This window comes from Vibrio sp. 2092, from assembly GCF_033339635.1.
Taxonomy (GTDB): Bacteria; Pseudomonadota; Gammaproteobacteria; order Enterobacterales; family Vibrionaceae; genus Vibrio; species Vibrio alginolyticus.
On sequence record NZ_JAWOUY010000022.1, the window covers coordinates 1 to 56,921 of the forward strand.

59 protein-coding genes, 2 tRNA genes and 1 other RNA gene (1 of these 62 running past the window's edge) are annotated in these 56,921 nt (G+C 45.3%); 29 read left to right on the top strand and 33 right to left on the bottom strand.

Annotated elements, in window-relative coordinates; translation table 11 throughout:
• From R7P80_RS25245 to mutY, 5 genes are all read right to left on the bottom strand, one after another.
• A tRNA-Thr gene (locus R7P80_RS25245) sits at positions 1–76 on the bottom strand.
• A gap of 66 nt (positions 77–142) precedes the next feature.
• Positions 143–218: transfer RNA gene (locus tag R7P80_RS25250), tRNA-Phe, on the bottom strand.
• A 100-nt stretch (positions 219–318) separates the two neighbouring features.
• A complete protein-coding gene (gene mltC / locus R7P80_RS25255) occupies positions 319–1,458 on the bottom strand; it encodes a membrane-bound lytic murein transglycosylase MltC (protein WP_005381001.1) in 1,140 nt (379 codons plus the stop codon).
• A 77-nt stretch (positions 1,459–1,535) separates the two neighbouring features.
• Positions 1,536–1,808: an oxidative damage protection protein gene (locus R7P80_RS25260; RefSeq protein ID WP_005381002.1), complete on the bottom strand. Its 273-nt coding sequence runs from the start codon at positions 1,806–1,808 to the stop codon at positions 1,536–1,538.
• Between the two features lie 19 nt (positions 1,809–1,827).
• The gene (mutY, locus tag R7P80_RS25265) at positions 1,828–2,904 is read right to left on the bottom strand and encodes an A/G-specific adenine glycosylase (RefSeq protein ID WP_225492045.1); all 1,077 of its coding nucleotides are present in this window, start codon (positions 2,902–2,904) and stop codon (positions 1,828–1,830) included.
• A 203-nt stretch (positions 2,905–3,107) separates the two neighbouring features.
• Here mutY and trmB point away from each other — a divergent pair, with 203 nt between their 5' ends.
• From trmB to glsB, 3 genes are all read left to right on the top strand, one after another.
• The gene (trmB, locus tag R7P80_RS25270) at positions 3,108–3,827 is read left to right on the top strand and encodes a tRNA (guanosine(46)-N7)-methyltransferase TrmB (protein WP_005384506.1); all 720 of its coding nucleotides are present in this window, start codon (positions 3,108–3,110) and stop codon (positions 3,825–3,827) included.
• Between the two features lie 17 nt (positions 3,828–3,844).
• A complete protein-coding gene (locus tag R7P80_RS25275) occupies positions 3,845–4,873 on the top strand; it encodes a TRM11 family SAM-dependent methyltransferase (protein ID WP_225492046.1) in 1,029 nt (342 codons plus the stop codon).
• Between the two features lie 98 nt (positions 4,874–4,971).
• A complete protein-coding gene (glsB, locus tag R7P80_RS25280) occupies positions 4,972–5,892 on the top strand; it encodes a glutaminase B (protein ID WP_005381007.1) in 921 nt (306 codons plus the stop codon).
• 91 nt (positions 5,893–5,983) lie between these two features.
• Here the strand turns inward: glsB and hemW are convergent, their stop codons facing one another.
• The 7 genes from hemW to R7P80_RS25315 form a co-directional block, all read right to left on the bottom strand.
• Positions 5,984–7,162, bottom strand: a complete 1,179-nt coding sequence (gene hemW / locus R7P80_RS25285; RefSeq protein WP_138940385.1) for a radical SAM family heme chaperone HemW — start codon at positions 7,160–7,162, stop codon at positions 5,984–5,986.
• Positions 7,163–7,180: 18 nt separating this feature from the next.
• Entirely contained in the window at positions 7,181–7,783 is a 603-nt protein-coding gene (locus tag R7P80_RS25290) for an XTP/dITP diphosphatase (RefSeq protein ID WP_005381009.1), read from the bottom strand.
• A 118-nt stretch (positions 7,784–7,901) separates the two neighbouring features.
• The gene (locus R7P80_RS25295; RefSeq protein ID WP_005381010.1) at positions 7,902–8,333 is read right to left on the bottom strand and encodes a DUF4426 domain-containing protein; all 432 of its coding nucleotides are present in this window, start codon (positions 8,331–8,333) and stop codon (positions 7,902–7,904) included.
• Between the two features lie 128 nt (positions 8,334–8,461).
• Positions 8,462–8,752, bottom strand: coding sequence for a DUF167 family protein YggU (yggU, locus tag R7P80_RS25300; RefSeq protein WP_054577162.1), 291 nt, complete (start codon positions 8,750–8,752; stop codon positions 8,462–8,464).
• Positions 8,752–9,309 carry a YggT family protein gene (locus tag R7P80_RS25305; RefSeq protein ID WP_005381012.1) on the bottom strand — a complete coding sequence of 186 codons (558 nt, stop codon included), beginning with the start codon at positions 9,307–9,309 and terminating at the stop codon, positions 8,752–8,754. The genes yggU and R7P80_RS25305 overlap by 1 nt, the downstream gene beginning before the upstream one ends.
• Positions 9,310–9,361: 52 nt before the next feature.
• Complete coding sequence (proC, locus tag R7P80_RS25310) at positions 9,362–10,180, bottom strand: pyrroline-5-carboxylate reductase (protein ID WP_225492047.1); 819 nt, start codon at positions 10,178–10,180, stop codon at positions 9,362–9,364.
• A 159-nt stretch (positions 10,181–10,339) separates the two neighbouring features.
• Positions 10,340–11,041: a YggS family pyridoxal phosphate-dependent enzyme gene (locus tag R7P80_RS25315; protein WP_005384521.1), complete on the bottom strand. Its 702-nt coding sequence runs from the start codon at positions 11,039–11,041 to the stop codon at positions 10,340–10,342.
• Positions 11,042–11,069: 28 nt separating this feature from the next.
• On the opposite strand from R7P80_RS25315, the gene R7P80_RS25320 reads away from it, so the two are divergent.
• Together R7P80_RS25320 and R7P80_RS25325 are read left to right on the top strand one after the other, a co-directional pair.
• On the top strand, positions 11,070–12,110 hold the full coding sequence (locus R7P80_RS25320; protein ID WP_005381015.1) for a type IV pilus twitching motility protein PilT: 1,041 nt from the start codon (positions 11,070–11,072) through the stop codon (positions 12,108–12,110).
• Between the two features lie 30 nt (positions 12,111–12,140).
• Entirely contained in the window at positions 12,141–13,247 is a 1,107-nt protein-coding gene (locus R7P80_RS25325; protein ID WP_005384523.1) for a PilT/PilU family type 4a pilus ATPase, read from the top strand.
• Between the two features lie 62 nt (positions 13,248–13,309).
• On the opposite strand, the gene ruvX is transcribed toward R7P80_RS25325, so the two are convergent.
• The 8 genes from ruvX to metK form a co-directional block, all read right to left on the bottom strand.
• Positions 13,310–13,735, bottom strand: coding sequence for a Holliday junction resolvase RuvX (gene ruvX, locus R7P80_RS25330; RefSeq protein ID WP_053304143.1), 426 nt, complete (start codon positions 13,733–13,735; stop codon positions 13,310–13,312).
• Between the two features lie 35 nt (positions 13,736–13,770).
• Positions 13,771–14,334 carry a YqgE/AlgH family protein gene (locus tag R7P80_RS25335; RefSeq protein WP_005381020.1) on the bottom strand — a complete coding sequence of 188 codons (564 nt, stop codon included), beginning with the start codon at positions 14,332–14,334 and terminating at the stop codon, positions 13,771–13,773.
• Positions 14,335–14,462: 128 nt separating this feature from the next.
• The gene (gene gshB / locus R7P80_RS25340) at positions 14,463–15,413 is read right to left on the bottom strand and encodes a glutathione synthase (RefSeq protein WP_005381021.1); all 951 of its coding nucleotides are present in this window, start codon (positions 15,411–15,413) and stop codon (positions 14,463–14,465) included.
• Positions 15,414–15,426: 13 nt separating this feature from the next.
• Positions 15,427–16,158, bottom strand: a complete 732-nt coding sequence (rsmE, locus tag R7P80_RS25345; protein ID WP_017821890.1) for a 16S rRNA (uracil(1498)-N(3))-methyltransferase — start codon at positions 16,156–16,158, stop codon at positions 15,427–15,429.
• Positions 16,159–16,271: 113 nt separating this feature from the next.
• Complete coding sequence (gene endA, locus R7P80_RS25350; protein WP_025768831.1) at positions 16,272–16,967, bottom strand: deoxyribonuclease I; 696 nt, start codon at positions 16,965–16,967, stop codon at positions 16,272–16,274.
• Between the two features lie 150 nt (positions 16,968–17,117).
• Positions 17,118–17,615, bottom strand: a complete 498-nt coding sequence (locus tag R7P80_RS25355) for a SprT family zinc-dependent metalloprotease (RefSeq protein WP_054866486.1) — start codon at positions 17,613–17,615, stop codon at positions 17,118–17,120.
• A gap of 68 nt (positions 17,616–17,683) precedes the next feature.
• Positions 17,684–18,481: a DUF2189 domain-containing protein gene (locus tag R7P80_RS25360; protein WP_005381026.1), complete on the bottom strand. Its 798-nt coding sequence runs from the start codon at positions 18,479–18,481 to the stop codon at positions 17,684–17,686.
• 402 nt (positions 18,482–18,883) lie between these two features.
• On the bottom strand, positions 18,884–20,038 hold the full coding sequence (gene metK, locus R7P80_RS25365; protein WP_005384541.1) for a methionine adenosyltransferase: 1,155 nt from the start codon (positions 20,036–20,038) through the stop codon (positions 18,884–18,886).
• A gap of 315 nt (positions 20,039–20,353) precedes the next feature.
• On the opposite strand from metK, the gene tkt reads away from it, so the two are divergent.
• Entirely contained in the window at positions 20,354–22,348 is a 1,995-nt protein-coding gene (gene tkt / locus R7P80_RS25370; protein ID WP_225492048.1) for a transketolase, read from the top strand.
• A gap of 91 nt (positions 22,349–22,439) precedes the next feature.
• On the opposite strand, the gene R7P80_RS25375 is transcribed toward tkt, so the two are convergent.
• The gene (locus R7P80_RS25375) at positions 22,440–23,333 is read right to left on the bottom strand and encodes a LysR family transcriptional regulator (RefSeq protein ID WP_225492049.1); all 894 of its coding nucleotides are present in this window, start codon (positions 23,331–23,333) and stop codon (positions 22,440–22,442) included.
• A 140-nt stretch (positions 23,334–23,473) separates the two neighbouring features.
• Between R7P80_RS25375 and R7P80_RS25380 the strand changes: the two genes are divergently transcribed.
• From R7P80_RS25380 to mscS, 5 genes are all read left to right on the top strand, one after another.
• Positions 23,474–25,432, top strand: coding sequence for a ligand-gated channel protein (locus R7P80_RS25380; protein ID WP_225492050.1), 1,959 nt, complete (start codon positions 23,474–23,476; stop codon positions 25,430–25,432).
• Between the two features lie 135 nt (positions 25,433–25,567).
• Positions 25,568–26,605 carry an erythrose-4-phosphate dehydrogenase gene (epd, locus tag R7P80_RS25385; RefSeq protein WP_005384545.1) on the top strand — a complete coding sequence of 346 codons (1,038 nt, stop codon included), beginning with the start codon at positions 25,568–25,570 and terminating at the stop codon, positions 26,603–26,605.
• A gap of 151 nt (positions 26,606–26,756) precedes the next feature.
• Positions 26,757–27,917, top strand: a complete 1,161-nt coding sequence (locus tag R7P80_RS25390) for a phosphoglycerate kinase (RefSeq protein WP_005384547.1) — start codon at positions 26,757–26,759, stop codon at positions 27,915–27,917.
• Between the two features lie 154 nt (positions 27,918–28,071).
• A complete protein-coding gene (gene fbaA / locus R7P80_RS25395) occupies positions 28,072–29,148 on the top strand; it encodes a class II fructose-bisphosphate aldolase (RefSeq protein WP_005380996.1) in 1,077 nt (358 codons plus the stop codon).
• Between the two features lie 424 nt (positions 29,149–29,572).
• The gene (gene mscS, locus R7P80_RS25400; RefSeq protein WP_005380995.1) at positions 29,573–30,439 is read left to right on the top strand and encodes a small-conductance mechanosensitive channel MscS; all 867 of its coding nucleotides are present in this window, start codon (positions 29,573–29,575) and stop codon (positions 30,437–30,439) included.
• Between the two features lie 47 nt (positions 30,440–30,486).
• Here the strand turns inward: mscS and R7P80_RS25405 are convergent, their stop codons facing one another.
• On the bottom strand, positions 30,487–30,969 hold the full coding sequence (locus tag R7P80_RS25405) for a YbaK/EbsC family protein (protein ID WP_017633558.1): 483 nt from the start codon (positions 30,967–30,969) through the stop codon (positions 30,487–30,489).
• Positions 30,970–30,995: 26 nt separating this feature from the next.
• A complete protein-coding gene (locus R7P80_RS25410; protein ID WP_005380992.1) occupies positions 30,996–31,625 on the bottom strand; it encodes a LysE/ArgO family amino acid transporter in 630 nt (209 codons plus the stop codon).
• A gap of 147 nt (positions 31,626–31,772) precedes the next feature.
• Here R7P80_RS25410 and R7P80_RS25415 point away from each other — a divergent pair, with 147 nt between their 5' ends.
• Both R7P80_RS25415 and R7P80_RS25420 read left to right on the top strand, forming a co-directional pair.
• Positions 31,773–32,669: a LysR family transcriptional regulator ArgP gene (locus tag R7P80_RS25415; RefSeq protein WP_005380990.1), complete on the top strand. Its 897-nt coding sequence runs from the start codon at positions 31,773–31,775 to the stop codon at positions 32,667–32,669.
• Between the two features lie 208 nt (positions 32,670–32,877).
• A complete protein-coding gene (locus R7P80_RS25420) occupies positions 32,878–33,570 on the top strand; it encodes an oxidative stress defense protein (protein WP_005384550.1) in 693 nt (230 codons plus the stop codon).
• A 71-nt stretch (positions 33,571–33,641) separates the two neighbouring features.
• Here R7P80_RS25420 and serA read toward each other — a convergent pair whose 3' ends face one another.
• The 5 genes from serA to R7P80_RS25445 form a co-directional block, all read right to left on the bottom strand.
• Positions 33,642–34,874 carry a phosphoglycerate dehydrogenase gene (gene serA / locus R7P80_RS25425; protein WP_017821632.1) on the bottom strand — a complete coding sequence of 411 codons (1,233 nt, stop codon included), beginning with the start codon at positions 34,872–34,874 and terminating at the stop codon, positions 33,642–33,644.
• A gap of 274 nt (positions 34,875–35,148) precedes the next feature.
• Positions 35,149–35,805: a ribose-5-phosphate isomerase RpiA gene (gene rpiA / locus R7P80_RS25430; RefSeq protein ID WP_005380982.1), complete on the bottom strand. Its 657-nt coding sequence runs from the start codon at positions 35,803–35,805 to the stop codon at positions 35,149–35,151.
• A gap of 53 nt (positions 35,806–35,858) precedes the next feature.
• Positions 35,859–36,458 carry a 5-formyltetrahydrofolate cyclo-ligase gene (locus tag R7P80_RS25435; protein ID WP_225474079.1) on the bottom strand — a complete coding sequence of 200 codons (600 nt, stop codon included), beginning with the start codon at positions 36,456–36,458 and terminating at the stop codon, positions 35,859–35,861.
• Between the two features lie 5 nt (positions 36,459–36,463).
• Positions 36,464–36,648: non-coding RNA, 6S RNA (gene ssrS, locus R7P80_RS25440), on the bottom strand.
• Between the two features lie 8 nt (positions 36,649–36,656).
• The gene (locus tag R7P80_RS25445; protein WP_005384553.1) at positions 36,657–36,965 is read right to left on the bottom strand and encodes a cell division protein ZapA; all 309 of its coding nucleotides are present in this window, start codon (positions 36,963–36,965) and stop codon (positions 36,657–36,659) included.
• A gap of 249 nt (positions 36,966–37,214) precedes the next feature.
• Between R7P80_RS25445 and R7P80_RS25450 the strand changes: the two genes are divergently transcribed.
• From R7P80_RS25450 to R7P80_RS25460, 3 genes are read left to right on the top strand one after another with little or no spacing between them, the layout of a single operon-like run.
• Positions 37,215–37,793, top strand: coding sequence for a YecA family protein (locus R7P80_RS25450; RefSeq protein WP_005380976.1), 579 nt, complete (start codon positions 37,215–37,217; stop codon positions 37,791–37,793).
• Between the two features lie 23 nt (positions 37,794–37,816).
• Entirely contained in the window at positions 37,817–38,995 is a 1,179-nt protein-coding gene (gene ubiH / locus R7P80_RS25455; RefSeq protein ID WP_017633555.1) for a 2-octaprenyl-6-methoxyphenyl hydroxylase, read from the top strand.
• A 31-nt stretch (positions 38,996–39,026) separates the two neighbouring features.
• Entirely contained in the window at positions 39,027–40,235 is a 1,209-nt protein-coding gene (locus R7P80_RS25460; protein ID WP_017633554.1) for an FAD-dependent 2-octaprenylphenol hydroxylase, read from the top strand.
• A 65-nt stretch (positions 40,236–40,300) separates the two neighbouring features.
• Here the strand turns inward: R7P80_RS25460 and R7P80_RS25465 are convergent, their stop codons facing one another.
• The 3 genes from R7P80_RS25465 to ygfZ all read right to left on the bottom strand — a co-directional run bounded on the left by R7P80_RS25465 (position 40,301) and on the right by ygfZ (position 42,580).
• Entirely contained in the window at positions 40,301–40,507 is a 207-nt protein-coding gene (locus R7P80_RS25465) for a DUF1107 domain-containing protein (RefSeq protein ID WP_005380970.1), read from the bottom strand.
• Positions 40,508–41,145: 638 nt separating this feature from the next.
• Positions 41,146–41,619: an aminoacyl-tRNA deacylase gene (locus tag R7P80_RS25470; protein ID WP_213874890.1), complete on the bottom strand. Its 474-nt coding sequence runs from the start codon at positions 41,617–41,619 to the stop codon at positions 41,146–41,148.
• Entirely contained in the window at positions 41,612–42,580 is a 969-nt protein-coding gene (gene ygfZ, locus R7P80_RS25475) for a tRNA-modifying protein YgfZ (RefSeq protein ID WP_213891983.1), read from the bottom strand. The genes R7P80_RS25470 and ygfZ overlap by 8 nt, the downstream gene beginning before the upstream one ends.
• Before the next feature lie 189 nt (positions 42,581–42,769).
• On the opposite strand from ygfZ, the gene R7P80_RS25480 reads away from it, so the two are divergent.
• Both R7P80_RS25480 and R7P80_RS25485 read left to right on the top strand, forming a co-directional pair.
• Entirely contained in the window at positions 42,770–43,030 is a 261-nt protein-coding gene (locus R7P80_RS25480) for a succinate dehydrogenase assembly factor 2 (RefSeq protein WP_005380951.1), read from the top strand.
• Positions 42,999–43,460, top strand: coding sequence for a protein YgfX (locus R7P80_RS25485; RefSeq protein ID WP_230856650.1), 462 nt, complete (start codon positions 42,999–43,001; stop codon positions 43,458–43,460). Before R7P80_RS25480 ends, R7P80_RS25485 begins: the two co-directional genes overlap by 32 nt.
• Before the next feature lie 22 nt (positions 43,461–43,482).
• Here R7P80_RS25485 and nadB read toward each other — a convergent pair whose 3' ends face one another.
• Positions 43,483–45,096: an L-aspartate oxidase gene (gene nadB / locus R7P80_RS25490; RefSeq protein WP_005380947.1), complete on the bottom strand. Its 1,614-nt coding sequence runs from the start codon at positions 45,094–45,096 to the stop codon at positions 43,483–43,485.
• A 553-nt stretch (positions 45,097–45,649) separates the two neighbouring features.
• On the opposite strand from nadB, the gene rpoE reads away from it, so the two are divergent.
• From rpoE to acpS, 11 genes are all read left to right on the top strand, one after another.
• Positions 45,650–46,228: an RNA polymerase sigma factor RpoE gene (rpoE, locus tag R7P80_RS25495; RefSeq protein ID WP_005380946.1), complete on the top strand. Its 579-nt coding sequence runs from the start codon at positions 45,650–45,652 to the stop codon at positions 46,226–46,228.
• Positions 46,229–46,254: 26 nt separating this feature from the next.
• Positions 46,255–46,881, top strand: coding sequence for a sigma-E factor negative regulatory protein (locus tag R7P80_RS25500; RefSeq protein ID WP_005380944.1), 627 nt, complete (start codon positions 46,255–46,257; stop codon positions 46,879–46,881).
• Positions 46,878–47,837 (top strand): sigma-E factor regulatory protein RseB, encoded by a 960-nt coding sequence (gene rseB / locus R7P80_RS25505; RefSeq protein WP_005380941.1) that lies wholly within the window; start codon positions 46,878–46,880, stop codon positions 47,835–47,837. Before R7P80_RS25500 ends, rseB begins: the two co-directional genes overlap by 4 nt.
• Before the next feature lie 2 nt (positions 47,838–47,839).
• Positions 47,840–48,310, top strand: coding sequence for a SoxR reducing system RseC family protein (locus R7P80_RS25510; protein ID WP_005384575.1), 471 nt, complete (start codon positions 47,840–47,842; stop codon positions 48,308–48,310).
• 158 nt (positions 48,311–48,468) lie between these two features.
• Positions 48,469–50,262, top strand: a complete 1,794-nt coding sequence (gene lepA, locus R7P80_RS25515; RefSeq protein ID WP_005380934.1) for a translation elongation factor 4 — start codon at positions 48,469–48,471, stop codon at positions 50,260–50,262.
• A gap of 104 nt (positions 50,263–50,366) precedes the next feature.
• Positions 50,367–51,266 carry a signal peptidase I gene (gene lepB, locus R7P80_RS25520; protein WP_138939848.1) on the top strand — a complete coding sequence of 300 codons (900 nt, stop codon included), beginning with the start codon at positions 50,367–50,369 and terminating at the stop codon, positions 51,264–51,266.
• Positions 51,267–51,286: 20 nt separating this feature from the next.
• Positions 51,287–51,964: a ribonuclease III gene (gene rnc / locus R7P80_RS25525; RefSeq protein ID WP_005393907.1), complete on the top strand. Its 678-nt coding sequence runs from the start codon at positions 51,287–51,289 to the stop codon at positions 51,962–51,964.
• Positions 51,957–52,919: a GTPase Era gene (gene era, locus R7P80_RS25530; protein ID WP_005380931.1), complete on the top strand. Its 963-nt coding sequence runs from the start codon at positions 51,957–51,959 to the stop codon at positions 52,917–52,919. The genes rnc and era overlap by 8 nt, the downstream gene beginning before the upstream one ends.
• Before the next feature lie 115 nt (positions 52,920–53,034).
• Complete coding sequence (gene recO, locus R7P80_RS25535) at positions 53,035–53,766, top strand: DNA repair protein RecO (protein ID WP_005384578.1); 732 nt, start codon at positions 53,035–53,037, stop codon at positions 53,764–53,766.
• Positions 53,763–54,497, top strand: a complete 735-nt coding sequence (gene pdxJ, locus R7P80_RS25540; RefSeq protein ID WP_005384579.1) for a pyridoxine 5'-phosphate synthase — start codon at positions 53,763–53,765, stop codon at positions 54,495–54,497. Before recO ends, pdxJ begins: the two co-directional genes overlap by 4 nt.
• A 10-nt stretch (positions 54,498–54,507) precedes the next feature.
• The gene (gene acpS / locus R7P80_RS25545; RefSeq protein WP_012841407.1) at positions 54,508–54,888 is read left to right on the top strand and encodes a holo-ACP synthase; all 381 of its coding nucleotides are present in this window, start codon (positions 54,508–54,510) and stop codon (positions 54,886–54,888) included.
• Positions 54,889–54,957: 69 nt separating this feature from the next.
• Here the strand turns inward: acpS and barA are convergent, their stop codons facing one another.
• A protein-coding gene (barA, locus tag R7P80_RS25550) for a two-component sensor histidine kinase BarA (RefSeq protein WP_213961250.1) crosses the window boundary here: on the bottom strand, positions 54,958–56,921 show its 3' portion. 835 nt of this gene lie beyond the right edge of the window; only the last 1,964 of its 2,799 coding nucleotides appear in the window; its start codon lies off the right edge, out of view; it ends in the stop codon at positions 54,958–54,960.

Here is a 56,921-nt window from a genome sequence, read left to right on the forward strand (position 1 = left end):
TGGTGCCGACTACCGGAATCGAACTGGTGACCTACTGATTACAAGTCAGTTGCTCTACCTACTGAGCTAAGTCGGCACACTTTATTCTTTGTGCTTTTGTCCGTGTTATAACATTTCGTTAAGACACCAACAAATCAAATTGTGGTGCCCGGAGGCGGAATCGAACCACCGACACGAGGATTTTCAATCCTCTGCTCTACCGACTGAGCTATCCGGGCAACGGAGCGCTATTAAACGGATTTTCCCGCGTTGCGTCAACCACTTTTTTTAAATAATTTCAAAAAAGTGGTTGTTCGAACGCTTTTTATTCAACTATCACTACAAAGTTTGCTTCGAGTTAAATTCCTTTTTGAAATTTGTAACTTTTTCTAGGTAGCGACGCGCTTCTGCGTTCGGGTGTTTCTTGGTTAACGCCCAATAAACTTGGTTGGGTTGCAATGAATTAAGATCTTGCATTGCGCGTTTGCGATCACTGCGATGAAATGTGTTTAAAACTCCTCCAGTACCGCCATTGTAAGCTGAAATCATGCTGTACTCGAGAGAGGTAGGGTGGCGGACTTCTCTTAAATAACGATTTTTTAAGATATAGAAATACGCAGTACCAGTATCTATGTTGTTTTCTGGATTAAACAAATATTCAGGGCTTGGTTGGCCTGAGCGCTTTTTCACAAGTTTGAACACATCTCGTCCCGCGGTTTTAGGTACAACTTGCATTAGGCCATATGCATTTGCCCAACTTACCGCGTATGGGTTGAAACTGCTCTCGGTTTTAATAATGGCGTATATCAAGTCTTCTGGAATGTCGTATTTCTTGGAAGCTCGACGCACGATATCGGCGTATTGGTAGCTGCGTGTTGAAAAGTGGTCTTCAACCATGGGAATTTCGACATAATACGCTTTCTTGAAATCTACATTTTTGGTTTTTATTTTATTTGCGATGAGGTATTCCGCAAATCGGTTTGCCCGCCAAGACCATTGAATTGGCTTATTGTCTTGGTCGACAACTTGTTTATACAGGAATGGTTGCCCCTCTAACGTGATACCTTTAGAGGAGAATAAGTCGACGTGCGCGGGATCGTCTGGTGTTAATAAGGTGGTGACAATCGCGTCTTTTAGGTGTTTTTGGGGCTCGGTCGGTGATACGGTCTCTATCGTGATCACGCCTTTGCGAAAGTCGACCTCGGCGCGGCTAAGGTAGTTATCGATGTACTTGACGTAATTACTTTTGCCAGCGTACTTGATTTCTTTTTTACCCCAGCGCTTTTGAATATTGCCTGAAAAGCTATTGATTAAGGCATCTAGCGCCGCAGTATCTTTTTCAAATTGTCCTGGTAGCTCAGCTAAGTTATTGGCAAAACGGTTTGTTGGCTCGTAGTTGACGTCATAAATCTTTTCGACGAATTCACGGCTACAGCCTGCCATTAAAAGTGCGGCAGCAATAAAGACAATTTTTTTCATAAGTATCAGAGTTATTGAAGGTAATAGAAAAATGACACCACAAATGGTTGTGATGTCATTGTTTAACTCAAGCGACTTTATTCGCTCGGCGGTGTGTAACCTTCGATATGAACGTCTTTTCCTTCAAAGAGGAAATTTACCATTTCTGTTTCGATCAGTTTGCGGTGTTCTGGATCCATCATGTTGAGTTTCTTCTCGTTGATCAACATGGTTTGTTTGTGTTGCCACTGAGCCCACGCTTCTTTCGAGATGTTGTCGAAAATGCGTTTACCTAGTTCACCAGGGTAAAGTTGAAAGTCTAGACCTTCGCCTTCTTTCTTTAGTCGAGCACAAAATACAGTGCGGCTCATAATGACTCCTTGTATTCAATTAACGAAGTTCGTGGGGTAGCGTTTCCAGCAATAGTTTTACTGGCGCGGCTAAACCGACTTCTTCAGGTTTAGATAAGTTATACCAAAGACCTTTGTTGCCTTCCATTATCACGTCCGGTTGCTTTGATAAATCAATCAAAATTGGCGTGATATCTAGGTGGTAATGGCTGAATGTATGACGAAAGGTAATCAGTGTTTGCTTCTGTTTGATATTGCTGGCTTGAATGCCACGTTGATCCAGTAGCAATTCAATGTCGCTTTCTGCATCCACATGTTCGGTTTGTGGGAAGCAGAATAAGCCACCCCAAATGCCTGTTTGTGGTCTTTGCTCCAACCACACCTCATGACCATTTTCGGTGTTGTGGTGAAGCATCACGAAACGAGTTTGCTTGATTGGTTTATCTTTCTTCGGTTTTTTGCCCGGGTAGTCGAGCACATTACCTTGTTGTTTTGCCACACACAGGTCAGCAACAGGGCAGAGGCTACATTTGGGTTTGCTGCGAGTGCAGACCATTGCGCCCATGTCCATCATTGCCTGGTTATACTTATCTACATCCGTTTGTGGGGTATGCGTTTCGGCAATTTCCCACAGCTGGTTTTCAACCTTTTTTTGTCCTGGCCATCCTGAAACTGCGAAACAGCGGGATAGAGTGCGCTTCACGTTACCATCAAGAATCGCGTGTGGTTGTTTATACACAGACGATAAAATGGCGGCAGCAGTAGAGCGACCAATCCCCGGTAGGGCGTTCATTTTCTCTATATCAAGAGGAAACTCACCATTGTATGTAGAGGCGACCTCTTGTGCTGCTTTGTGAAGGTTACGGGCTCGGGCGTAATACCCTAAACCAGTCCAAAGGTGTAGGACTTCATCTTGCTCAGCATTGGCAAGATCGATCACGGTTGGAAAGCGCTCCAAGAAACGTTGGTAATACGGAATAACCGTAGTGACCTGAGTTTGCTGAAGCATAATTTCAGACAACCAGACACTGTATGCGGTCTTATTTTGTTGCCACGGAAGATCTTTTCTTCCATATGCGTCATACCATTCTAGGATGGCACTGGCGAAAGGTGTCACGACTTGCTCTGTATTCTATTATTGGTTAGGTGCAAAATTGCACCACATAATGGGCAAGAAGTACAACGGATAAACAGTAGGGATATAAAGAGGTGTGTCGTTGCTTTTGGGTTGCCATAGACCAAGAGCTCAACAAATACTTGCACCTAAGTAAATTCTTTGGATAATCCCCGCTTTGATTAATCAATGTGCAGGCAAAATCAATGAGTGAAGTAACCACTAACGAATACAACGAAGACGGAAAGCTGATCCGCAAAATCCGCAGCTTTGTACGCCGTGAAGGGCGTTTGACTAAAGGTCAAGAGAGCGCGATGAATGAATGCTGGCCTACGATGGGTATTGACTTCAAAGCTGAACTTCTCGATTGGAAAGAAGTGTTTGGCAACGATAACCCAGTAGTGCTTGAGATCGGTTTTGGTATGGGTGCTTCATTGGTTGAAATGGCAAAGAACGCGCCAGAGAAAAACTTCATCGGTATCGAAGTTCATAGCCCAGGCGTTGGTGCTTGTCTTGCCGATGCTCGCGAAGCGGGAATTACTAACCTGCGTGTAATGTGTCACGATGCGGTAGAAGTATTCGAACACATGATCCCAAATGGCAGCTTATCGACACTGCAATTGTTCTTCCCAGACCCTTGGCATAAGAAGCGTCACCACAAGCGTCGTATTGTTCAATTAGGTTTTGCGGAAATGGTGCGTGAGAAGCTTATCCCTAATGAAGGTATTTTCCACATGGCGACCGACTGGGAAAACTACGCAGAGCACATGATTGAAGTGATGAACCAAGCGCCAGGTTTCGAAAACATTGCTAAAGATGGTGATTTCGTTCCTCGTCCAGACGATCGCCCGCTAACGAAGTTTGAAGCTCGTGGTCACCGTCTTGGTCACGGTGTTTGGGATATCAAATATAAGCGTATTGCGTAACCAGAGGAGTTCATGGGATGTACCATTACGCGATATTAGCGAATCCGGGTCATAACCGAATTTACTTTGATAGCGCAATGACCATTGCCTTTTCTGAGCTAAAAGCAATTTTAGCTTCACAAGGCGTGGATGTGACAGAAATTGGTAGTAAAGACGTTGGCTTACCTGCTGCGTTGGTGTTTTCTTGTCAGGAAGCGCTAACCGATGAGCAGGCGCGAAGAATCGCAGCCTCTTCGATTTACTATGCGCTATTTGAAGTGCGCGAAGATGGTTTACTTCGACCAGTTCAAGCGCCCGTATTTAACACTTTCCCGGAAAGTATGAGCCAGATTTTGCGCTACACCGGGAAAACAAACGAGCAGTTTACCCGTTTGATGGTGAATATCGGCATTAGTGCGTCCAATACGGGAAGTGAACAACTGACCTTAATGGATCCAATGTGTGGTAAAGGTACAACCTTATTTGAAGGCTTGATCCACGGTTTGAACGTGGTAGGGGTTGAGATCAACGCCAAGTGGGTGCAAGAGATCCAGACCTTTATTGTTAAGTTCATGAAGAATGGCCGCTTTAAGCACAAAGTGAGCAAAGAAAAGCGCACTGCGGGTGGCAAGAAAGTGGCGGATGGTTTCGTGGTTGAAGCTGCAGCAAATAAAGAAGATTACAACCAAGGCCATCTTCAGTTTATGAAGCTGTATTCGGCTGATACTCGTATCGCTGATCAAGTCGTGAAAAAGAACTCAGTTGATGTGATGGTGTCTGACTTGCCTTATGGCGTGCAGCACGGCAGCAAAAATGCCAAGGACAGCAAACTGAACCGCAGTCCACTAGAGCTTTTAAAAGAGGCTCTGCCTGCATGGAAAGTGGTATTGAAAAAACAAGGTTCAGTGGTGTTGTCTTTCAATGAATTTACATTGAAATGGAAAGATGTCGCGGCATTATTTGAAGAGCAAGGTTGGAAGGTACTTTCAGAAGAGCCTTACATCGGTTATCTTCACCGTGTTGATCAATCTATCAACCGCAATATTATTGTGGCAGTAAAACCATAATCGACTTGAGTCGAACGAACCCTATGGAAAAGCCAACGACACGTTGGCTTTTTTTACCTCTGAGCTCAACGAGTTCTCTTGTAAATAGAAGGTAGAGAATGAAACCGACAGTGGAAATTTTGACAGATATTTTGGCGGAAGTACGCCCTTTAATCGGCCAAGGTAAAGTGGCTGATTACATTCCTGCTCTGGCAAAAGTACCCAGCAACAAGTTAGGTATTGCGGTATACACCAACGAAGGTGAGGTTATTAAGGCGGGTGATGCCGATGAACCTTTCTCTATCCAATCTATTTCAAAAGCATTGAGCTTGACGTTAGCGATGTGCTTGTACAAGCAAGAAGAAATTTGGTCTCGAGTGGGAAAAGAGCCTTCGGGGCAGGCATTTAATTCGCTAATCCAGCTAGAAATGGAGCAAGGTATTCCTCGTAATCCATTTATAAATGCTGGAGCGATAGTAGTGGCAGATTTGTTACAAACTCGCTTATCTGCACCTCGTCAGCGCCTGTTGGAATTTGTGCGTCAGCTTTCTGGTGATACCCATATTGTGTATGACAAAGTCGTTGCGGCATCCGAAATGATGCATGGTGATCGTAATGCGGCGATTGCATATCTCATGCGTTCGTTTGGCAACTTCGAAAATGAAGTGATTCCAGTACTACAAAACTACTTCCACGCTTGTGCGCTGAAGATGAGTTGCGTCGATTTGGCTAAAACGTTTAGCTATTTAGCAAACAAGGGCACATCGGTACAAACGGGTAAGCCTGTAGTTTCTCCTGTGCAAACCAAACAACTTAATGCACTGTTAGCAACGTGTGGCTTGTATGATGGCGCGGGCGAGTTTGCTTATCGCGTTGGTATGCCTGGTAAGTCTGGTGTTGGTGGTGGCATTATCGCGGTAGTACCTGGTGAAATGACCATTTCAGTATGGTCTCCAGAGCTTGATCCTTCAGGTAACTCGCTTGCGGGTACTAAGGCGCTTGAGCTGCTCTCCGAGCGAATTGGCCGTTCAATTTTCTAATGTTGGAAATGTGTCAACCTTATTTAGGACGGCACAGTTTCTAAATAAAAAGCCTCTCAATTGAGAGGCTTTTTTTTGTTTTGGGGTTGCGTTACTCTTCGCTTTCTTCGGCCATAAAGGCTTCGAGCAAATCATTAAGGAAGAGCTTCCCTTTTTCAGTAATTTGCCAGTGGGTAGGCGTTTCACTCAGGTAGCCCATTTCTATCGCCCAGCTGATGGTTTCTTGAATCGTACTAAGCGGTAAGCCCGTGGTGTCCACGTAATCTTGCTTCGGACAGGCTTCGATTAAGCGGAATCGGTTCATAAAGAACTCGAATGGACGATCTTCATCCGCGACGACATGTTCCGTATGCAGATAAGGTTTGACCATATTTTGATAAGCCGCTAAATAGCCTCGCGGGTGTTTTACCTTTGTCGTTCGAATAATACGTCCGTCGGTAAAACTGAGTTTGCCATGAGAGCCACAACCGATACCAAGGTAATCACCAAAGCGCCAGTAGTTGAGGTTGTGCTGACACTGATAGCCCGGCTTGCTGTAACCGGAGATTTCATATTGCACATAACCCGCGGCTGCAAGTTTTTGGTGTCCGAGCTCGAAAATATCCCACAAGTCATCATCGTCAGGTAGCGTTGGTGGCTTGTAGTAAAACATGGTGTTTGGTTCGATGGTCAGCTGATACCAAGACAAGTGCGGCGGCGCCAACTCAATCGCTTTGTCCAAATCTGCCAAGGCTTGTTCGATGCTTTGATCAGGTAAGCCGTGCATGAGATCGAGGTTAAAGCTGTTCAAACCGATTTGGTGCGCCAGCTGAGCAGCGTTGACGGCTTCGTCTTGGCCGTGAATACGCCCCAAACGCTCAAGCTTTTGTTGCTCAAAGCTTTGCACGCCGATAGAGATACGCGTTACACCAGCTTTGCGGTAGCCAACAAAACGCTCTGCTTCGATGGTGCCTGGATTCGCTTCCATGGTGATTTCGATTTCAGGCTTGAACGGAATACGCGCTTCAATGCCCTTAAGTAGACGCTCGATGCCTTCTGCCGAAATCAAACTCGGCGTACCACCACCAATGAAGATTGAATGCAGTGGACGTGGCGCTTCGTTAAGTCGGTATTTCTCAATGTCGGTATCCAAATCTTCTAAAAGGGCACTGATGTACTCTTCTTCTGGAATCTCGGTTTTGAGCGCGTGAGAGTTAAAGTCGCAATACGGGCACTTTTGCACACACCACGGGATGTGTACATACAAGCTGAGTGCTGGGGGCGTTAACATGGTCTAATTCGCTCGTGATTACTGAGACACTTGCTCAGACAGTTGAGCAAACAACGACTTGAGCGCTTTACCGCGGTGAGACAGTTGTTTCTTACGTGCAGGTTCAAGTTCGGCTGACGCACAGTTGTCTTCAGGAACAAAGAAGATTGGGTCGTAGCCAAAGCCATTTTCACCGTGTGCTTCAGTTAGAATTCGGCCTTCCCATTTACCGTGACAGACGATAGGCGTTGGGTCGTTCTCGTGACGCATGAGGACTAATACGCAGTGGAAACGTGCTGTACGCTCTGCTTCTGGTACGCCTTCCATTGCCGCTAGCAATTTTTCTAGATTCTCTTGATCAGATGCGCTCTCGCCTGCGTAACGTGCAGAGTAAATGCCCGGAGCGCCTTTTAAGAAATCGACTTCTAATCCAGAGTCGTCTGCAATGGCAGGAAGCCCTGTTTCTTGTGCGGCATGGCGAGCTTTAATGATTGCGTTTTCAATGAAAGTTGTACCCGTTTCAGCTACTTCCGATACATTGAATTCACTTTGCGCTAATACTTCAAAGCCGAAGTCAGACAATAAATCTGCCATTTCACGAACTTTGCCTTGGTTACCAGTTGCTAGCACAATTTTTTTCATGGGAATCTCTTTTAATAGTGATAGAGGAGAACAAATCGTTCTCCTCTAGATATTCTTTAATTAATAAGTGGTTTTTAGCCTGCTTAGATCCAAAAGCTTTTGGAACATCACAACCCAATTACTCTTCAACATAAAACTTCTGGGTGAATTTAAGCTTACCTGAGCCTTTGTTTCCAGCTTTTACGTCAATATCGAAAGTAAAAGTTTCTTCGTGGGTAATTGGTAGTTCGGCTAAATAGTATATCGCATTGCCTTCTTTGACTTCACGAAAGGTCAAGGTCTGAGTTTGGCCGATAAGGTTCTTCGCGCGTCCAGCAATTTTTGCTTCTAATGCTGGCTTACCCAATGAAGCTCTATCTAACACGCTAATATTAACCACTGCGAGGTATCCATTACGTTTGATATCGTAGCTACGTGCGACTTTGGGTGTTAGGAATGTTGAGTTAAACGCTACATAGTGTACTTCGATATCTTTCATATTTTTAAACTGATCGGCGAAGCTTGGTAACGACAACAGGCTAATCAGTAATGCGGTAATCCATTTGCTCATTGTTACTTCCTCAAAGCACTTGTTATAAAACAACCATAGCTGCAATTTTACCTTGGTCAGGGGGTAAAAAATGCGTACTCAGTCGTTGGTATTAGTAAGTGTGGTACAAAATCGTAAATAAAAAGCCATCATATGATGGCTTTAATTTCTATCGGTATCTGGGTAGGCGATTCTATCCGAATTTGTTTGTGCCGTCCTAATTCACCTTTTTCTATGTGAACCAAGCCCTTAGCGATTTTAAACTGCTTGGCTAAGAACTTAGTTAGGTGTGCATTAGCTTTGCCATCGACAGGTGGAGCAGTAATGGCGATTTTTAGCTCTTCACCATGCAAGCCAACGATTTTATCGCGGCTAGCTTTAGGTTGAATATAGAGCTTCAGGATGATGTCCTCACCATCTTGCCAAACTGCAGCTGACATTATAGCTGGAACCAAATTGGACCAATGATATCGCCCATTAAGAAGTTCGCGAACTGCAAGCCGATAAATAACACCAGTACGCTTAAATCAAGACCACCAATAGCCGGAAGAATACGACGGATTGGAGCGCACATTGGCTCGGTCAGTTGATGGAATACGTACTCGATAGGGCTGCGGCCTTGGCTTACCCAGCTCAAAATTGCACGGATCAATAGTACCCAGAACAATAGGCCACCTGCGGCTTTGATTAATGATAGTAAGCCCAAGAATAAGAAGTCAGCGCTGAAAGAGACGGAACCGTTCGAAGCTATTAGGATAAGCACGACAAATTTAAGCACACACAACACGTAGGCAAACAACACGGTTGCTAGGTCAATATTCCCCACGGAAGGGATAACGCGGCGCAATGGACCAATGACCGGCTGAGTCGCTTTTACTATGAATTGCGAGAATGGGTTGTAGAAGTCTGCGCGCGCAGCTTGCAACCAAATTCGCAAAATTACGACCATGATGTACAGGTCAAATAGGGTTGAGATGAGAAAACTCATTGAATTCATAAGGTACCCTTAACAAGTGATGGATGATACTAAACGGAGTTCATCCAAATAATTAAAACAGTTTTTCCATTTCTTCCGCGCGAGCCACAGCCGCTTGCATGGCTTTAGCGACAATATCTGAAAGTTGATGTTCGTTGAATGTACGCAGTGCTTCTGCCGTTGTCCCACCTTTCGATGTTACGTTCTCACGCAGGGTCGATAGCTCAGTTTCTGGGTTGCTAACCACCATACTAGCCGCGCCCAGTGCAGCTTGCTGAACCAATAGTCGAGCGGTCTCTTTATCAAAGCCTTGCGCAATCGCTTCTGCTTGCATCGCTTCCATAAACAGGAAGAAGTATGCTGGAGCACTGCCCGCTGCGGCAATCACATTATTGATACCTGACTCTTGCTCAACCCAACATACTTTACCGACCGCTTCCATTAACTCTGCGGCAAAAGCTTTGTCGTGCTCGGTTACATGAGTTGATGCGAATAACCCACTCATACCCAACCCAAGTTGTGATGGCGTATTTGGCATAACACGAACCAAGTTCAATTTGGTGGCTAGCATATCATCCAATCGAGAACAGTTGATGCCTGCGGCAATAGAAATCACCAGTTTATTAGTGAAATCGATCGATTGCAGTGGTTTACAGACATCCGCCATCATTTGCGGTTTCACAGACAATACCACCACATCCGCCTCGGTCGCAGCTTGGATGTTATCGCTGGTGGTACGGATGCCAAAATCTTGTTCTAGCAGAAGGCGGCGAGCCTCTGAAGGAGCCGTCGCGGTAATGTTTTGCGCTGGGTATCCGTTAGCAACCAAGCCTGAAACAATGGCTCTCACCATGTTGCCAGCACCAATGAAGGCGATTTTTTTATGTTCCATTTGTCTGATTTCCATCATGATATTTAGAATTTGTTGTGCGCTCAGGTGTATAATGGCGCCGCTGTTACTTACTGCTCCTATTGGCGAGTAAGATGATTGCGCATTTACGCTCTAACGATTGACGACATAACTTATGTCGCGAGTGAGCGTTTTGTTGATTTAGCTGTAGTCTCGTGCGCCGAAAATAGCGGTTCCAATACGAACCATTGTACTACCAGCTTCGATTGCAGCGGTCATATCACCACTCATTCCCATTGATAATGTATCGATTTCTGGGAACTGTGCTTCGAGTGTTTGCTTCAACGTAGCCAACTTCTGAAATTCACGGAGTTGTGATTCGTAGTCAGACACGTTGGCAGGAATCGACATCAACCCTCTTAAAGTGAGGTTAGGTAGGCGAGAAATCAACTCCGCCAGCTCGAATACTTCCGCTTCAGTGACACCAGACTTAGATGCTTCACCACTGGTGTTAACCTGAATCAGAACTTGTAGCGGTTTAAGTTCGCTTGGCCGCTGATCATTCAGGCGTTGAGCTATCTTGGTTCGATCGATGGTGTGAACCCAATCGAAATGTTCAGCAACAAGTCGCGATTTATTGGATTGAATCGGGCCAATGAAGTGCCATTCGATTCGATTATCTGGATAATGCTCGGCAAAGTGCTGAACTTTACTGACGCCCTCTTGAACGTAGTTTTCACCAAAGGCGGTTTGTCCCGCTTGGTAGGCTTCGAGAATTGCCTCGACAGGTTTAGTTTTGCTTACCGCTAGAAGTTGCACTGACTCTGGAGTTCGACCACATTTTTGCTCGTCATATCGAATTTGAGAGGTGATATGTTCAATATTTTGTTGAATACTACTCATAGCTGTACTTTAGACTTAAGGATTTTAAATGGATATCACTGAGTTACTGGATTTTAGTGTAAAACATAATGCCTCGGATCTACATCTTTCTGCAGGTGTCCCACCAATGGTTCGTATTGATGGGGATGTGAGAAAACTAGGCATTCCAGCGTTTACACACCAAGAAGTGCATCGTTTGGTTTTCGAAATCATGAACGATGCCCAACGCAGTGAGTTCGAAGAAAAACTCGAAGTCGATTTCTCTTTTGAGTTGCATAACGTTGGCCGTTTCCGTGTCAACGCTTTCAACCAATCTCGCGGTTGTGCGGCAGTATTTCGTACCATTCCAAGTAGCATTCCAACTCTGGAAGAGCTAGAAGCGCCAGAGATCTTCAAAAAAATTGCGAACGCTGAAAAAGGCTTAGTTCTGGTCACTGGCCCAACAGGTTCAGGTAAATCGACGACCTTAGCAGCCATTGTTGACTACATTAACCGTAATCACAACAAGCACGTACTCACAATTGAAGATCCGATTGAATTTGTTCACAACAACAATAAATGTTTGATCAACCAGCGTGAAGTTCACCGTGACACCCATAGTTTCCAAAATGCTTTGCGTAGTGCATTGCGCGAAGACCCAGACGTTATTCTGGTTGGTGAGATGCGTGATAAAGAAACCATCAGCCTTGCCTTAACGGCGGCAGAAACGGGTCACTTAGTTTTCGGGACGTTGCACACCAGCTCGGCGGCAAAAACCATTGACCGTATTATCGATGTGTTTCCTGGTAGTGATAAAGATATGGTCCGCTCGATGCTATCTGAGTCTCTTCGTTCGGTTATCGCGCAAAAGCTTCTGAAGCGTAATGGTGGTGGCCGTATTGCATGCCATGAAATTATGATGGCAACGCCTGCGATTCGTAACTTGATCCGCGAAGACAAAGTCGCGCAGATGTATTCGATTATTCAAACAGGTGCGGCTCACGGCATGCAAACCATGGAGCAAAATGCTCGTCAGTTAATGGCGCAAGGCATGGTTGCTCGTGAAGAGGTCGATAGTAAGATCGGATTAGAAGTGCAGCAATTCTCGTAACGTTCATACAGATAATGGTGAATACGGAAGATGGATCTAGATAAATTTCTCGAAGGCATGCTGGCGCTGAAAGCGTCGGATCTTTACATCACGGTTGGAGCGCCAATTCTATTTCGTGTGGATGGCGAATTGCGTCCGCAAGGGGAAAAACTCACCGAGGGCGATGTGGCTGCATTACTCGACAGCGCTATGGAACCAGATCGGCGTCAGGAATTTCGTAAAAGTCGCGAGTCGAATTTTGCCATTGTGAGAGACTGTGGCCGCTTCCGTGTGAGTGCCTTTTTTCAACGCGAGTTACCAGGCGCAGTGATTCGTCGTATTGAAACTAATATTCCTACTTTTGAGCAGTTAAAGTTACCGTTAGTGTTGCAAGATTTGGCAATAGCTAAGCGTGGTTTGGTGCTGGTGGTCGGTGCTACTGGTTCGGGTAAATCGACCACTATGGCGGCGATGACAGGCTATCGAAACAGCAATAAAACCGGGCACATTTTGACGGTCGAAGATCCGATCGAGTTCGTGCATGAACACAAGCGCTGTATCGTGACTCAACGTGAAGTTGGGTTAGATACGGAAAGCTATGAAGTTGCGCTTAAAAACTCGCTGCGCCAAGCACCAGATATGATTTTGATTGGTGAGATCCGTAGCCGTGAAACAATGGAATACGCGATGACCTTCGCCGAAACGGGTCACCTGTGTATGGCAACGTTGCACGCCAACAATGCAAACCAAGCTTTAGAGCGCATTCTTCACTTGGTACCGAAAGATCAAAAAGAACAATTCTTGTTCGATTTGTCGATGAACCTAAAAGGCGTGGTTGGTCAGCAGCTGATCCGAGATAAAAATGGGCAGGGACGTCATGGTGTATTTGAGATCTTGCTAAATAGTCCACGTGTGTCGGATTTGATTCGTCGCGGAGATTTACATGAGTTGAAGTCAACCATGGCTCGCTCAAATGAGTTTGGTATGCTGACGTTCGATCAATCTCTTTATAAGTTAGTGATGCAAGGTAAGATCAGCGAAGAGGATGCACTACATAGCGCCGACTCGGCGAATGATCTGCGCTTGATGTTGAAAACGCAGCGTGGTGAAGCATTCTCTACGGGCAGTTTGGCGAACGTTAAGATCGATATGGATTAATCCAATCCAGAAACAAAAAAAGGTTGGCAGGAGCCAACCTTTTTTCATTGTGCTTAAAGTGTTTACTCATCCCAAAGGGCTTCAAACCAGCTTTCTAGAATCACCACTGCTGACTGGCAGTCAACATTACCTTTCGATAGGGCTTTGTAGCCGCCCATGCTGAACAACTCCGCACGAGCTTCTGCAGTAGATAAACGCTCATCATGCAGTTCAACAGGCAATCCGTATCGGCCTTGCAGACGCTTAGCAAATTTTCGTGCACGAGGGGTTATGGTCTCAAGGTCTTTACCATGCAGATCGGTCGGTAAACCGACCACTAGCAAATCTGGTTGCCACTCTTTGATTTGCTTTTCGATATCGTCCCAGTTTGGAATACCGTCATTGGCTTTAAAGGCTTTTAATGGGGAAGCTGTACCAGTAATTTCTTGGCCAATAGCGCTACCAATGCTTTTGGTTCCAAAGTCAAAAGCCATAATTGTGCGTGACATAAGGTGTCTCTATCTAATGTAACTGTATATTTGGACTAAGCATGTCCAGAGTCTGCTGAAAGGTGACTTGGGTCGATACCCAGCTTTTCGACCGCTTTCTTCCAACGCTCGTTGATTGGTGTATTAAAGATAATTTCAGGCGTCGCTTCAATGGTGAGCCAAGAGTTTTCGACCAGCTCACTTTCTAATTGGCCTGCACTCCAACCGGAGTAGCCAAGTGCCACTAAGTAATCACTTGGTTCTGCTTCTGTTCCTAACACCGATAGAATATCACGCGAAGTGGTTACCGCGAGGTCATCGGTCATTTGGACGCTGGACTCGTAGTAATCTTTGGGTTTATGCAAAATAAAACCACGATCTTCCGAGATTGGGCCGCCATTGTAGACTGGTCTATCTAGACTGGCTTCAAACAGGCGCGGGTGTACTGGCTGAACTTCCACCTGCTTGAGCATGTTGCCGACGGTGATATCAACAGGAGCATTGATCATCAGCCCCATAGCGCCGTCTTCGTTGTGCTCACAAACGTAGATCACGCTGTTTTGAAAGTACGGATCTTTCATCCCAGGCATGGCAACCAAAAAGTGATTTGTGAGATTCATACTCATATTGACCCTTAACTCTCGTAAATGCCCTTAAGCAAACATCATACAGTTTACCATCTAGGTATGTGCATGAGTTTGCTTAAGTTAATGTACTACGCTCTCTATTAACTGTAATACAGTTTGAGTTATTCGCCTTTTACTCGACGCTCAATCGCATCCATCAGCTTGCCTGTGATTGAGATATCAAAAGCAGCTTCAATTTCGCGAATACAGGTTGGGCTGGTGACGTTGATTTCTGTTAGCTTGTCGCCAATTACGTCAAGGCCAACAAAGATAAGGCCTTTTTCTTTCAGTGTCGGAGCAACGGTTTGCGCAATTTTGAGGTCGGTTTCGCTTAGCGGACGAGCTTCACCAGTACCACCAGCGGCTAGGTTGCCGCGCGTTTCGCCTTTAGCAGGAATGCGTGCTAGACAGTAAGGCATAGGTTCGCCATCTACCACTAAGATACGTTTGTCACCGTTGCTGATGTCTGGCACGAAGGTTTGCGCCATTGCGTAGTTTTGACCGTGGTTAGTCAATGTCTCGATGATCACAGAGACGTTTGGATCGTTTTCTTTCACACGGAAGATGGACGCGCCACCCATACCATCAAGCGGTTTCAGGATGACATCACCATGTTTTTCACGAAATTCTTTAATTTTTTCTGCTTTTCGCGTCACGATCGTTGTAGGTGTCAGCTCTGGGAACCATGCTGTAAACAGCTTTTCGTTACAATCACGTAAGCTTTGAGGCTTGTTAACGATCAGTGCACCTTGTTCTTCTGCACGCTCAAGGATGTAAGTCGCGTAGATGTATTCAGTATCAAACGGAGGATCTTTACGCATTAGCACCGCGTCTAGCTCAGACAGTTCGATAGTTTGCTCTGATTTGAACTCGTACCAACCGTTTGGATCTTCTTTTAGTTCTACCACTTTAGTATCTGCAATGGCAACGCCTTGATCGAGATGCAGATCATTCATTTCCATGTAGTGGATTTCATAGCCGCGTCGTTGCGCTTCAAGCATCATGGCAAAGCTAGAGTCTTTTTTGATGTTAATGGACGAGATTGGGTCCATTACGATACCGAGTTTGATCATTATTTTTCTCCGTTTAACCAAGATCGCCGAAACGAACTTGTAAGGCTGTAATTGCTGTCAGAGCCGCTGTTTCGGTACGCAGAACGCGAGGGCCGAGTAGCGTTTCTTCAAATTGGTATTCTCGAGTCATCTCGATTTCTTCAGACGATAAACCGCCTTCAGGACCGATCAGTAGGCGCACTTTTTCAACCGGGGTTGGCAAAGTGTTGATTGAGTATTTAGCACGAGGGTGAAGGTTAAGCTTTAAACCATCGTACTCTTCTTTACACCACTCTTCCAAGCTCATAATTGGACGAATTTCGGGCACGACATTACGCCCACATTGTTCACAGGCACTGATGGCGATTTTCTGCCATTGCGCGAGTTTTTTCTCAAAACGCTTTTGGTCAAGCTTGACACCACAACGTTCAGAAATCAGAGGAGTGATGGTATTGACGCCAAGTTCAACAGACTTTTGGATGGTGAACTCCATCTTATCGCCACGTGAAATGACTTGGCCAAGGTGCAGATCTAAAGGGGATTCAATACTGCTTTCTACACGCTCGGTGATGTTAACCAAAACTGATTTCTTGCTGACTTCACTGATAACCGCTGGGAACTCTGCGCCACTGCCGTCAAAAAGGAGAACGTCTTGGCCTTCTTTCATGCGCAAAACACGACCGATATGGCCTGCTGCGTCGTCACTTAAAGCAAGTGAGCCAAGTTGATGAATGGTTTCTGGATGATAAATTCGAGGGGTACGCATGAGATTTCCAGCAAGAGAATAAACTTAAACCCTAACATGGATGCTTTGCACCGAAAAAACAAGGGGCAAGAAGCGTTTCAATATCAGTAATTGAAACGCTTCGAGGTCGGAGGTTACAGTGCGCGGCAGGCTTCTTGAACAAATGGGTTGTGATTGCCCTGTACTTTTGCAATGCGCTCGTCACGCTCACATTCCCATTTATCGACAGGATAGGTTTTGTTCCAAGCACTCATTAATTGCGTTTGCTGCTTCGACAGTTTGAAACCGTACTCTTTGCTCATGTATAGATAGGTGCGAGCAATTGAGCCACGCGCACGGTCTGGTGGCATGACTTTACGCTGCTTAAAGTTCACTTGCATCTCACAGCGACCATAACTCACGCCATCCATACCGTTCCATTGGCTGAAGTTGTAGTTCGAACGGTCACCGTTTACTTCACCAATAGCAGGAGTTAGGTTGTGTAAGTCTGCTTCCATCAAACGAAAAGTTTTGTCTTTTTTCTTACAGTTTTTACGTCCGCCATCTTGCCAGCATTGACGCTGGTGGCCAAATTGCCACGCAGGAACAACGTGCTCCCATTCGATTCGTGCAGCCCGTTTTTCTTGTTTACGGACTTGGTAACCGCAAGAGGCTAAATCGGGTAAGCCTTTCTTGCCTTGCCATTGAATGTTACAGCCACAGTAGAAGCTTGTTGGGTGGTCTTGATAAATTTTGACCGCCTCACGTTTGGCTGCAGAGAATGAGCTCGGTGGCGCGGCAATCGCAGTGCTAGAAAGCGCGATAAGCAACAGAGAGAATAAGTATTTCATGATAAAAGTCTTTATAAAGTATGACTTTATTCATGATAACACGCATAAAATAGCTTTAGTGATGAGTAAGTTAACAATAATTGGCGAAGGGAAGGTTTTGATCAACTCGATCTTTATTTTGGGAACGCAAGTAACACTATGAGGTAAGGGCTACGATAACTGAATGCCGGTGAAGTTAAGTGGTTGGCGGCATTTTTGACAAGAGTACGTCGCCTCTTTGCGCAGTACTTTATTATGGCGGCGAATCGATAGAGGGTAGGTCATACAACCACAACGATACTCAAAGGTTTTACCTTGAACGGATTTTACTTCAAAGTTGTGAGTGGTTTTGGCTGGTACGTTAAATACGGCTTCCATGACGCCTTTCCATTCTTTGCCGTGAGGCCTAACTCGCCCGTAAACCTGATAAGTAATCAGGTGTGCTACTTCATGAGGAATGACTTCATCTAAGAATGCTTGGGTGTTTTCGCGAAATAAAACAGGGTTTAGGCGTACTTGATTTAATTGAAGGTAGGCCTTTCCTGCCGCTTTCCCACGGACGTCGAAGGTGATTGTTGGAATCGGGAAAGAACGTTTGAAAGCTTGTTCTGCCATCGCGATACAGCCCGCCATCACTTGCTTGGCTTTATAGCTGAGTTCTATATCCACAATTCACCTCGATAAATCAAATAAAAAAGCCCCCGCATTTGCGAGGGCCAGATCATAGCATCAGTTAATTATGGTGTGTGTTTTTTCTTGATGGTGGCATGGTAAGCGTGCCATGTACCGTAGCCTAGAATTGGCATGGTAAACAACATTCCGATCCCGTAGGTCGCAAAGCCGATAAGAATACCGCCACAGATGATCGCTGCCCAAACAATCATTGCTGGAATGTTGGATTTCACGGCATTAAAGCTGGTAAATACAGCGGTCATCATGTCTACGCGACGCTCCATCATGAGCGGAATAGAAAAGGCTGAAATACTAAACACCACACAAGCCAAAACAAAGCCAACTAAAGAGCCGATGACAAGGAAGGGTAGAAACTCACTTAAAGGTGCCCCTTGAACAGAAGGGTAGAGCGCATGAAGTAGAGCGGCAATGCGCATCCAAAATATCATACACACTGCGAGTAACACGGCGAACGCCCATTGAGATGTTGAGTTACGACCGATCGCTTTCATTGAATGGAACAAGCTTGCTTTGTGTCCGCGCTCTCTCTCCCAACTGGCATCATACAAGCCCAGCGCGAGAAACGGACCGATTAACATGTAAACAATCAAACTGGGCATGACGACCAAGTGTGTGCCTTGCCACTGTACGAGCAAAACAATGCCTATGGCAGCTGCCATAAAACAGATGCCATAGAAAGCACTAATAAGCGGCATTCGCACGAAATCATGCAGACCTAATGCGAGCCAATGAAAAGGTGCAGAAAGATTGACCGTATTGCACGGTATAGTTCTGGCGTATTCGTTGTCTGGCACTTCCTTTCGTTTGTTGTGGAAGTCCGATGGATTAACAGTTCGAGGCATAACTCCTCCTTGATTTATTCCCACATTATCCGCTTATACCAACTGACAGCGGTTTTTGTTCAGTCAAACTTGAAGCGACTTTTTCAAGTTTACATCTGAGCATTGGCTTAGTTTGGTATCGGCCATAAAGATGCCTGACTCATGTCTTTACTTAAGTGTTGCTTCCACAGTCGCCAGCATCCGACGTCTCTATTTAAATTGGAGTTAACAATATTTTAACTATTGGCGGAGATGGGATAATTTACAAATAATTGCTTAAAATTTATTCGGTATAAAAATGAGGGAGAAACAGGACTGCTTTGTGGCGCAGGGCGGTATGAGCCGAAATGGCTGGATAAAAGTTGCTGAAAATAAAAAGCCCCCGCCATAGGCGAGGGCTTGATTGATTCTTGCTTGGCTTGATTATTTGATGCCAGCGAAATCGCGTAGAAGTGCAGCTTTGTCTGTCGCTTCCCACGGGAATTCTTCACGACCGAAGTGACCGTATGCCGCTGTCTTCTTGTAGATAGGTTGAAGAAGGTTAAGCATTTCTTGTAGACCGTATGGACGTAGGTCGAAGAATTGACGAACCGCTTCAATGATGATGTCGTGAGGTACTTTCTCAGTACCGAACGTTTCCACCATGATAGACGTTGGATCAGCAACACCTATTGCGTAAGAAAGTTGGATCTCACAACGGTCAGCCATGCCTGCCGCTACGATGTTTTTCGCTACGTAGCGTGCTGCGTATGCTGCACTACGGTCAACTTTTGATGGATCTTTACCAGAAAACGCACCGCCACCGTGACGAGCTGCGCCGCCGTAGGTATCTACGATGATCTTACGACCAGTTAGGCCACAGTCACCCATAGGACCACCGATTACGAAGCGACCGGTTGGGTTAATGAAGAAGTTTGTTTCTTTGTTGATCCACTCAGAAGGTAGCACTGGCTTAATGATCTCTTCCATTACCGCTTCACGCAGGTCTGAAGTTGAGATTGAGTCACAGTGTTGAGTTGAAAGAACAACCGCGTCGATACCAACGATGTTACCTTGATCGTATTGGAATGTTACCTGAGATTTTGCATCAGGGCGCAACCAAGGTAGTGTGCCGTTTTTACGAACTTCTGCTTGCTTTTGAACAAGACGGTGAGAGTAAGTAATTGGCGCTGGCATTAGTACTTCAGTTTCGTTACAAGCGTAACCAAACATGATGCCTTGGTCGCCTGCACCTTGTTCTTTAGGGTCAGCTTTATCAACACCTTGGTTGATATCTGGTGACTGTTTACCGATTGTGTTTAGTACCGCACAAGAATCTGCGTCAAAGCCCATATCTGAATGTACGTAGCCGATTTCACGAACGGTTTCACGAGTTAACTCTTCGATGTCTACCCATGCTGAAGTCGTGATTTCACCACCCACCATTACCATACCGGTTTTAACGTAAGTCTCACATGCAACACGAGCCTTTGGATCTTGCTCTAGAATCGCGTCAAGAACCGCATCAGAAATCTGGTCTGCAATTTTATCTGGATGACCTTCTGATACTGACTCAGAAGTAAACAGGTGCTTAGCCATGTTAGCTCCACTATATCTGGTTTAAAACTGGGGAATGATAAACTCTCCAGCGCAAATTAATACTAATTTTTGTAGGTGTATCTACATCTAGACGTCTATTCTAAATTTGATTGCTCGAATTACAAGCTCTTTTTTGGTTTTTGTTATAACCAAACGTTTGCCTGATTTATTGATAATTTTAAGAACTTCGAACGATTTGGCGCGAAAGGTGCAATATTTGTGAGGTTTTGGACTGGAAAACGTTTGCACACCCAACAGGGCTTTGAGAGAATTATGACCTACTTTTCGTTTCGCTTAATGTACTCAGGAGCAGACATGTCGTCTCGTAAACATCTTGCCAATGCAATTCGTGCTCTAAGCATGGATGGTGTTCAACAAGCTAACTCAGGCCACCCAGGCGCACCAATGGGTATGGCTGATATCGCTGAAGTTCTTTGGCGCTCTCACCTAAACCATAACCCTTCAAACCCAGAGTGGGCCGACCGCGATCGCTTTGTGCTGTCAAACGGTCATGGGTCAATGCTTATTTACTCTCTACTGCACTTAAGCGGTTACGAGCTATCTATTGACGATCTGAAAAACTTCCGTCAATTGCACTCAAAAACCCCAGGTCACCCAGAGTACGGCTACGCGCCTGGTATCGAGACAACAACGGGTCCTCTAGGTCAAGGCATCACTAACGCTGTTGGTATGGCGATCGCAGAGAAAGCACTAGCGGCACAGTTCAACAAAGAAGGTCACGATATCGTTGACCACTTTACGTATGTGTTCATGGGTGACGGCTGTCTAATGGAAGGCATCTCGCATGAAGCATGCTCTCTTGCTGGGACGTTAGGTCTAGGCAAACTGATCGCGTTCTGGGATGACAACGGCATTTCTATCGACGGTCACGTTGAAGGCTGGTTCTCTGACGATACACCTAAGCGTTTTGAAGCGTACGGCTGGCATGTAATCCCAGCAGTCGATGGTCACGACTCAGACGCGATCAACGCAGCAATTGAAGCAGCAAAAGCGGACCCACGTCCTACGCTTATCTGTACCAAAACAATTATCGGTTTCGGTTCTCCTAACAAGTCTGGTTCGCACGACTGTCACGGTGCACCACTAGGTCACGATGAAATCCAAGCGGCTCGCGAATACTTAGGTTGGGAGTACGGCCCATTTGAGATCCCGGCAGATGTTTACGCTGATTGGGATGCAAAAGAAGCGGGCGCCGCGAAAGAAGCAGCTTGGAATGAAAAATTCGAAGCATACGCTGCAGCTTACCCTGCTGAAGCGGCAGAGCTTAAACGTCGTCTAAACGGCGAACTTCCTGCACAGTGGGAAGAAAAAGCGAACCAAATCATTGCTGATCTTCAAGCAAACCCAGCGAACATTGCATCACGTAAAGCATCGCAAAATGCACTAGAAGCGTTTGGTCAAATGCTTCCTGAGTTTATGGGTGGTTCTGCTGACCTAGCGCCTTCTAACCTGACCATGTGGTCTGGTTCTAAGTCTCTAGAAACGGAGGACTTCTCTGGCAACTACATCCACTACGGTGTACGCGAATTCGGTATGACTGCTATCATCAACGGTATCGCATTGCACGGTGGTTTCGTTCCTTACGGCGCAACATTCCTAATGTTCATGGAATACGCTCGTAACGCAATGCGTATGGCTGCGCTGATGAAAATTCAGAACATCCAAGTTTACACGCATGATTCGATCGGTCTTGGCGAAGATGGCCCAACTCACCAACCTGTTGAGCAAATGGCGTCTCTACGTGTAACTCCAAACATGAGCACATGGCGCCCATGTGACCAAGTTGAGTCTGCAGTTGCATGGAAACTAGCGATTGAACGTAAAGATGCACCAACTGCACTTATCTTCTCTCGTCAAAACCTAGCGCAACAAGAGCGTACTGCTGAACAAGTCGCAGACATCGCGAAAGGTGCTTACATCCTGAAAGATAGCGAAGGTAAGCCTGAGCTAATCCTTATCGCAACAGGTTCTGAGGTTGAGCTTGCAGTGAAAGCCGCTGAGCAACTAACTTCAGAAGGCAAGAAAGTACGCGTTGTTTCAATGCCATCAACAGATGCATTCGACAAACAAGACGCCGCTTACCGTGAAGCTGTACTGCCATCAGACGTAACGGCACGTATCGCTATTGAAGCGGGCATTGCTGATTTCTGGTACAAGTACGTTGGCTTCGACGGTCGCATCATCGGTATGACAACATTCGGTGAATCTGCACCTGCTGGTCAGCTATTCGAGATGTTTGGCTTCACGACTGAAAACGTAGTGAACACAGCAAAAGAATTGCTAGCGTAATTGCAGGACCGTCTAAACAGTCGAACGTAAACGACAACTGTTAGATGCTAAAGTTAGAAAGGCCATCATTATGATGGCCTTTTTATTTTTGTCAGGTTTTCCAACCTTGTGGAATGCTTTGGCGAATGCAGTCTAAAAGTACGGATAAGCGCAGTGGTGGTCGTCCTGCTGGTGTATAGCAGTTAATGGAAATAGGCTCAGAAAGCCAACCTTCTAAGCAAGGTGCGATTCGCCCTGGGTGATGTTTCTCATAGCCGCATGCTGTCCAAGTCGGCAGCAGTCCAATACCATGACCATTCGCGATACTGTCTATTTGCATTGCTATGTTGTCGCTGTATAAGCGACTAACAAAGGGTTCTAAAAAGAACTCACCGTGTTGAGGGTGTGCTAGCATCAATCCATTTTCTTGCACTGAACCAAAATCGATCCATGGATGTGCTTCAAGTTCTTTGGGGTGCGGTATAGGCCCATGTTGTTTTAGATAATTTGGAGAGGCAAAAGGCGTATAGCGAAATACCCCCAGCACTTCTTTTCGCCAGTCTAGCTCTTTACGTTCGCCGAGCCAGATGAACAAATCTGGGTCATGATGCGCCTCAGAAAAGTCACTGGTAAGTTGAACTCTAACATCGGGATTATCAGCAAGAAAACGATTGAGTACGCCGCCGAGCCAGCTTCTAACTAAGGCAGTGTGACAAACAATATGCAGTGGCCCTGAAACTTGGTTCGTTAAACCTTGAAGTGCATCATAACTCTCTTCACTTAACTCAAGAATCTGGCGACTGTAGTGGGCAAAGATTTCTCCAGCTCTTGTCAGAACTAATCGATTACCTTGCCTAGCGGTTAGAGCCTGACCGAAGTCTTCTTCTAATTGTGCCAAGCGACGACTTAGCGTTGATTTTGGCTGATTAAGGGCTTTAGCAGCGGCTGTCAAACTTTTATGCTGATTGAGCGCATCAAAGGCTCTAATTGATGCTAAGTCGTGCATATTTCTTTTACTCCTTACTGCGTTATGTACGAGTTCCATAAATGGAAAGAACCGTTCCATAACTCTCACTATGCATCTCATTCTATTTGTGAATAATTCACTTTCGAAAATAATAATCATTATCAATTATGGAGATGTAGATGTCTACTCTTAGACTGCCAGTTATTACCGCAACTGGTATTTTAGCCTTCGTCAGTGTCCCTCATGTTTTTGCCAATGATGCAGTTTCTAAAATGGAAACAGTGGTTGTAACTGCATCAAGTTATGAGCAATCTCAAGCGGACGCGCCTGCAAGTATTAGTGTGATTTCACGTGAGGAGTTGAACTCTCGTTATTACCGCGATGTGACTGATGCACTAAAAAGTGTGCCAGGTGTCGTCGTGACAGGTGGTGGTGATACCACCGACATTAGTATCCGTGGTATGGGTTCTAAATACACTTTGATACTGGTCGACGGTAAACGTCAAAGCACGCGTGAAACTCGTCCAAATAGTGACGGTCCTGGTATCGAACAAGGTTGGTTACCTCCTCTTCAAGCGATTGAGCGAATCGAAGTTATTCGTGGCCCAATGTCGACGCTTTACGGTTCTGATGCGATTGGTGGTGTGATTAACGTCATCACACGAAAAGATGCGCTAGAGTGGACGGGTAATGTTCAACTGGGCACGGTACTACAAGAGAATAGCCGCTCAGGGGGAGAGCAGAGCGCGAACTTTTTCGTTAATGGTCCGTTGGCTGAAAATTTATCTCTCCAAGTATATGGTCAGTACACAACCAGAGAAGAAGATGACATCGAATACGGTTATGAAGATAAAGATATGCAGAGTATCTCTTCAAAACTGACTTACCAGATTAATGATCGCCACTCGGTGCAATTAGAGGGCGGCACGTCGGCACAAAGTCGTCGTGGCAATGTGGGCCTTTCAGTGCCGACTACTGGGTGTCGTGGTGGGTGTGAAGACTCACTGAATGAATATCGTCGTAATTACGTAACGGTAAGCCACAACGGTGATTGGGATTCGATTGGCATTTCAGATACTTACTTACAGCGAGAAGAGAGCGAGAACAAATCTCGTGAGATGACGATCACCAACACCACGTTCAAATCGAGCTTGGTGACTGGTATTGGAAACCATACGTTGACGACGGGTGTGGACGCTACTCATGCAGAGCTTGAGGATTTCACCTCCAACAAAGCGTCGTCGAAGACTGAAACATCGAATACGCAGTGGGCTGTTTTCATTGAAGATGAATGGAGAATCGCTGATCCGTTTAGCGTTACGCTTGGTGGTCGTCTAGATCATGACGAAAACTATGGCACGCATTTTAGTCCGCGTGTTTACGGTGTATGGCGAGTTGACCCGTCTTGGACGGTGAAAGGCGGTGTGGCAACAGGTTTCCGTTCTCCACAATTACGTGAAATTACTCCTGGCTGGGCGCAAGTCAGTGGTGGCGGTAATATCTACGGTAACCCAGATCTTGACCCTGAAACGTCGCTAAACAAAGAAATCAGCGTCTTGTATCAAGGTGATTCTGGCTTAGATGTCTCTTTGACAGCGTTCCATAACGAATTCAAAGATAAGATCACACGTGTTGTTTGTCCAGACACTATCTGTACTGATGGTCCAAACCAATGGGGCGCAGATCCAACGTACCGTATTAACGTGGATGAAGCCGTCACACAAGGTATTGAAGCGACCTTAGCATCGCCGTTAACGGAAACCATTTACCTTAGCTCGAGCTACACATTTACCGACTCAGAGCAAAAAACAGGTGAATACAAAGGCATGCCGCTGCAGCAGTTACCAAAGCATCTGTTTAATGTGGATGTGACTTGGCAAACGACAACAGATCTAGAGAGCTGGGCGAAAGTCACGTACCGAGGTAAAGAAATGGATCCGGTTACTGGCCCATCAAGAAACAGTATTGTAGAACCAGCTTATACCTTTGTGGACGCCGGTGTGACATACCAGTTAACCGACAATACTCGTATTAAAGGCGCTATCTATAACTTACTGGACGAGGAAATCAGTTACGAAGAATACGGATATATTGAAGATGGTCGTCGCTACTGGTTAGGTTTAGACGTCGCATTTTAATTATCTATCGTTGTAATAAGGTCGAGCATAGTCTCGACCTTTTTTAATCCTGCTTTACTTTGATTCAACAGGTGCGTTTGTCAGCCTGATCAGGTAGTATCTGTGACACGAAATTTTTGGTAGGGCGAAGGATAAATGCTAAAGGTTGCGATCAATGGATTTGGACGTATAGGTCGTAATGTTCTGCGAGCGGTGTATGAAAGCGGAAAACACCAGCAGATCAAGGTTGTGGCGGTAAACGAACTAGCACAGCCAGAGGCGATGGCACACCTACTGCAATATGACACCAGTCATGGTCGCTTTGGTAAAAAAATTTCCCATGACCAAGAACATTTGCATGTTCATCATGACAGCGGTGAATATGATTCCATTCGCATTCTCCATCTCTCCGAAATCGAATTACTTCCTTGGCGTGATTTAGAAGTTGATATCGTCTTGGATTGCACTGGCGTATTTGGTTCGCAAGCGGATGGGCAAGCGCATATAGAAGCTGGCGCGAAGAAAGTACTGTTTTCGCACCCGGGCGCAAACGACCTAGATAATACGATTATCTATGGCGTGAACCACGAAACTCTGAAAGACGAGCACCGTGTTGTCTCCAATGGCTCTTGCACCACCAACTGTATCGTTCCCATCATTAAAGTATTAGACGAAGCCTTCGGCATAGAGTCTGGCACCATTACCACAATTCATTCGTCCATGAACGATCAACAAGTAATTGATGCGTATCATAACGACTTACGCCGTACCCGCGCTGCAAGCCAATCTATTATTCCGGTGGACACTAAGTTGCATAAGGGGATTGAAAGAATCTTCCCGAAATTTTCCAACAAATTCGAAGCAATTTCTGTTCGTGTTCCAACGGTTAACGTCACTGCAATGGATTTAAGTGTCACAATTAGTACAAATGTGAAAGTTAATGACGTAAATCAAACCATTGTTAACGCATCTCAGTGTACATTACGTAACATTGTTGACTATACTGAATCGCCACTCGTTTCCATCGACTTTAACCACGACCCCCATAGTGCGATTGTGGATGGAAGCCAGACTAGAGTGAGTAACGGGCAACTCGTAAAAATGCTCGTTTGGTGCGACAACGAATGGGGCTTTGCTAACCGGATGCTGGATACTGCCTTAGCAATGCAAGCTTCTTCGCAAGTGGAACAGTAATAACGAAGAAGTGATGGAGAATTTTTATTTCAAGCCTTGAAATAAATCCATAATATCTCCATATCTATAACCAGTTTGAAGAATTAACAGGCTTGGCAGGGTTGCCGAGTTTTCAAAAACTTTAATTATTAAATATTTGAGAGGACACATCATGTCTGTAATCAAGATGACTGACCTGGATCTTGCAGGTAAACGTGTATTTATCCGTGCTGACCTAAACGTGCCAGTAAAAGACGGTAAAGTAACTTCGGATGCACGTATCATCGCATCTCTTCCAACTATTAAGCACTGCCTAGAAGCAGGCGCTAAAGTAATGGTTACGTCTCACCTAGGTCGCCCAACTGAAGGTGAATACGCTGAAGAGTTCTCTCTACAACCAGTGGTTAACTACCTAAACGACGCACTAGATTGCGAAGTGAAGCTAGCAAAAGACTACCTAGATGGCCTAGAGCTAAATGCGGGTGAACTTGTTGTTCTTGAAAACGTTCGCTTCAACAAAGGCGAAAAGAAAAACGACGAAGAGCTATCTAAGAAATACGCAGCACTATGTGACGTATTCGTAATGGACGCATTCGGTACGGCTCACCGTGCTCAAGCATCTACTCACGGCGTTGGTATGCACGCAGACGTAGCGTGTGCTGGTCCTCTACTAGCGAACGAACTAGAAGCGCTAGGCAAAGCAATGGACAAGCCAGCTCGTCCAATGGTTGCTATCGTAGGTGGTTCAAAAGTTTCTACTAAGCTAACGGTTCTTGAGTCTCTATCTAAAATCGCTGACCAACTCGTTGTTGGTGGTGGTATTGCTAACACATTCATCGCAGCTGCTGGCCACAACGTTGGTAAGTCTCTATACGAAGCAGACCTAGTTGAAACAGCTAAGAAGCTAATGGACGAGTGTGCAATTCCAGTAGCAACTGACGTTGCATGTGCGAAAGCATTCGACGAGAACGCAGAAGCTGAAATTAAGCACGTTTCTGAAGTACAAGACGACGACATGATCTTCGACCTTGGTCCAGATTCAACAGCTGAACTAGCTGAAATCCTTAAAAACGCTAAGACTATCCTATGGAATGGTCCAGTAGGCGTATTCGAATTCAAGAACTTCGAAGCAGGTACTAAAGGTATCTCTGAAGCTATCGCAGCTTCTGAAGGCTTCTCTGTTGCAGGCGGTGGTGACACGCTAGCAGCTATCGACAAGTTCGGTATCAAAGCGGATGTATCTTACATCTCTACTGGCGGCGGCGCTTTCCTTGAGTTCGTAGAAGGTAAAGTTCTTCCAGCAGTAGAAATGCTAGAAGCACGCGCTAAGTAATTAAAGCAAAGCGGGGGAGTGATTCTCCCGCTTTCTTGTTTGCTGCAACGTGTGAGGAACTCTGCTAGAATAGCCTCAGTTGTGAGCAAACGTTTGCAAGATTTTCAACTTAACAAGTTTTGTTTAAAAACGACAGATAAATAGGATTACATCCATGTCTAAGATCTTCGACTTCGTAAAACCAGGTGTTATCTCTGGCGATGACGTTCAGAAAGTATTTGAAGTTGCAAAAGAAAACAGCTTTGCACTTCCAGCAGTAAACTGTGTGGGTACTGACTCTGTAAACGCAGTACTTGAAGCAGCTGCAAAAGTTAAAGCTCCAGTTATCGTTCAGTTCTCTAACGGTGGCGCTGCTTTCTTTGCTGGTAAAGGTCTAAAACTTGAAGGTCAAGAAGCTCAAATCCTAGGTGCTGTTGCTGGTGCGAAATACGTTCACGCTGTAGCTGAAGCTTACGGTGTTCCAGTAATCCTACACACTGACCACGCAGCTAAGAAACTACTTCCTTGGATCGACGGTCTACTAGACGCTGGTGAAGAGTACTTCGCGCAAACTGGTAAGCCACTATTCTCTTCTCACATGATCGACCTTTCTGAAGAGTCTCTAGAAGAGAACATCGAAATTTCTGCTAAGTACCTAGAGCGCATGGCTAAAATGAACATGACTCTAGAAATCGAACTAGGTTGTACTGGTGGTGAAGAAGACGGCGTTGACAACTCTGATATGGATGCGTCTGAACTATACACTTCTCCAGAAGACGTTGCATACGCATACGAGAAACTAAGCGCAATCAGCCACCGTTTCACTATCGCAGCATCTTTCGGTAACGTACACGGCGTATACAAGCCAGGTAACGTTGTACTAACTCCAACTATCCTACGTGATTCTCAAGCGCACGTTTCTGAGAAATTCGGTCTTCCAGCGAACTCTCTAAACTTCGTATTCCACGGCGGTTCAGGTTCTTCTCTAGAAGAAATCCGTGAATCTATCGGCTACGGTGTAATCAAAATGAACATCGATACTGATACACAGTGGGCTACTTGGGATGGTATCCGTAAGTTCGAAGCTGAAAACCACGATTACCTACAAGGTCAGATCGGTAACCCAACTGGTGAAGATGCACCAAACAAGAAGTACTACGATCCACGCGTATGGCTACGTGCAGGCCAAGCTTCAATGGTTACTCGTCTAGAGCAAGCATTTGCTGACCTTAACGCAGTTGACGTACTATAATCGTTACTGATTAAGTTACTTAAAAACCCGCTCTTTGAGCGGGTTTTTTTATGTCTATCATTTTCTTCCCCTCTGCTTTCTCCCGATATTTTTATGCGTTAGGTTGTATTTGCTAGTGAGATATCTCACCTTTAACGTTTTTTTAAAGAAAACATGGGAATATCAGTCTTAAGAGTGGCGAAATCAGAGTGCATTGCGTAACCTGTAACAAGTCAGTGTCAGAAAGCTCTGATAAAGTCTTGTTTTGCATATCTTTGCGAAACTCTGACTTTGAAAAAAGTCAGAGTTGGGATATTGTGCCAAAAATCTGACACTGTTCAGTGGAGCAATAGGGATGTTGTTTTAGAAAAGAGCCTTTAAAAAACAAGGTTCATAAATTAACGGCAATTGGATTTATATCTCTTTATTTTTGAGGATAAGAATTATGGCAGGTGAATCGGTGGGTATCGATACCACTTTAACGGATGGTCTAACTCAGGCTGAAACTTGGCTGACAAACAATTCAGATCTACTGGTTCAGTACGGTGTGAACATTATCTCTGCGCTGCTTATTCTGTTTATCGGTAATCTTATCGTTAAGGCAGTCGCTGGTAGTGTTTCTAAAGTACTAGAAAAGAAAAACATGGATAAGGCCGTCGTTGAATTTATTCACGGTCTTGTTCGTTACTTGCTATTTGTAATCGTGCTGATCGCGGCTCTTGGTCGATTAGGAGTTCAAACCGCTTCTGTTGTTGCTGTGATTGGTGCGGCAGGTCTTGCTGTTGGTCTTGCACTACAAGGTTCACTATCAAACTTTGCAGCAGGCGTACTTATTGTTGCGTTCCGTCCATTCAAATCAGGCGACTACGTAGAAATCGGTGGTGTAGCGGGTAGTGTTGAAGCAATTCAAATCTTCCAAACAGTTCTAAAAACACCAGACAACAAAATGGTTGTTGTGCCTAACTCTTCAGTTATCGGCGGTGCCATTACTAACTACTCTCGCCATGCGACACGACGTGTCGACCTAGTGATTGGTGTTTCATACAAAGCAGACCTTAAACTAACGAAGAAAGTGATTCGTGAGACGCTAGAGAAAGATCCACGTATCTTGAAAGACCCAGATATCACAATTGGTGTACTTACGTTAGCAGACTCTTCAGTTAACTTTGTGGTTCGTCCATGGGTGAAAACTGCAGATTACTGGGGCGTATACTTTGATGCAATGCAAGGTATTAAAGAAGCATTGGATGAAAATGGTATCGAGATTCCATTCCCACAAATGGATGTTCACCTGAACAAAGTCGACGCTTAATCAAAAGCAGTCGATATTCAAAAGCGAGGCCAATAGGCCTCGCTTTTTTATACTTCGTAAAGGGTGTGATGACCAGCAAGTAAGAGGCGTTTTAGATGTTTACCTGCAAATCCAAATGTGAACTCAGGTAAGCCAGGCGTATAGAGCAACTCTTGATGTTGATAGAGATTGGTATCAACAATGATAGTGATGTATTCCGGTAAGCCTATTGGGCAAACCGCGCCGGGTACGCAACCCAACACTTCGACCATTTCATCGTCATTACAAATAGAGGGACGTTTACCTGTAATCGCTTTAATCTGCTTGGCATCGAGGCGCGAGTCCTTATCTGTCAGATAAACCGCGTAACCTTGTCCTTTGAGTGTTAAAAAGAGGCTTTTGGTATGCGTACCCGTCCAACCAAGCTCTCTCGCAATGCGTATATCTGTCTCAAAGTCTAAGATGGCTTCGTGCTGCCATTCCCGAAAAGGAATAGAGAGCGCGTTGAATCGCTCTCTATTGTTGTTATAAATACGTTTTAGTGACTCCATGTCTTTGCTGCCTTACTACCTGGTGATTACCAATACTTATCAATAAGCTCACTCGCTAAGATATACGCTATTGTGAACATCATCATTGCGATTGCAATGTCGATGGTTTTTTTCACTTTTGGTTTAGAGAGTGTTGGACCTAGTTTGGCTGCTCCTATCGATAAAGTGTAGAACCAAACAAAGGAAGCCAGAATCGTACCTAGTGCAAAAGCAATGCGATCATGGCCTTCAAATTGTCCACCGATCGAACCTAGAATAACGACTGTATCTAAATATAAGTGCGGATTAAGCACAGTGACAGCTAGCGCACCTAGAATAACTGTTCGACGACCTCGAGCTACAATCTCCCCTTTTGATTCCGATTCACTCTCTGGCTTAAAAGCACTTTTTAGCGAGAGCAGTCCATAGAAGCTCAAGAAAGCAATACCACCAAGTGTCACCGACGTCAGTAAGATTTCATTTTGAGACAGAATTGCACCACCACCAAAGATACCTAGAGAGATGAAAATCATATCTAGCACGCTACAAATAGTGGCGGTTGTTAGGTGGTGATTACGCTTTATGCCTTGATTCAAAACATACGCATTTTGCGCGCCGATCGGAATGATCATTGATGCTCCTAAACCAAAACCTTGCAATAGAACCCACAAGCTCACACTTCACCTCACTTCAAAATAACAAATACATTTACAGAAAAGGGAAAGATAAAGCGTTTATCTAAATAAGTATAATTAATGATTTTAATCTTACATTAGATAGACTAATTTAACGGGAGGCGTTTGATCAGGAGTGAGAGGAAAGGTATGCGAGGGTTAGATTACAAATGGATTGAGGCATTAGACGCTATAGTTTATCAGGGTAGCTTTGAGCGTGCTGCCGAGCATTTATTTGTTTCTCAATCCGCCATTTCTCAACGTATCAAGCAGTTAGAGAAGTTTCTCGCGCAGCCTGTTTTAATTCGAAGCCAGCCACCTAAGCCAACGCCAATTGGTAAAAAATTGTTGGGTCTTTATCGGCGAGTACGCTTGCTAGAGCATGAAATTCTCCCCGAACTAAAAAATGATACCAGTACGCGACCTGTGCAACTCTCTTTAGCGACTAATGCAGATAGCCTTGCAACATGGCTACTGCCAGCGCTGCAAAATGTTATGAAGCAGCGTCAAGTTGAACTAAAACTGACTATCTATGGTGAATACCGCTCTATTGAAAAACTCAAAAGTGGCGAAGTGACAGGAGCGATCAGCTTGGAGTCCCAGCCAATCCCCGGATGCAGAGCAGACTATTTAGGTCGCATCGATTATGTTTGTGTCGCGAGCCCAGAGTTCTATCAGCGTTATTTTTCTAAAGGCGTAAATAATCAGACATTGGCAAAAGCACCGGCCGTTTCATATGACCAATATGATGATCTACATAAAACATTTCTTACCGAGCACTTTAACGTCAATCCTGACAGCGTTATTCATCACAACATCAGTAGTTCTGAAGCGTTTCTAAAAGTGGCGTTAGCTGGTGTAGCTTATTGCTTGATCCCCCGCTTGCAAATTACCGACGAATTAGACAGAGGTGTGTTGGTTGATGTGACTCCAGGTTTTTTAATGTCCCATCGGATTTATTGGCACCACTGGCAGTTAGAAACTGGGGTACTACAAGAAATCTCACATGCGATAGTGGGGTATGCGCAGCAGCATCTACCTCAATAAGTTCGTCAGAGCTGCATATCGTTAACTTAAGTGTGTTTTGTTTAAAAATTACGCCAATGTTACATAGTCAAAGTTGTGTTAGAAGTCACTATGGGTGCTTGGATAATCGGCGGAAGTTTCTATTATGAAACCACACGCTTTCTCAGCCATGATAGTGATGTTGGAATCTGAGATTAAGTACTTAATTTTGTATGGATGGATTTATTGAATGAAATTGTATTCATTTTTGCTGGCTTCAGCACTCAGCCTTACCAGTGCTTCAGTTTTGGCGAATACGCCAGAGTTTGCTCATGTTACGACAACGGGGTATGGCGAAGTGACGGCCACACCTGATATGGCTACGTTTTCTGTAAAAGTAGTCGATACGACAATGACGGCCGAACAAGCGAAATTGTCCGTAGATAAAACCGTTGAAGAGTTTCTAAAAAGCTTATCGGATGCCGGCTTGTCAAAAGACAATATTACTAGCTCGAATTTATACCTTGCTCCTCAGTACCATTACCCTAAATCAGGAAAAGCAGAACTTGTTGGGTATCGAGCATCTCGCAGTATTGATGTCACGGTGACGGATCTGAAAAACCTTAACCAATACCTAGATATGGCGTTAGAAGCGGGAATTAATCAGGTTGATAATATTCAACTTAAGGTAAGCAACCAAGCCGAGTATCAGCAAAAGGCACGAATGGCTGCGATTAAGGACGCAAGAGAAAAAGCAGGGTCATTAGCGACTGGTTTTGAGAAAAAGTTGGGCGATGTATGGCAGATCAATTACAGACAGATGCACGTTCAGCCTGTGTTAATGCGTTCAATGGCGATGGATAGTAAAGAAGGAGCGAATAGCTACCAAGATTCAACCATGATCATTCGCGATCAAGTCGATGTCATTTATAAGCTAAAGTAAGGCTTAGCAAACAGTAAAAAGCAAAAGGCAGGGAGTTACAACCCCTGCCTTTGTCATTTCTATTTCACAGTTTAATGCAGGATACGAGCACGGATTGTGCCTTCAATGTTTTTGAGCTTTGTTAGAGCTTCTTCTGCTCGTTCAGTTTCAACGTCGATCACTACGTAGCCTATTTCAGCGGCTGTTTGTAGGTACTGCGCGGCAATGTTAATGCCTTCTTCAGCAAAGATGGTGTTGATCTGAGTTAGAATACCAGGACGGTTCTTATGGATATGAAGCAGACGAGAGCACTCACCACTGTGTTCTGGCAATGACACTTCAGGGAAGTTTACGCTTGAAAGTGTCGAGCCGTTATCAGAGTACTTAGCCAGTTTGCCCGCCACTTCTAAGCCGATATTCTCTTGTGCTTCTTGCGTTGAACCACCAACGTGTGGAGTGAGAATGACGTTATCGAATTTTTGTAAAGGAGACTCGAACGGGTCAGCATTTGTTTTTGGTTCAGTTGGGAATACATCAATTGCAGCGCCGGCAAGGTGACCAGCTTCTAAGCTATGGCAAAGTGCAGGAATATCCACAACGGTGCCACGTGCCGCGTTGATAAAGATGGAACCTGGTTTCATTCGAGCAAATTCAGCTTCACCCATCATGTTTTTCGTTTCCGGTGTTTCGGGAACGTGCAAAGAAATCACATCACATTTGTTCAATAGTTCACTCATGGTATGTACTTGCGTCGCATTACCAAGGGACAGTTTGTTCTCAATATCGTAGTAGTAAACGCGCATACCTAAGTTTTCGGCAATAATACCAAGCTGCGTACCAATGTGACCGTATCCGATAATGCCAAGGCACTTACCACGAGCTTCGTAAGAGTTGTCTGCACTTTTCTTCCAAATACCGCGATGTGCAAGTGCATTCTTTTCAGGAATACCACGCACTAGTAAAAGGATTTGCCCAAGTACAAGCTCTGCCACGCTTCGAGTGTTAGAGAATGGTGCATTAAAGACAGGAATACCGCGTTTTGCTGCTGCATCTAGGTTTACTTGGTTAGTACCAATACAAAAACAGCCAATTGCAACCAGCTTGTTCGCCGCATTGATTACCTCTTCGGATAGGTTCGTACGGGAGCGGATACCAATGAAGTGCACGTCTTTTACTGCTTCAATTAGTTCTTCTTCCGGAAGGGAACCTTTATGGTATTCAATGTTGGTATAACCAGCTGCTTGAAGAACTTCAACTGAAGAAGGGTGGAGTCCCTCTAACAAGAGGATCTTAATCTTTTCTTTTTCCAGTGAAACTTTGGCCATTTTTTCTCGTCCTTAAAATGGAAAGGTGGGCTAATGTGGCGCACATTGGGCAAAACTATTAAAAAGGGGATAATTAACAGTTTTGTAGGAAGACAAACGTTTCCCTGTGCGTCTTCTGTTCAATAAAGTAACAAAAAAAAATTGCTTTGGGTAAGAAAATTACGGAATAAGAGATAATTTTATTATAGAAAGGAATAAAAAACGGTGCCTTGCAGCACCGTATGTAATGAAATAACAGAAAAGTGAACCAGATAGGTTCATTTTGGGCTGTTATTTATTCTTCAATTTTTGCACCTTCTGGTGTGCCAGTGATCACTACGTCTGCACCACGATGAGCGAAAAGACCCACAGTCACGACACCAGCGATGCCGTTTATTTTGTCTTCCATTTCTTTCGGGTTGGTAATTTGCATATTGTGCACATCCAGAATCACGTTGCCGTTGTCAGTCACAACGCCTTCACGGTAAGCTGGATCACCACCTAGTTTTACCAATTCACGAGCCACGTAAGAGCGTGCCATTGGGATTACTTCAACAGGCAATGGGAACTGGCCAAGTACGTCAACTGCTTTAGTGCCGTCAACGATACATACGAACTTATCAGAGATTGCTGCGACAATTTTCTCACGAGTCAGAGCCGCGCCGCCGCCTTTGATCATTTCACGTGCTGGGTTGATCTCATCTGCGCCATCAACATACACATCCAGCTTCATTACATCGTTGCACTCGTATACTTCAATACCAAGCTCTTTAAGGCGCTCAGTTGAAGCGACAGAGCTAGACACTGCACCTTTAATATCATCTTTGATAGTGCCTAGTGCATCGATGAAGTGATTCACGGTAGAGCCAGTACCAACACCGACAATGCTGCCTTTCTCAACATATTTTAGTGCTGCCCAACCAGCCGCTTTTTTCATTTCATCTTGAGTCATGCCAATCTCCTGAATAGATGTTCGTTAACGTTTGCGGGCGTGATTATAGCGGCTTACTTGTCACTTTCCCATTGCCATATTTGGCTTGGGGTCACGATCTTAGGTAATGGAATGTCCCAGCTTTCAATTGGTAAGCGTTCTACATGTTGGCAGTCATGAGCGATACCGACAGGTTTAGCACCCTCTCCAGTTACAAACCAACGTGACAGAGTACGATCGTAGTACCCCCCGCCCATGCCTAAGCGGTGTCCGATACTGTCGAACCCAACTAAAGGTGTGCAGATTAAATCAAGCTGGCGAACGGGTTTGAGGTGTCTGATATCGAGCTTGGGCTCTAAGATGCCGTACTTGTTGTAGACGAGCTGTTCATCACTTATATACTGAAGAAACAGTAACTGACCTTTAGAAAAGGGATGGATGACGGGCAGATAAACCGATTTTCCCTGTTGCCATAACCATTTAATGAGCGGTTTAGTATCAAGCTCACCGTCTGCAGAAAGGTAGATGGCAATATGTTGCGCCTGATCGATTTCAGGAAGTTGGGAAAATTGAGTAATCAGGTCGATTCCCGCTTGGTATTGCGTATCACTGCACAGAGCGTTGCGCTTTTCACGAATCAGTTTGCGGAAGTCTTGTCGAGAGAGGTCTGACATAGAGAGAATACCCCAGGGTGCCGTTGAGGATTGTGGCCCTTGAACCAGCTGGTTCAAGGCGGATCAGCAATGACAACCGTAGGCTTCTCGGTGCATGCCGAGCTTGCTCAATAGTTACCAAATACTAACCCTTAGGTATTGCTTATCGGCTCAGGGACTTAAATCCTGCTGACGCACACCCCAGGGTAAATTTTGTATTTACTGCTGTCCTTGCGTAACTTTGCTTAGTGCGTTCTCTAAAGACGCGGTGAGCTTTTCCATTCGCTCAGTAATTTCTTGCTGTTGACCATTGGATTCGTATGACTTGGTGTGCAACTCATAGCAAATATTCAATGCAGCAAAGGTCAGCAGTTGGATTTCATTGGTTACCTTAGTACGTTCGCTCATTTCTTTCAATCGGCGATCCAGATCTTTTGCCGCTGCAACAAGAGACTCTTCTTGTCCTGTCGGACAATTCACTCGTGTAAGTTTGCCTAATATTTCAACGTCGATCGCTTGATTGCTCATGATGAATAAACTCTATATTCGCGCTATCTAAGGTGTTGCTTCATACAACTACCGAGGAGCAAACTATAGGAAAACCGCTATTAAGATTCAAGCATTTCCCATCACAGAAAGAGAAATGATGACGAGATCACACAGGAATTGGGCAAATTGAACAAATGCTGTCCAAAATTGAATTTGATAGCCGTTTCAGACCACTAACCTTGATGGTAGGATATACCAATACATTATTACGTAAGAATGAGCCAAGTTATGAGTGAAATCACCCTTCCTGAATACCAATCTATTGCTGCTGAACTGCAATCGGCAAGCCTAGCAGTGACACCGGCGGAGTTACATGGCTTATTTGTTGGCATGTTAAGTGGTGGATTGGCGATCAATGATCAAACTTGGCAGCCGATTCTTTTTGACTACACCAATGATGGGATGGGGTGGCCCTCGACAGCACTCACTTTTGCTCAGAGCATATTCAACGTTACTGTTAATGAGCTTACTGGCACGTCAATGGAGCTGTCTTTACTATTGCCAGATGAGCCGGGCGAAGAAGGCTTATTCGCATTAGCTGACAGTGTGTCCGACTTTGTAAACCACTTTATTTCTGGGTTAGGTCTAGCAGGCGTTGCGCTTAATAAAGCATCTGATGACGCTAAAGAAGCACTGGCTGACCTAGAAGAGATTGCCAAATTAGGCATCGATGAAGATGACGATCTTGGTGAACAAGCGCAATTGCTAGAGCAAGTGATTGAGCACATCAAAGCTTGCGTACTAACGATTCATGCTGAATTTGGTGTTCGTCCTGAAAGCAGCGACAAAAAACCTACTATTCACTAATCGTAGACCGTCCAGAGGTTAGTATGAAGCAATATGATGTAGTCATTGCTGGTGGTGCCATGGCTGGTGCAACGTTAGCATTGGCGATTGACCATTTGTCTCAGGGAAAGCTCCGCATTGCCGTCGTTGAGCCTTTTAAAGCACAATCAGATATGCACCCTGGTTTTGACTCTCGCTCAATCGCATTGTCTTACGGTACTGTCAATCTGTTGCGTCAACTACAGCTCTGGACGTCAGTAGAACCGTTTGTCACACCCATTGAACATATCCACGTTTCTGACCGTTCTCATGCTGGGATGACGGAGATTACCAAGCAAGAGGTTGGGGTTGAAGCTCTAGGGTATGTTGTAGAATTAGCCGATGTTGGGCGTGTATATCAAGAATTATTAGACAGCAGCGAATCAATTACGCTGTTTTGTCCTGACTCCGTTACCGATATCGAGCGCGAGCAAAACTGTACCCATGTGACGTTGAAAAGTGGTGAGCAACTTGAAGCAAAACTGCTGGTGGCTGCAGATGGTGCTGTTTCGACCTGTTGTCAGAAAATTGGTCTAGAACTTTCTGAGCAAGATTTTGAACAAGTGGCTGTCATTGCCAATATTGTGACTCAAGAACCTCATCAAGGTAGAGCCTTTGAACGTTTTACTGAAAATGGCCCTGTTGCTTTATTGCCAATGAGTGACAATCGAATGTCCTTAGTTTGGTGTTTGCACCCTGAAGAAGCCCAAGCCGTTCTTGAGTTATCTGATCAAGCATTTCTCCAGCATTTACAGAACGATTTTGGTTGGCGTTTAGGCGCGATGAAAAAAGTGGGGCGTCGTGCAAGTTACCCATTGCTTCTTCGCCATCGAAAGCAAAATATTTCACATCGCTTTGCGATTGTTGGAAATGCGGCGCAAACGCTGCACCCGATAGCTGGACAAGGCTTTAATCTCGGTATTCGCGATGTAGTCTCACTAGCAGAAGAAATTGTGCACCAAAGTGAGGATGTGGGTCTTTATCAAGGCCTGATGCGCTTTAGTCAACGTAGAGAAGCAGATCGAAGCGAAACTATTTGGCTAACCAGTGCCTTGGTGCATGTTTTTTCAAATGATTTACCCGCGATGCGAATTGGCCGAAATACTGCCTTAGCAGCGATGGATAACCTTTCTATTTTTAAGCAGCCGCTACTACGCCATACACTTGGCTTGGTAAAACGATGAACGGCCGCACTGAATTAGGTAATAAAAAGCAATGATGCAAAGTGTAGATATCGCCATCATCGGCGGAGGGATGGTTGGGTTGGCACTTGCTGCCGCGTTCAAAGACAGTGATCTGCGTGTCGCCGTTATTGAAGGTAAAGTGCCAGATGATTCGTTGAAAGAATTGCCCGATGTTCGTGTGTCTGCGCTGAGCCGCTCTAGTGAGACGATTTTGCGTAAACTTGGTGCTTGGCAGGGCATAGAACAGCGCCGAGCTTCACCTTACCATGGCATGGAAGTATGGGAACAAGATAGCTTTGCCAGTATTGAATTTAATGCACAAAGTATGGCACAACCTGATTTAGGGCACATTGTTGAGAATCGTGTGATTCAACTTGCGCTGCTTGAACAAGTCCAAAAGCTCGATAACGTCACTATGTTTATGCCTGCACGTTGCGCGACTCTCGCGGTCGGTGAGCAAGAAAGCTGGCTGACGCTCGATAATGGCCAAGCCATGACCGCTAAATTAGTGGTCGGAGCCGATGGGGCGAATTCGTGGCTTCGCCATCAAATGGATATTCCATTAACGCATTGGGACTATGGTCATCATGCTTTGGTCGCGAATGTCAAAACTGCTATGCCACACAACAGCATTGCGCGCCAGATATTTACTCCTCACGGACCGTTGGCATTTTTGCCAATGTCGCAACCAAATATGTGCTCTATTGTTTGGTCCACGGAGCCAAATCGAGCAGAGCAGTTAGTGGCGATGAGTGAACATGATTTCAATAAAGCGTTGACGAGTGAGTTTGATGCTCGACTTGGTCTATGTGAAGTAGTGGGAGAGCGTGCTGCGTTTCCTTTGAAAATGCGCTATGCGCGAGATTTTGTCGTCGAGCGAGTCGCGCTGGTTGGTGATGCGGCCCATACCATTCACCCATTAGCGGGGCAGGGTGTGAATTTGGGTTTATTAGATGCGGCCAGTCTTGCTCAAGAGGTGTTAGCACTTTGGAAGCAGGGACAAGATATCGGTAGTAAACGCAACCTAAGAAGCTACGAGCGTTGGCGAAAAGCGGAAGCGGCAAAGATGATCGCTACTATGCAAGGGTTTCGAGATTTGTTCTCTGGCGAGAACCCTGCTAAGAAGCTTGTTCGTGGCATTGGCTTGAGTTTAGCGGGGCAACTGCCGGGAGCGAAAGATGAGATCATGAAGCGCGCGCTTGGTTTAAAGGGACACTTGCCGGATCTGGCGCGTCAGTAAGTGCAAAGCGAACTTCAAATACACAAAAGGCTGGTTAATCCAGCCTTTGTTTTATCAACATTTTGCTAAGCATATGCGCATCGGAGTTTCATTATTTCTTGATTGATCTCTTTGACCGCTCGGAAATGGCGTTGCTCTGCTTTCTCCGGCAGTATTAACTTACCGTTATCAAACTCGAATCTACCGACCCCGTAAATATAAATTCTTCCTTTAAAAAGACGACTTATATGTTTAGCAATCATACTTGGTGTATAGCGCTTAAACAGTCTCATATTTACTTTCCTTTTATCTAACCTAGCCTAGGTATTCTACGTTCTGGACGCGAAAATTATTGTGACAGCAATAGTATTAAATACAGATGTAGGGTGTTGCGTCAGAGAATTGTGTTGTCTTAGACAATTTGACAGTGTCATCTCTTAAATAGCGTGAGGATTACCCCAAAAATAACCTCTCTAAAGGAACCCTTACCCAATACACTCCTTTTTACGTGACGCATTAAGCAATAGTTTTGTTACAGAATTAAGAATAGAACGAAAACGGTTGTTTGCTAGTTGTTTCTATTAAGGTCGTGCTTCGCGTAACACACTTTACGTTCTAACGATTAGAGGAAATGAAAGAGAAAAAGTTCCACGTAAAAAAAAGCCCGCTTCAGCGGGCGAATAGTCACAGATGCATTACACAAAAGTGGATAACTAACTGCATGAATGCTGTCACTCAGCTAGCTGACTCACTTTATATTGGTTAAGTGCTTGTTTGAAACTTAACCAACAAATTCAGCATATACGAGTTTTATCTTTGTGACTATTTATGTTTTATATGTGATTAAAAATTCTCATGTCTATTTTTGTAGATATGAGCGAGATCACGCAGTGATAGAAACACTACGTGTCATTACATTGTTTTTAGACGATTAACGACAGATCTCAGCTACGGTCGGCTGGCACAATTGGATAAGATCTTGAATAGAAAGCGCCAGCCCAGCCATTCGATCGCCACTGCTGATCGTGACTTCCTGTTCTTCTAGTAAGCTGGGGTCGAACACGATTGGCATATGACGTTTGAGTAACAGAGGAGTGACAGTACCAACTTTGTAACCAGTGATGGACTCAACATCGGCTTGATCAACACAAGTCATCCGGCGACATTTCAGTAACGAGCGCACTTTTTTGGGATCAACGCTACGATCACCTGGTGCACAGGCGAGTGCATATTGATTACCCATGTCTCGTAGCAAGATTGCTTTCACCATTTGAGAAGGGCGAATGCCGCGTTGGTGCGCGACATCCTCAATGGTGGTTGCTGGTCTTTGATGCGGTAACAGACGAAACGGAACGTGTTGGTCTGTGAGAAATTGCATCAAAGGAGTATTGATTGTATTACTCATCATCAAGACTGTAAGGCAGTGATTCGATTGTCCATTCACATTCTGGTTGCGCAACTAAACGAAGACGAGTGTCTTCATCGAGATTATTAGGCAGTACGATCAGGCCAATCGCGTGATTGTCACTGAACTGGTAGTGATTTAATAAAGCACCTACTGAACGCCAGTTTTCACCTACGCTGCGTTCGAGCTCAATTGGTTCGTCACTGAATGGAGCAGAAGTTGCACCTTTTACGATATACATCGCACGTTTATTGGTACCGCGATACTTCGCTCGTGCTACCGTTTCTTGTCCCGTGTAGCAGCCCTTTGTGAAGCTTATGCCTCCTAAAGCTTGCACGTTAAGTGCTTGTGGAATGTGAGCATTCTGCGCGGATGCAGAGACAAATGGTAAACCTGCCTCAATATCGAAACGATTCCAAAGCTCATTTGTCGTAAAGACAGCGTCGGTAGTTTCAACGATTTGCTGTGCTTCTGGCGCACTTAATATCAGTAACCAGCGCTCTTGTGCAACTTGCACGGCTGTGCCACCGTCAACTGGGCGAACGCTGCCAGTTGTCTTGCTCATTGTTGAAATGAATTCGTCGGCTTTGACGCCAGCAACACCTAAGATAACGTCATCAGAAGCTTCAATCGTTACTTTAGAGAAAATGGCGTATTTCTTTATTTCACTAAGTTCTACGTCAATCGCCGATTTTGGTTGGATCATGCCGTAGCCATCATGATGATGGAAAAGCCGGAACACGCTCCACACTTTGCCTTTCGCATCACAATGTGCGCCCAGTGTTGATTGGTCTTGTTCTAAAGAAACAACATCGCAGGTAACCTGACCTTGTAAGTATGATTTTTTATCATCACCGATCATGGTGATCATGCCGAAGTTATCCAGCAGTGAGATAGATAACTCTGGAAGTGCGTCTTGAGTTGAGAGAGGTAATGCTGAAAAACGAGTTTGCCATTCCATAATTACAATGCCTTTTGAAGATATTTTTCCGCTATGTTATACCCAAATAACCTTGAGATACTAGGGGAGCGATTTACGAATCAACATTTGTCTGCTTTCACTATCGTATTGTGACCCGCACACTAGTGACGTAGCACATCCCTTGTTACACTCCGCACTAACAACAAGACATCTATGAAGGAATAGTGAATGTACACTCCGGAAGAAAAAGCGCGTATTAAATGGGCTTGTCGTCGAGGCATGCTTGAGCTTGACGTAGTAATTATGCCGTTTTTTGAAGAGTGCTTTGATACTCTGAGTGAACAAGAGCAGCGTGACTTTGTTTCTTTACTTGAATGCGATGATCCTGATCTGTTTACTTGGGTAATGGGGCATGGCCGTAGCGAAAATTTAGGTCATGCAGCAATGGTTGATAAAATTGTCGCCCATAACCTCAGCAAAGTTCGTTAATTTTACTGCTTCTCCCTCTCTGACTGCCCGAGTCTTCAATGTTGTACTTTTCTTATTGATGACTTGGGCTGTTATCCTCTCTAGCATTCCGCTCGTATTATCGACTTATTTGTTATTACTGATTGTTAAGGCTCTCTCAAGCCAAGGCCTTGTTCAACCTACAAGTCATGGGCATTGGTATGTGCACTGCGATGGCTCGGTTAGGTTTGATGCCCTTGAGTGTGGCGAATGCTCGGAAGATATTGAGTCCGAAAAGGGTCATTTACAGCGAGTCGATACATCGGCATCACCATTCAAGATAACATTCCAATTGCAATCTGGCCGTGTTGTTACGATTTGGCGTGATAGCTGTGACGATGAGCAGTATCGTCAACTATCTTTGGTATTACGCCAATGGGAAATGAAACAGGGAGCTAATGCTCCCTGCTGATGTAATAGTTTACTTGGTAAAGTTAAAGCTGTTTAGCTGGAACCAAAATCGTTGGGCCGCTGTTTTCCAGTTGGTTCGGATAGTCAAGCGTGTAGTGCAAACCTCGACTCTCTTTACGCTGCATCGCACAACGAACCATCAACTCTGCTACTTGTAAAAGGTTACGCAGTTCTAATAAGTTGTTCGACACTCGGAAATTGCTGTAGTACTCGTGTGTTTCTTGTTGCAACAGTTGGATACGGCGTAAGGCGCGCTCTAAACGCTTGTCAGTTCGCACAATGCCCATGTAGTCCCACATAAACAGACGAAGCTCGTGCCAGTTGTGCTGAATGATCACTTCTTCATCACTATTGGTTACTTTGCTTTCATCCCAACATGGCACCTGTGAAGGTAGCTCAACGTTAGTGTGATGTTTTAGAATATCTTTTGCCGCAGACCAAGCATAAACCACGCATTCGAGAAGTGAGTTTGATGCCATGCGGTTAGCACCATGCAGCCCGGTGTAGCTAACTTCACCAATCGCATACAAATTTTTCAGATCGGTGCAGCCATTTCTATCCACCATGACACCGCCACAAGTGTAGTGTGCAGCAGGTACGATTGGGATTGGCTCTTTAGTCATGTCAATGCCCAAGTCCATCAAACGTGAATAAATGGTTGGGAAGTGTTTCGTAATAAAGTCAGCAGGCTTATGGCTGATGTCGAGATACATACAGTCGGCACCTAAACGCTTCATTTCGAAGTCGATAGCACGAGCCACGACGTCACGCGGAGCAAGCTCTTTACGTTCATCGAAATCCGGCATAAAGCGAGAGCCATCTGGACGACGCAGGTAAGCACCTTCGCCACGCAACGCTTCAGTCAGCAAGAAGTTACGTGCTTCTGGGTGATATAAACACGTAGGGTGGAACTGGTTAAATTCCATATTCGCCACACGACACCCTGCACGCCAAGCAATCGCAATACCATCACCAGACGACACATCTGGGTTAGAGGTGTATTGATAAACCTTTGAAGCACCACCTGTAGCGAGAACCACAAATTTGGCTCGCACGGTTTCGACATGCTCTTCGTTGCGGTTCCAAATATAAGCACCGATAACTTTGTTTTTATCACCGCCAATTTTGTCTTCGGTGATTAAGTCCAGAGCATTGTGACGTTCGAGAACATGAATGTTTGGATGGTTATGAGCGTTATCTTGCAGGGAGGTTTGCATCGCCATACCTGTCGCATCTGCCGCGTGAAGAATACGACGACGGCTATGACCACCTTCACGAGTTAAGTGGTAGCGAGGTTCATCGTCAGAGTCATCTTCTTCACGATCAAATGGGACACCACCGTCAATCAACCACTGTACACACTCTTTTGAATGCTCAGCAATGAACCTTACGGTCTCCTCATCGCAAATACCATCCCCGGCGATTTGCGTGTCTTCAACGTGTGAATCAATGGTGTCTGACTCATCAAATACGGCAGCGATACCGCCTTGAGCATAGTAGGTTGCCCCTTCGCTGCGTGGTCCTTTACTCAGCACCATCACCTTACAGTGGTTAGCAACGCGCAAAGCCAACGACAAACCTGCCGCGCCACTCCCTACCACTAATACATCACACTCATGTTCACGATTTGTGTTCATATAACTTTTATAATCCCAAGCTAAGGTAACAAAGTTACCTTGTGTATTATTTGCACACCATGTGCATTCCATTATCGCGACATCTGTCGCTAAGGGCTAAGTTGGGAGACCTATCGACGTCCGTGTTACGGCGGTGACTGAGCCACTCTTCTTTTTCATGCAGAGCATGAGCATGCTTCCTAAGTTATAATTTGTAACGCGGTGTTCAGATAGCCATTAGCCATGCAAATGAAAAGTAATAGTTTGTCAATGCCATTGCTTTTCCATGCCCGACCCAGCACAATCTGGGACAGAGATCATTCATTATACCCATTTCCCTCCAAGATGCTCGCTTGTCAAACTTAGACTAAAGTCAGGCAGCGGTGGTCATTTGGGTACAGACATCACATTGTGAAAAACAATGACAAAAAACTTGAGAAACCATGGAACTTTCTCATTCACGTTAGGGTCACAATAGTGCTCAAGTAAGCAGTGGTGTCAATACTACGTTTTGCATAATTAGTACCCATATCTGAGAAGAGTAGGGGCATAACAAATAGGAGTATCCGCTCGAATGAACGAGCAGCTGACCGATCAAGTATTGATTGAGCGAGTTCAGAATGGCGATAAGCAAGCATTCAACCTGTTGGTAACAAAGTACCAGAATAAGGTATGTAATCTTATTTCCAGATACGTTAGTAATCCTGGCGATGTACCAGATGTAGCACAAGAAGCGTTTATTAAAGCTTACCGAGCTATCCCTAGCTTTCGTGGGGAAAGTGCGTTTTATACGTGGCTGTATCGCATTGCAGTGAATACTGCGAAAAATCACATTGTTGCTCAAGGGCGTAGACCTCCAGCGACAGATGTCGATGCTGAAGATGCTGAATTTTACGAAACAGGTAGTGCACTTAAAGAAATATCGAACCCTGAGAACTTAACGTTGTCCAAAGAATTGCAACGGGTGGTGTTCAGTGCAATCGAAGCTTTACCTGAAGATTTAAAAACCGCAATGACATTACGAGAGCTCGATGGCTTGAGTTATGAAGAAATTGCAGAAGTGATGGATTGCCCGGTAGGAACGGTACGATCGCGTATCTTCCGTGCTCGTGAGGCGGTGGAAAAGAAAATCAGACCTCTTTTGCAACGCTAGTACAAGTAATAACTATGGTGAAAATAATGGCTGACAAAGAAAAACTTTCAGCTCTCATGGATGGAGAATTGGTCGATAAGGCTTTAATTCAAGAGTTAGAGCAAGACCAAGAGAGCCGTGATGCTTGGCAGAACTATCACCTGATTGGTGATGTGATGCGAGGCGAAGCGCCAGCAAAACCTGAGTGGAATATTGCTGAAAGCGTGGCGTTAGCGTTAGAAGATGAACCTGCACACCGTGCGTTTGATTCGCACAGTGCAAATGTTATCTCAATTGCGGATACGCCAAAAGAGTCGCAACCAGAACCGCAAAAAGCAAAACGTCAGTTGCCAGGTTGGTTGACGCAGTTTGGTCAAGTTGCTGTTGCTGCATGTGTATCGCTTGTTGTTATTTTAGGTGTACAGCAGTACGGTGGTAGCGATTCAATGTCGCCGCAAACAGATCAATTACCTGTATTGCAGACGGTTCCGTTTGCTGGCAGCGCAGAACCAGTGAGTTTGACTCGTGAGTCTGTAGAACGTTCTGTAGGCGAGGCAAATATGCAAGAGCAGCGCAAGCGTGTTCATGCTATGCTGCGAGACTACGAATTGCAGTTACGAATTAACAGTGATGCATCTCAACAAGATGCAAATCTGAATCCGGATATTGAATGAAAAAATTTCTGATCAGCGCTTGCGCTCTGTTCAGTATGATGTCTTCTCAAGCCTTTGCTGGTGACAAGCCAGCGGAGGCTTTATTGCATCAAATGAGCGAGGCGAGTAAGAATTTAAGTTACGAACTCTCTTATATCCTTATCAAAAAGAACAGCATTGAGCCGTTGCTGTATCGTCATGCCACGCATGGTGACGATCAATATGCTCATCTTGTCTACTTAAGTGGCCCTGTGCGTGAAGTGATTCGTCGCGGAACTGAAGTAAGTTATATCGAAACGGGTTTAGAGCCGTTCACCATTGAGTCAGGTAAAATGGTCGCTCCGACTATGCCTATGCTCAACACCAATATCGATGAGCTAAACTTGTATTACGACTATGTAAAAGTGGGTAGAGCTCGTGAAGCTGGTGTGGCAACACAAGTGCTGCGTATTGTTCCTAAAGACGGTCTGCGCTATTCATACGTACTATGGATCGATGAAAAGAGTAAATTGCCGTTGCGTGCCGACCTTGTGGACCGCGATGGTGAAATGCTTGAACAATATCGCACTATTTCTTACACGGTAAACCCAAAAATCGCAGAGTTAATGAGTGGCCTGCAAGATGTTCAATTACCTGCTGTTCTCACCATGCCAAAAGGCGATATTGGGACCAGTAATTGGCAGGTTGGTTGGATCCCTGAGGGTTTCGAGCCGAACGAGCTCAACCGCTATCGTATGGCCGTTACTAACCAAATGGTGGAGAGCCAGCTGTATTCTGATGGTCTGTTTAGCTTCTCTGTTTACGTAGCAAACAAGGATGAGCATTCGTTAAAAGGGCAGTTGGTTCGCCAAGGCAGAAGAACGCTACACAGTTTTGTGAGCGGTCAACATGAAATCTCTGTTGTAGGAGACATTCCACCGACCACAGCACAGCGTATCGCCCAATCAGTCACATTTAATGTAACAAAGAGTAAATAACAATGATGACCGCGTTGGCTACCGTGACAGACGTGCATCGTCGCGGCAAGCAATACGAAATTGATTTAAGTTGCGAACAGCAGACCAGTTGCAGTAGTTGCTCTTCACAGAAAAGCTGTGGAACGGGCGTTGTTACTAAAGCCATTGGTAACAAGAGTTTATCTTGGCACCTGCGCACGGATAAATCGGTGAAAATAGGTCAAGTCGTCGAGATTGGTTTTCCTGAGTCGAGCCTAATAAAATCAGCAATGGCGGTTTATTTACTGCCATTGTTTGGTTTGATTATCGGTGCGATGTTTGGTCACTTCCTATTAGCGCCGCTGACAGCCGGCGGGGAAGGCATCATCATATTGGCATCGGTATTGTTTGCCGCTGGTGGAATGTGGATCGCAAAACGTGTTTCTCGTCCGTTAGAAGATGAATCCAAGCGCCAAGTTACCCTCGTTCGGGTACTTGGAGAGCCAATCCAGTAAGTGCTGTCCCCCTCCACTAAAGGTTATTTGGGTATGTACTTTAAATTACGTGCGCCCGTTAACGAAATTCGGTAGAATCTGCCAACTTGATTGAAATGCCGTCAGTAGATGGCGTTTCTTACTGTCCCTATTTGTAAAGAGTTAGTCACCCTAAATCTATGAAGCACATTCGTAACTTTTCGATTATCGCCCACATCGACCATGGTAAGTCGACCCTATCAGACCGTCTAATCCAAGTTTGTGGCGGGTTAACCGATCGTGAAATGGCCGCACAGGTTCTGGATTCTATGGATCTTGAACGTGAGCGTGGCATCACCATCAAATCTCAGAGTGTGACGCTAAACTACACCGCTAAAGACGGTGAGACGTATCAGCTGAACTTCATCGATACTCCGGGGCACGTTGACTTTGCATATGAAGTATCACGTTCTCTAGCGGCTTGTGAAGGTGCGCTATTGGTTGTGGATGCGGGTCAAGGTGTTGAGGCTCAAACACTGGCTAACTGTTACACCGCGATCGAAATGGATCTAGAGGTTGTGCCAATCTTAAACAAGATTGACCTACCTGCAGCTGATCCTGAGCGTGTAGCGGAAGAAATTGAAGAAATCGTTGGTATCGATGCAATGGAAGCAACTCGCTGTTCTGCGAAGACAGGCATCGGTGTTGACGACGTTCTAGAGAACATTGTGTCAGCGATTCCAGCACCGGAAGGTGATCCAGATGCGCCACTACAAGCGCTGATCATTGACTCATGGTTTGATAACTACCTTGGCGTTGTTTCTCTAGTGCGTATTAAAAACGGCGAACTGAAGAAGAACGATAAGATCAAAGTGATGAGTACGGGCCAAGTTTGGGGTGTGGACCGCCTTGGTATCTTTACGCCAAAACAAGTGGATACCGATACCCTTCGTACTGGTGAAGTAGGTTGGGTTGTTTGTGGTATCAAAGACATTCTTGGTGCCCCTGTTGGTGATACGCTGACTCTAGCGAAGAATGGTTGTGATAAACCGCTACCAGGCTTTAAGAAAGTTAAACCTCAGGTTTACGCAGGTCTGTTCCCAGTATCTTCTGACGATTACGAGAACTTCCGTGACGCACTAGGCAAACTAAGCCTTAACGACGCATCGCTATTCTACGAGCCAGAAAACTCTGCGGCACTTGGCTTTGGTTTCCGTTGTGGTTTCCTTGGCATGTTGCACATGGAAATCATCCAAGAGCGTCTAGAGCGTGAATACGACTTGGATCTTATCACCACAGCACCAACGGTAGTTTACGAAGTTGAGAAGACGGATGGCGATCTGCTGTATGTTGATAGCCCAGCAAAACTACCAGCGATCAATGACATTGAAGAAATTCGTGAACCGATTGCGCGTTGTAATATCCTTGTGCCTTCAGAGTACCTAGGTAACGTAATCACCCTGTGTGTTGAAAAGCGAGGCAGTCAAGTTGATATGGTTTACCACGGTAACCAAGTCGCTGTGACTTACGATATTCCAATGGCCGAAGTGGTACTGGATTTCTTCGACCGTCTGAAATCAACATCACGCGGTTACGCATCTTTGGATTACAACTTCCAGCGTTTTGAAGCTTCGAACATGGTACGTGTAGACGTTCTTCTTAACGGTGACACTGTTGATGCATTGGCGATGATCACACACAAAGATCAGTCTCAGACTCGCGGTCGTCAGTTGGTAGAGAAGATGAAAGAATTCATCCCTCGCCAAATGTTTGATATCGCAATCCAAGCGGCAATTGGTAACCACATTATCGCTCGTTCAACGGTAAAACAGTTGCGTAAGAACGTTATTGCGAAATGTTACGGCGGTGACGTAAGTCGTAAGAAGAAACTTCTGAAGAAACAGAAAGAAGGTAAGAAACGCATGAAGCAGATCGGTAACGTTGAGCTGCCTCAAGAAGCGTTCCTAGCCATCCTTCACGTAGGTAAAGACTAAAGTTGAACTTTGTCTCACACTTGTCGGTCTTAAGACGTTAGATATTAAAATAAGTGAAAGGGTTTCGGCTCTTTCACTTTCGTATTTTTAGATAAGGGAATTTAATGGCGAATACATTCTCACTGATGTTGGTTATTGCGACTTTGGTAACTGGCGTGGTTTGGCTATTGGAAAAGCTGGTTTTCGCGAAAAAGCGTCAGGAAAAACTGGCTGAGATTCAAGCTCAGACGTCTAATGGTTTGGATGCAGTGACCTTGCAAAAAGTTGAGCGTCAGCCTTGGTGGGTTGAAAATAGCGTCTCTATTTTTCCTGTGATCGCGTTCGTTTTAGTATTACGTTCTTTTATCTACGAACCATTTCAAATCCCATCAGGCTCAATGATGCCTACCTTGCTGGTTGGCGATTTCATTTTAGTTGAGAAGTACGCGTACGGTCTAAAAGACCCAGTATGGCGTACTCAGCTAGTGGAAACTGGTAAGCCTGAGCGTGGTGATATCGTGGTATTCAAATACCCACCACAACCAAGTGTGGACTACATTAAGCGTGTAGTTGGTTTACCTGGTGATATCGTGCGTTATTCAGGTGATAAGCAGCTTTGCGTGCAAAGCCAAGGCGAATCGGCGTGTAAGCCAGTTAAACTGAGCAACGTTGAAGAAAGTCAGTTTAGCTCGAACGGTATTCCAATGATCCAACTGGATGAGAAATTGGGTAACGTTGAGCACAATATTTTGGTTAACCCTCTTGTGCGTAACCGCGTGGAGCAATATTTCCCACGCAGCGGCACGACAGAGTGGGTTGTACCACAAGGTCAGTACTTTGTGATGGGTGATAACCGTGACAACAGTGCTGACAGCCGTTACTGGGGCTTCGTTCCTGAAGCAAACTTAGTCGGCAAAGCTGTCGCCATTTGGATCAGCTTCGAGTTTGATCGTGGCGCAGATAGCGTTCTACCTTCATGGATTCCAACTGGTGTGCGTTTTAACCGCATCGGTGGTATTCACTAACCATTTTATATCGAGAGAGTATGAATTCTCCAATTGATAAACTAGAGAGAAAGCTCGGCTACCAGTTTCAAGATGCCGGGCTTATCAACTTGGCGCTGACTCACCGCAGCGCCAACAGTAAGCATAATGAACGTCTTGAGTTTCTGGGCGATTCAATTTTAAGTTTTGTCATCGCTGATGATCTGTACCATCGTTTCCCGAAAGTGAACGAGGGTGACATGAGCCGTATGCGTGCTACTTTGGTTCGTGGACATACATTGGCGGAACTGGGTCGTGAATTCGATCTAGGAGATTATTTAAAATTAGGTCCAGGTGAATTGAAGAGTGGCGGTTTCCGCCGAGACTCTATTTTAGCCGATGCGGTTGAAGCCATTATTGGCGCAATTTACCTAGACAGCGATCTTGAAGTTGTGCGAGGCATTGTACTGAGTTGGTACAACTCACGCCTTGAAGCCATTAAACCTGGCGTCTCACAAAAAGATCCGAAAACTCGCCTACAAGAGTTCCTACAAGGCAGAAGAAAACCGCTGCCTGTGTACACAGTGACTAATATTAAAGGTGAAGCGCACAACCAAGAGTTTACGGTTGAGTGTGAAGTAGCAGGTGTGGATAAGCCTGTAATCGGTAAAGGCACCAGCCGCCGCAAGGCAGAACAAGCGGCTGCTGAAACAGCACTTGAGCAATTAACAAATGGCTGATAACGAATTCGATATCGATGCGTTTTTCGCATCACAAGGTGAGCCAAGCTCGCCAGAAAACCAACACTGTGGCTTTATTGCTATTGTTGGTCGTCCAAACGTAGGTAAGTCGACACTTTTGAACAAGATTTTGGGTCAGAAGATTTCGATCACCTCTCGTAAGCCGCAAACGACACGCCACCGTATTATGGGTGTGGATACGGACGGCGATTACCAAGCGATTTACGTCGACACGCCTGGACTTCACATTGAAGAAAAGCGTGCGATCAACCGTTTGATGAACCGTGCAGCTAACTCGTCATTGAGTGATGTAAACCTTGTGTTCTTCTTAGTCGATGGTACGCATTGGACTAAAGACGATGAGATGGTGCTGACCAAACTTCAAAAATCGAACTTCCCAGTTGTGCTTTGTGTAAACAAAGTCGACAACGTACAAGATCGTAACGACGTGATGCTACACATGGCGGAGATGTCGAAGAAGATGGACTTCGTGGATGTTGTGCCAATCTCTGCCAAGCAAGGTAAGAACATTGACGTACTGCGTAAGCACGTGCGTAATCACTTACCTAAAGCAACGCATCACTTCCCAGAAGAATACGTGACTGACCGTTCTCAGCGTTTTATGGCGTCTGAGATTGTGCGTGAAAAGCTGATGCGCTTTACTGGTGAAGAGCTGCCATACTCAGTAACGGTTGAGATTGAACGTTTTGATTACAACCCAGAAACCGACGGTTTCCACATCAATGCCTTGATTCTTGTTGAGCGTAATGGCCAGAAGAAAATGGTGATTGGCAAAGGCGGCGAGAAGATTAAGACCATTGGTCGCGAAGCGCGTTTAGATATGGAAGAATTGTTCGGTCGTAAGGTTTACCTAGAAACCTGGGTAAAAGTGAAATCTGGCTGGGCAGACGACGAACGAGCGTTGCGATCGTTGGGTTATATAGACGATTTATAATCTTGGCTGCGAAGGTGCTTCGCTCCAACATCGATGAAAAATCAGTATCGATTAAAATAAGGAGCCGCTCGGCTCCTTATTTTTTATTTCACACTTTTTAGGCACAATGACTTAGATGAGTAATCTGTCTTCCGAAGGTTTACAGCGCTGTTTTGTATTGCACCGACGCCCTTACAGTGAATCGAGCTTAATCCTTGATGTATTTAGTGAGGAATATGGCCGAATGACTTTAATGGCCAAAGGCGCGCGCAGTAAGCGTTCGAACTTAAAAGGCGCATTGCAACCTTTTACCCCGCTATTACTTAAATGGTCGGGGAAAGGCTCAATGAAAACTTTGCGTCAAGCCGAGCCGATAAGTCTAGGTTTGCCGTTAACGGGCATTAATCTCTACTCAGCCATGTACGTCAATGAACTGATTGGCCGTATTTTGATGGCTGAAGTGCCGATGCCAGCACTATTTCATGATTATTTGCATGCGTTAACCGAGTTGGCGCACAACGAGAACCCTGAGCCTGCACTGCGTCGTTTTGAGTTAGCCTTGCTGTCTGCTATGGGGTATGGCGTGGATTTTTTGCATTGTGCAGGTACCGGCGAGCCCGTCGACCCAGAAATGACCTATCGTTACCGGGAACAGAAAGGGTTTATTGCTTCGGTTAGGCGCGATAACCTCACGTTTTTAGGGAATGAACTGATTGCTATCAGTGAGCGGCGGTTCGTCACTAAAGAGCAGCTAAAAGCGGCAAAACGCTTTACACGTATAGCCTTAAAGCCGTATCTTGGCGGCAAACCTTTAAAAAGTCGTGAATTTTTCATTCAGACCCCCAGAGCACGGAGTAACGGAAAATGAGCTCAATTTATTTAGGCGTCAATATCGACCATATTGCCACTCTACGTAATGCACGTGGTACAAAATACCCAGATCCTGTTCACGCTGCTGAAATTGCAGAGCGTGCAGGCGCGGACGGTATCACTATCCACTTACGTGAAGACCGTCGCCATATTTTGGATCGTGATGTACGTATTCTGCGTGAAACCATTCAAACGCGTATGAATCTAGAGATGGCAGTGACGGACGAAATGGTTGAGATTGCGCTGCAAACTAAACCAGAGTTTGTGTGTCTAGTGCCTGAAAAGCGTGAAGAACTGACGACGGAAGGTGGCTTAGATGTAGTAGGACAGCTTGAAAAAATTAAAGCTGCGACGAAAAAGCTGACAGATGCCGGCATTAAAGTTTCGCTCTTTATTGATGCTGACCGTCAACAGATTGAAGCTGCGAAAAAGTGTGGTGCTCCGTTTATTGAGCTACATACTGGCCATTATGCAGATGCGACGACAGAAGACGAACAACAAGCTGAACTGAAGAAGATTGCTGCTGGTGCGAGTTATGCACATGACCTAGGTATTATTGTTAATGCCGGGCATGGCCTGACTTATCACAATGTCGCACCAATTGCTGCATTACCAGAAATTTACGAACTCAACATTGGTCACTCAATCATTGGTCGCGCAGTATTTGATGGTTTAAATAAAGCGGTTGCTGACATGAAAGCACTGATGATTGAGGCTCGCCAGTCATAGGGCTATCTAGATGGCGATTATAGGGTTAGGGACCGACATTGCAGAAATTGAGCGTATTGAAAAAGCGTTAGCTCGTAGTGGTGAACCTTTTGCTCAGCGGATTCTTTCAGAAGAAGAAATGGCCAAATTCTCACAGCTTAAGCTGCAAGGTCGTTATCTTGCTAAGCGCTTTGCAGTCAAAGAAGCGGCCTCAAAAGCATTGGGAACAGGGATAGCAAAAGGGGTCACGTTTCACGATTTTTCCATCTCGAACGATGCGCTTGGAAAACCAGTGCTCGCATTGACGGGCACAGCAAAGCAAATAGCGGATGCGATGGGCGTTAACCACATTCACCTGTCCATTTCCGATGAGCGTCATTACGCTGTGGCGACGGTCATTTTTGAATCCTAGCTTGTAAGTCTTAAACAAAATACTAAAAAGCCAGAGCAGATGCTCTGGCTTTCTTGTCTCTCGAGCAGATTACTGTTCAAGGTATAATTTTGCAGTCGTTGTGACTTTAATCATTTCATCTTGCAGCTCGAACATTTCAGGCTCAACCTCCTCAAGACTGACCCCTGAGCGCAGTGCTTGCTCAAGCGTCGCACAGAGTGATTTCAGCCTTGGAACGCCACAATATGAACTACTGCCGTGCAGTTTATGGATGACATGAATTAGGTCGTCACGAGAGATATCTTCTTGCTCCAGAGCTTGGTCAACGACTGCTTCTACTTCAGGGATGAACTCAATCAACATGCGCAGCATATCTTTGGCGAGATCCTCTTTATTCGCGCTCTGTTTCAAGGCTGCTTGCCAATCAATAATCACATCCTGCTGAGGCGAAGAAACGGATTGTGGTGCGCTTCCTTCAGGTTCATCAACGTATGAAGGGGCGACTTTGCCAATGCTCTCTGTACAAGCATTTGGGTTCCAGTGAACCAAAACCTGTTGTAGCACATGCTCTTCAATAGGTTTGGTCAAGTAGTCATCCATTCCTGCCGAGAGCAAGCGGTCTCGTTCCCCTGCCATGGCATGCGCCGTTACCGCAATCACTGGCGTGTCTTTATTTAGCTCCAACTCTTTAATGTACTTACAAGCGGTCACCCCATCCATTTGTGGCATTTGAATATCCATGAAGATTAAATCGTACTTTTTCTCTGTCGCCAGGTTCACCGCTTGCTGGCCATTGCTACAGGCGGTGACGGTTTCTACTCGTTCGCGGAGCAGTGCAGAGATCAGCTTCAAGTTTGCAGGGTTGTCATCCACTGCTAGTACAGTGAGAGGTAAACGGTCCCCTTCGCTTGGCGTAATTGGAGCGCTTAATACCGGTGGCGATTCTACATGTTCGCTAATCAGGCTTTGTAGCAACTTACGGCGAGACAATGGCTTCGTCAGGCACTGGACGTGATGCTCTGTCATTATTTGGTCCGCAAGCGCCAATTCGGTACTCGGTGTCCCTAGGAGAACACTCGGAGCCATACGTTTCGCTTGTTCTATCCAAGGTGTAATAACTTCCGCATCGTGAGTCTGGTTGGCCGCTAAATTCAACAATACATAATCATATTGTTCTTCGTTGTTTGGTAGCGAAGAGCGGTAGGTTACTAAAATACCCTCCTGACTTAGAATCTGTTGGGTTACGGATGCGGCTTGCATGTTTGGTTCAATCAGCAGTAACTGCTTCCCAGTCAGAAGTTCCACTTCAATCAGTTCGCTCATTGGCATCTCGGTTGAGTGCAAGCGCACCGTAAACCAGAAGGTTGAACCTTGGTGTAGACGGCTGGTTAAACTGATTTCGCCGCCCATCTGGCTCACCAGTTTCTGAGTGATGACCAGACCAAGGCCAGTACCGCCGTAACGACGTGAAATACTTGCATCTGCTTGGCTAAAGGCTTGGAACAACTGCGCTTGCTGACGCTCAGAGATACCAATGCCGGTATCACGCACCATGAATTGCAGTTCGACGGAGTCTCCTGATTGAGAGCGCATTTCTACGCTAACATCAATGTTGCCTCGCTCGGTAAACTTGATTGAGTTACCTACTAAGTTCGTCAAAATTTGCTGGATACGTAGTGGATCCCCAACTAAACCTGGTGGAATTTTAGGGTCCACTTTTAGGGTGATTTCTAACCCTTTCTCATGTGCACTTGTGGCTTGTAGGTTAATTACCTCTTCTAAACTTTCTCGGAAATCAAAAGGAATGTTTTCCAGCGCCAGCTTACCCGCTTCAAGTTTCGAGAAGTCGAGAATGTCATTGATGATATTCAGCAAGTTGTTCGCCGATTTCTCAATCGTCTGTAGGTAATCCGTTTGGCTGTTAGAAAGCTGCGTTTTAAGCATTTGACGAGTAAAGCCAATCACCCCATTGAGCGGAGTACGCAGCTCGTGCGACATGTTCGCCAAGAACTCTGACTTAACCCTGGCCGCTTCTTGCGCGCGTTTCTTCGCGA

Bases quoted from the DNA above. Each gene is read 5' to 3' on its own strand.
- glsB (WP_005381007.1), top strand. From the start codon at position 4,972: ATGAAACCGACAGTGGAAATTTTGACAGATATTTTGGCGGAAGTACGC.
- R7P80_RS25320 (WP_005381015.1), top strand. From the start codon at position 11,070: ATGGATATCACTGAGTTACTGGATTTTAGTGTAAAACATAATGCCTCG.
- R7P80_RS25295 (WP_005381010.1), bottom strand. From the start codon at position 8,333: ATGAGCAAATGGATTACCGCATTACTGATTAGCCTGTTGTCGTTACCA.
- R7P80_RS25290 (WP_005381009.1), bottom strand. From the start codon at position 7,783: ATGAAAAAAATTGTGCTAGCAACTGGTAACCAAGGCAAAGTTCGTGAA.
- R7P80_RS25420 (WP_005384550.1), top strand. From the start codon at position 32,878: ATGAAATTGTATTCATTTTTGCTGGCTTCAGCACTCAGCCTTACCAGT.
- gshB (WP_005381021.1), bottom strand. From the start codon at position 15,413: ATGATCAAACTCGGTATCGTAATGGACCCAATCTCGTCCATTAACATC.
- R7P80_RS25260 (WP_005381002.1), bottom strand. From the start codon at position 1,808: ATGAGCCGCACTGTATTTTGTGCTCGACTAAAGAAAGAAGGCGAAGGT.
- R7P80_RS25315 (WP_005384521.1), bottom strand. From the start codon at position 11,041: ATGAGTAGTATTCAACAAAATATTGAACATATCACCTCTCAAATTCGA.
- R7P80_RS25325 (WP_005384523.1), top strand. From the start codon at position 12,141: ATGGATCTAGATAAATTTCTCGAAGGCATGCTGGCGCTGAAAGCGTCG.
- proC (WP_225492047.1), bottom strand. From the start codon at position 10,180: ATGGAACATAAAAAAATCGCCTTCATTGGTGCTGGCAACATGGTGAGA.
- era (WP_005380931.1), top strand. From the start codon at position 51,957: ATGGCTGATAACGAATTCGATATCGATGCGTTTTTCGCATCACAAGGT.
- R7P80_RS25360 (WP_005381026.1), bottom strand. From the start codon at position 18,481: ATGCCTCGAACTGTTAATCCATCGGACTTCCACAACAAACGAAAGGAA.
- rpiA (WP_005380982.1), bottom strand. From the start codon at position 35,805: ATGACTCAAGATGAAATGAAAAAAGCGGCTGGTTGGGCAGCACTAAAA.
- R7P80_RS25390 (WP_005384547.1), top strand. From the start codon at position 26,757: ATGTCTGTAATCAAGATGACTGACCTGGATCTTGCAGGTAAACGTGTA.
- lepA (WP_005380934.1), top strand. From the start codon at position 48,469: ATGAAGCACATTCGTAACTTTTCGATTATCGCCCACATCGACCATGGT.
- pdxJ (WP_005384579.1), top strand. From the start codon at position 53,763: ATGAGCTCAATTTATTTAGGCGTCAATATCGACCATATTGCCACTCTA.
- ubiH (WP_017633555.1), top strand. From the start codon at position 37,817: ATGAAGCAATATGATGTAGTCATTGCTGGTGGTGCCATGGCTGGTGCA.
- lepB (WP_138939848.1), top strand. From the start codon at position 50,367: ATGGCGAATACATTCTCACTGATGTTGGTTATTGCGACTTTGGTAACT.
- R7P80_RS25510 (WP_005384575.1), top strand. From the start codon at position 47,840: ATGATGACCGCGTTGGCTACCGTGACAGACGTGCATCGTCGCGGCAAG.
- acpS (WP_012841407.1), top strand. From the start codon at position 54,508: ATGGCGATTATAGGGTTAGGGACCGACATTGCAGAAATTGAGCGTATT.
- hemW (WP_138940385.1), bottom strand. From the start codon at position 7,162: ATGTTAACGCCCCCAGCACTCAGCTTGTATGTACACATCCCGTGGTGT.
- ruvX (WP_053304143.1), bottom strand. From the start codon at position 13,735: ATGTCACGCACAATTATGGCTTTTGACTTTGGAACCAAAAGCATTGGT.
- R7P80_RS25460 (WP_017633554.1), top strand. From the start codon at position 39,027: ATGATGCAAAGTGTAGATATCGCCATCATCGGCGGAGGGATGGTTGGG.
- rnc (WP_005393907.1), top strand. From the start codon at position 51,287: ATGAATTCTCCAATTGATAAACTAGAGAGAAAGCTCGGCTACCAGTTT.
- R7P80_RS25380 (WP_225492050.1), top strand. From the start codon at position 23,474: ATGTCTACTCTTAGACTGCCAGTTATTACCGCAACTGGTATTTTAGCC.
- nadB (WP_005380947.1), bottom strand. From the start codon at position 45,096: ATGAACACAAATCGTGAACATGAGTGTGATGTATTAGTGGTAGGGAGT.
- rpoE (WP_005380946.1), top strand. From the start codon at position 45,650: ATGAACGAGCAGCTGACCGATCAAGTATTGATTGAGCGAGTTCAGAAT.
- R7P80_RS25470 (WP_213874890.1), bottom strand. From the start codon at position 41,619: ATGAGTAATACAATCAATACTCCTTTGATGCAATTTCTCACAGACCAA.
- ygfZ (WP_213891983.1), bottom strand. From the start codon at position 42,580: ATGGAATGGCAAACTCGTTTTTCAGCATTACCTCTCTCAACTCAAGAC.
- R7P80_RS25335 (WP_005381020.1), bottom strand. From the start codon at position 14,334: ATGAATCTCACAAATCACTTTTTGGTTGCCATGCCTGGGATGAAAGAT.
- endA (WP_025768831.1), bottom strand. From the start codon at position 16,967: ATGAAATACTTATTCTCTCTGTTGCTTATCGCGCTTTCTAGCACTGCG.
- mscS (WP_005380995.1), top strand. From the start codon at position 29,573: ATGGCAGGTGAATCGGTGGGTATCGATACCACTTTAACGGATGGTCTA.
- metK (WP_005384541.1), bottom strand. From the start codon at position 20,038: ATGGCTAAGCACCTGTTTACTTCTGAGTCAGTATCAGAAGGTCATCCA.
- recO (WP_005384578.1), top strand. From the start codon at position 53,035: ATGAGTAATCTGTCTTCCGAAGGTTTACAGCGCTGTTTTGTATTGCAC.
- R7P80_RS25405 (WP_017633558.1), bottom strand. From the start codon at position 30,969: ATGGAGTCACTAAAACGTATTTATAACAACAATAGAGAGCGATTCAAC.
- R7P80_RS25445 (WP_005384553.1), bottom strand. From the start codon at position 36,965: ATGAGCAATCAAGCGATCGACGTTGAAATATTAGGCAAACTTACACGA.
- R7P80_RS25305 (WP_005381012.1), bottom strand. From the start codon at position 9,309: ATGAATTCAATGAGTTTTCTCATCTCAACCCTATTTGACCTGTACATC.
- R7P80_RS25375 (WP_225492049.1), bottom strand. From the start codon at position 23,333: ATGCACGACTTAGCATCAATTAGAGCCTTTGATGCGCTCAATCAGCAT.
- yggU (WP_054577162.1), bottom strand. From the start codon at position 8,752: ATGTCAGCTGCAGTTTGGCAAGATGGTGAGGACATCATCCTGAAGCTC.
- trmB (WP_005384506.1), top strand. From the start codon at position 3,108: ATGAGTGAAGTAACCACTAACGAATACAACGAAGACGGAAAGCTGATC.
- serA (WP_017821632.1), bottom strand. From the start codon at position 34,874: ATGGCCAAAGTTTCACTGGAAAAAGAAAAGATTAAGATCCTCTTGTTA.
- R7P80_RS25415 (WP_005380990.1), top strand. From the start codon at position 31,773: ATGCGAGGGTTAGATTACAAATGGATTGAGGCATTAGACGCTATAGTT.
- fbaA (WP_005380996.1), top strand. From the start codon at position 28,072: ATGTCTAAGATCTTCGACTTCGTAAAACCAGGTGTTATCTCTGGCGAT.
- R7P80_RS25480 (WP_005380951.1), top strand. From the start codon at position 42,770: ATGTACACTCCGGAAGAAAAAGCGCGTATTAAATGGGCTTGTCGTCGA.
- R7P80_RS25275 (WP_225492046.1), top strand. From the start codon at position 3,845: ATGTACCATTACGCGATATTAGCGAATCCGGGTCATAACCGAATTTAC.
- R7P80_RS25465 (WP_005380970.1), bottom strand. From the start codon at position 40,507: ATGAGACTGTTTAAGCGCTATACACCAAGTATGATTGCTAAACATATA.
- R7P80_RS25500 (WP_005380944.1), top strand. From the start codon at position 46,255: ATGGCTGACAAAGAAAAACTTTCAGCTCTCATGGATGGAGAATTGGTC.
- R7P80_RS25435 (WP_225474079.1), bottom strand. From the start codon at position 36,458: ATGTCAGACCTCTCTCGACAAGACTTCCGCAAACTGATTCGTGAAAAG.
- epd (WP_005384545.1), top strand. From the start codon at position 25,568: ATGCTAAAGGTTGCGATCAATGGATTTGGACGTATAGGTCGTAATGTT.
- R7P80_RS25450 (WP_005380976.1), top strand. From the start codon at position 37,215: ATGAGTGAAATCACCCTTCCTGAATACCAATCTATTGCTGCTGAACTG.
- rseB (WP_005380941.1), top strand. From the start codon at position 46,878: ATGAAAAAATTTCTGATCAGCGCTTGCGCTCTGTTCAGTATGATGTCT.
- rsmE (WP_017821890.1), bottom strand. From the start codon at position 16,158: ATGCGTACCCCTCGAATTTATCATCCAGAAACCATTCATCAACTTGGC.
- tkt (WP_225492048.1), top strand. From the start codon at position 20,354: ATGTCGTCTCGTAAACATCTTGCCAATGCAATTCGTGCTCTAAGCATG.
- mltC (WP_005381001.1), bottom strand. From the start codon at position 1,458: ATGAAAAAAATTGTCTTTATTGCTGCCGCACTTTTAATGGCAGGCTGT.